The organism is Pseudomonas sp. B5(2017), from assembly GCF_002112825.1.
Taxonomy (GTDB): Bacteria; Pseudomonadota; Gammaproteobacteria; order Pseudomonadales; family Pseudomonadaceae; genus Aquipseudomonas; species Aquipseudomonas putida_Z.
In genome coordinates this window covers 172326-228329 of the sequence record NZ_NEIR01000004.1, presented here as the reverse complement: position 1 = coordinate 228329, position 56004 = coordinate 172326, and the positions used below count along the sequence as shown (strand labels likewise).

At 64.3% G+C, this 56004-nt stretch carries 57 protein-coding genes (2 of these 57 running past the window's edge); 4 read left to right on the top strand and 53 right to left on the bottom strand.

Features of this window, described 5'->3' with window-relative positions:
• The 13 genes from CAG00_RS08015 to ccmA form a co-directional block, all read right to left on the bottom strand.
• Positions 1–40: the 5' portion of a GFA family protein gene (locus tag CAG00_RS08015; RefSeq protein WP_085614512.1), read on the bottom strand. The gene continues 368 nt to the left of window position 1, outside the view; the window shows 40 of its 408 coding nt (coding positions 1–40); its start codon is at positions 38–40; the stop codon falls past the left edge of the window.
• A gap of 181 nt (positions 41–221) precedes the next feature.
• Positions 222–1010: a PhzF family phenazine biosynthesis protein gene (locus CAG00_RS08010; RefSeq protein WP_085663998.1), complete on the bottom strand. Its 789-nt coding sequence runs from the start codon at positions 1008–1010 to the stop codon at positions 222–224.
• Between the two features lie 50 nt (positions 1011–1060).
• Positions 1061–1999, bottom strand: a complete 939-nt coding sequence (locus tag CAG00_RS08005; protein ID WP_085663997.1) for a 2-hydroxyacid dehydrogenase — start codon at positions 1997–1999, stop codon at positions 1061–1063.
• 212 nt (positions 2000–2211) lie between these two features.
• Positions 2212–2628, bottom strand: a complete 417-nt coding sequence (locus tag CAG00_RS08000) for a hypothetical protein (protein ID WP_025340051.1) — start codon at positions 2626–2628, stop codon at positions 2212–2214.
• A gap of 12 nt (positions 2629–2640) precedes the next feature.
• Entirely contained in the window at positions 2641–3831 is a 1191-nt protein-coding gene (ccmI, locus tag CAG00_RS07995) for a c-type cytochrome biogenesis protein CcmI (protein WP_085588983.1), read from the bottom strand.
• A complete protein-coding gene (locus tag CAG00_RS07990) occupies positions 3824–4312 on the bottom strand; it encodes a cytochrome c-type biogenesis protein (protein WP_025340052.1) in 489 nt (162 codons plus the stop codon). Before CAG00_RS07990 ends, ccmI begins: the two co-directional genes overlap by 8 nt.
• Complete coding sequence (locus CAG00_RS07985; RefSeq protein ID WP_085663996.1) at positions 4309–4845, bottom strand: DsbE family thiol:disulfide interchange protein; 537 nt, start codon at positions 4843–4845, stop codon at positions 4309–4311. The genes CAG00_RS07990 and CAG00_RS07985 overlap by 4 nt, the downstream gene beginning before the upstream one ends.
• Entirely contained in the window at positions 4842–6815 is a 1974-nt protein-coding gene (locus CAG00_RS07980; RefSeq protein WP_015271186.1) for a heme lyase CcmF/NrfE family subunit, read from the bottom strand. Before CAG00_RS07980 ends, CAG00_RS07985 begins: the two co-directional genes overlap by 4 nt.
• A gap of 11 nt (positions 6816–6826) precedes the next feature.
• Positions 6827–7282, bottom strand: a complete 456-nt coding sequence (ccmE, locus tag CAG00_RS07975; protein WP_019096399.1) for a cytochrome c maturation protein CcmE — start codon at positions 7280–7282, stop codon at positions 6827–6829.
• The gene (gene ccmD, locus CAG00_RS07970) at positions 7279–7455 is read right to left on the bottom strand and encodes a heme exporter protein CcmD (protein ID WP_013973562.1); all 177 of its coding nucleotides are present in this window, start codon (positions 7453–7455) and stop codon (positions 7279–7281) included. The genes ccmE and ccmD overlap by 4 nt, the downstream gene beginning before the upstream one ends.
• The gene (locus CAG00_RS07965) at positions 7452–8219 is read right to left on the bottom strand and encodes a heme ABC transporter permease (protein ID WP_012273476.1); all 768 of its coding nucleotides are present in this window, start codon (positions 8217–8219) and stop codon (positions 7452–7454) included. Before CAG00_RS07965 ends, ccmD begins: the two co-directional genes overlap by 4 nt.
• Positions 8220–8265: 46 nt before the next feature.
• Positions 8266–8943 carry a heme exporter protein CcmB gene (gene ccmB / locus CAG00_RS07960; protein ID WP_013973563.1) on the bottom strand — a complete coding sequence of 226 codons (678 nt, stop codon included), beginning with the start codon at positions 8941–8943 and terminating at the stop codon, positions 8266–8268.
• The gene (gene ccmA / locus CAG00_RS07955; protein ID WP_085663995.1) at positions 8931–9563 is read right to left on the bottom strand and encodes a cytochrome c biogenesis heme-transporting ATPase CcmA; all 633 of its coding nucleotides are present in this window, start codon (positions 9561–9563) and stop codon (positions 8931–8933) included. Before ccmA ends, ccmB begins: the two co-directional genes overlap by 13 nt.
• A gap of 266 nt (positions 9564–9829) precedes the next feature.
• On the opposite strand from ccmA, the gene CAG00_RS07950 reads away from it, so the two are divergent.
• The 4 genes from CAG00_RS07950 to CAG00_RS07935 all read left to right on the top strand — a co-directional run bounded on the left by CAG00_RS07950 (position 9830) and on the right by CAG00_RS07935 (position 17473).
• Positions 9830–11386, top strand: coding sequence for a flagellar hook-length control protein FliK (locus CAG00_RS07950; RefSeq protein ID WP_085663994.1), 1557 nt, complete (start codon positions 9830–9832; stop codon positions 11384–11386).
• Positions 11383–11727 (top strand): EscU/YscU/HrcU family type III secretion system export apparatus switch protein, encoded by a 345-nt coding sequence (locus tag CAG00_RS07945; RefSeq protein WP_085663993.1) that lies wholly within the window; start codon positions 11383–11385, stop codon positions 11725–11727. The genes CAG00_RS07950 and CAG00_RS07945 overlap by 4 nt, the downstream gene beginning before the upstream one ends.
• A 131-nt stretch (positions 11728–11858) precedes the next feature.
• Positions 11859–14612 carry a dermonecrotic toxin domain-containing protein gene (locus CAG00_RS07940; protein WP_085663992.1) on the top strand — a complete coding sequence of 918 codons (2754 nt, stop codon included), beginning with the start codon at positions 11859–11861 and terminating at the stop codon, positions 14610–14612.
• The gene (locus CAG00_RS07935; protein ID WP_085663991.1) at positions 14609–17473 is read left to right on the top strand and encodes a dermonecrotic toxin domain-containing protein; all 2865 of its coding nucleotides are present in this window, start codon (positions 14609–14611) and stop codon (positions 17471–17473) included. The genes CAG00_RS07940 and CAG00_RS07935 overlap by 4 nt, the downstream gene beginning before the upstream one ends.
• Before the next feature lie 56 nt (positions 17474–17529).
• Here CAG00_RS07935 and CAG00_RS07930 read toward each other — a convergent pair whose 3' ends face one another.
• From CAG00_RS07930 to CAG00_RS07735, 40 genes are all read right to left on the bottom strand, one after another.
• A complete protein-coding gene (locus CAG00_RS07930) occupies positions 17530–17925 on the bottom strand; it encodes a DUF2802 domain-containing protein (RefSeq protein ID WP_025340064.1) in 396 nt (131 codons plus the stop codon).
• A gap of 1 nt (position 17926) precedes the next feature.
• The gene (locus CAG00_RS07925; RefSeq protein ID WP_003254393.1) at positions 17927–18406 is read right to left on the bottom strand and encodes a chemotaxis protein CheW; all 480 of its coding nucleotides are present in this window, start codon (positions 18404–18406) and stop codon (positions 17927–17929) included.
• 41 nt (positions 18407–18447) lie between these two features.
• Positions 18448–19341 carry a CheW domain-containing protein gene (locus CAG00_RS07920; protein WP_025340065.1) on the bottom strand — a complete coding sequence of 298 codons (894 nt, stop codon included), beginning with the start codon at positions 19339–19341 and terminating at the stop codon, positions 18448–18450.
• Entirely contained in the window at positions 19341–20129 is a 789-nt protein-coding gene (locus tag CAG00_RS07915) for a ParA family protein (RefSeq protein ID WP_025340066.1), read from the bottom strand. The genes CAG00_RS07920 and CAG00_RS07915 overlap by 1 nt, the downstream gene beginning before the upstream one ends.
• Before the next feature lie 220 nt (positions 20130–20349).
• On the bottom strand, positions 20350–21207 hold the full coding sequence (gene motD / locus CAG00_RS07910) for a flagellar motor protein MotD (RefSeq protein ID WP_075045915.1): 858 nt from the start codon (positions 21205–21207) through the stop codon (positions 20350–20352).
• Positions 21208–21210: 3 nt separating this feature from the next.
• A complete protein-coding gene (locus tag CAG00_RS07905; RefSeq protein WP_085614522.1) occupies positions 21211–21951 on the bottom strand; it encodes a flagellar motor protein in 741 nt (246 codons plus the stop codon).
• A complete protein-coding gene (locus tag CAG00_RS07900; protein WP_075045916.1) occupies positions 21951–23084 on the bottom strand; it encodes a chemotaxis response regulator protein-glutamate methylesterase in 1134 nt (377 codons plus the stop codon). Before CAG00_RS07900 ends, CAG00_RS07905 begins: the two co-directional genes overlap by 1 nt.
• A 46-nt stretch (positions 23085–23130) precedes the next feature.
• Entirely contained in the window at positions 23131–25359 is a 2229-nt protein-coding gene (locus CAG00_RS07895) for a chemotaxis protein CheA (RefSeq protein WP_085663990.1), read from the bottom strand.
• Positions 25360–25371: 12 nt separating this feature from the next.
• The gene (locus CAG00_RS07890; RefSeq protein ID WP_015271204.1) at positions 25372–26160 is read right to left on the bottom strand and encodes a protein phosphatase CheZ; all 789 of its coding nucleotides are present in this window, start codon (positions 26158–26160) and stop codon (positions 25372–25374) included.
• 20 nt (positions 26161–26180) lie between these two features.
• Positions 26181–26555 (bottom strand): chemotaxis response regulator CheY, encoded by a 375-nt coding sequence (locus CAG00_RS07885; protein ID WP_075045918.1) that lies wholly within the window; start codon positions 26553–26555, stop codon positions 26181–26183.
• Between the two features lie 103 nt (positions 26556–26658).
• On the bottom strand, positions 26659–27399 hold the full coding sequence (gene fliA, locus CAG00_RS07880) for an RNA polymerase sigma factor FliA (RefSeq protein WP_046614576.1): 741 nt from the start codon (positions 27397–27399) through the stop codon (positions 26659–26661).
• Positions 27396–28229 (bottom strand): flagellar synthesis regulator FleN, encoded by an 834-nt coding sequence (fleN, locus tag CAG00_RS07875; protein ID WP_003254408.1) that lies wholly within the window; start codon positions 28227–28229, stop codon positions 27396–27398. The genes fliA and fleN overlap by 4 nt, the downstream gene beginning before the upstream one ends.
• A gap of 93 nt (positions 28230–28322) precedes the next feature.
• Positions 28323–29630 carry a flagellar biosynthesis protein FlhF gene (flhF, locus tag CAG00_RS07870; RefSeq protein WP_085589005.1) on the bottom strand — a complete coding sequence of 436 codons (1308 nt, stop codon included), beginning with the start codon at positions 29628–29630 and terminating at the stop codon, positions 28323–28325.
• 11 nt (positions 29631–29641) lie between these two features.
• Complete coding sequence (flhA, locus tag CAG00_RS07865; RefSeq protein ID WP_025340073.1) at positions 29642–31771, bottom strand: flagellar biosynthesis protein FlhA; 2130 nt, start codon at positions 31769–31771, stop codon at positions 29642–29644.
• A 416-nt stretch (positions 31772–32187) separates the two neighbouring features.
• Complete coding sequence (gene flhB, locus CAG00_RS07860; protein ID WP_015271208.1) at positions 32188–33330, bottom strand: flagellar biosynthesis protein FlhB; 1143 nt, start codon at positions 33328–33330, stop codon at positions 32188–32190.
• A gap of 2 nt (positions 33331–33332) precedes the next feature.
• The gene (gene fliR, locus CAG00_RS07855; RefSeq protein WP_085589009.1) at positions 33333–34109 is read right to left on the bottom strand and encodes a flagellar biosynthetic protein FliR; all 777 of its coding nucleotides are present in this window, start codon (positions 34107–34109) and stop codon (positions 33333–33335) included.
• A gap of 7 nt (positions 34110–34116) precedes the next feature.
• Positions 34117–34386, bottom strand: a complete 270-nt coding sequence (gene fliQ, locus CAG00_RS07850) for a flagellar biosynthesis protein FliQ (RefSeq protein ID WP_075045922.1) — start codon at positions 34384–34386, stop codon at positions 34117–34119.
• Between the two features lie 21 nt (positions 34387–34407).
• Positions 34408–35163: a flagellar type III secretion system pore protein FliP gene (fliP, locus tag CAG00_RS07845; RefSeq protein WP_003257293.1), complete on the bottom strand. Its 756-nt coding sequence runs from the start codon at positions 35161–35163 to the stop codon at positions 34408–34410.
• Positions 35163–35597 carry a flagellar biosynthetic protein FliO gene (gene fliO, locus CAG00_RS07840; protein ID WP_085664062.1) on the bottom strand — a complete coding sequence of 145 codons (435 nt, stop codon included), beginning with the start codon at positions 35595–35597 and terminating at the stop codon, positions 35163–35165. The genes fliP and fliO overlap by 1 nt, the downstream gene beginning before the upstream one ends.
• 12 nt (positions 35598–35609) lie before the next feature.
• On the bottom strand, positions 35610–36080 hold the full coding sequence (fliN, locus tag CAG00_RS07835) for a flagellar motor switch protein FliN (protein ID WP_003257291.1): 471 nt from the start codon (positions 36078–36080) through the stop codon (positions 35610–35612).
• A 46-nt stretch (positions 36081–36126) separates the two neighbouring features.
• Complete coding sequence (gene fliM, locus CAG00_RS07830) at positions 36127–37095, bottom strand: flagellar motor switch protein FliM (RefSeq protein ID WP_013973595.1); 969 nt, start codon at positions 37093–37095, stop codon at positions 36127–36129.
• A 9-nt stretch (positions 37096–37104) separates the two neighbouring features.
• The gene (fliL, locus tag CAG00_RS07825; RefSeq protein WP_025340078.1) at positions 37105–37602 is read right to left on the bottom strand and encodes a flagellar basal body-associated protein FliL; all 498 of its coding nucleotides are present in this window, start codon (positions 37600–37602) and stop codon (positions 37105–37107) included.
• Between the two features lie 218 nt (positions 37603–37820).
• The gene (locus tag CAG00_RS07820) at positions 37821–39089 is read right to left on the bottom strand and encodes a flagellar hook-length control protein FliK (RefSeq protein WP_085663989.1); all 1269 of its coding nucleotides are present in this window, start codon (positions 39087–39089) and stop codon (positions 37821–37823) included.
• A 72-nt stretch (positions 39090–39161) separates the two neighbouring features.
• Entirely contained in the window at positions 39162–39509 is a 348-nt protein-coding gene (locus CAG00_RS07815) for an Hpt domain-containing protein (RefSeq protein ID WP_061304343.1), read from the bottom strand.
• Between the two features lie 48 nt (positions 39510–39557).
• Positions 39558–41249 (bottom strand): fused response regulator/phosphatase, encoded by a 1692-nt coding sequence (locus tag CAG00_RS07810; protein ID WP_085663988.1) that lies wholly within the window; start codon positions 41247–41249, stop codon positions 39558–39560.
• A gap of 8 nt (positions 41250–41257) precedes the next feature.
• Complete coding sequence (locus CAG00_RS07805) at positions 41258–41563, bottom strand: STAS domain-containing protein (RefSeq protein ID WP_013973600.1); 306 nt, start codon at positions 41561–41563, stop codon at positions 41258–41260.
• Positions 41564–41807: 244 nt separating this feature from the next.
• Positions 41808–42260 carry a flagellar export protein FliJ gene (gene fliJ, locus CAG00_RS07800; RefSeq protein WP_085663987.1) on the bottom strand — a complete coding sequence of 151 codons (453 nt, stop codon included), beginning with the start codon at positions 42258–42260 and terminating at the stop codon, positions 41808–41810.
• Between the two features lie 6 nt (positions 42261–42266).
• A complete protein-coding gene (gene fliI, locus CAG00_RS07795; protein WP_061551804.1) occupies positions 42267–43625 on the bottom strand; it encodes a flagellar protein export ATPase FliI in 1359 nt (452 codons plus the stop codon).
• Positions 43615–44409: a flagellar assembly protein FliH gene (gene fliH, locus CAG00_RS07790; RefSeq protein ID WP_085663986.1), complete on the bottom strand. Its 795-nt coding sequence runs from the start codon at positions 44407–44409 to the stop codon at positions 43615–43617. Before fliH ends, fliI begins: the two co-directional genes overlap by 11 nt.
• Before the next feature lie 100 nt (positions 44410–44509).
• Positions 44510–45529, bottom strand: coding sequence for a flagellar motor switch protein FliG (gene fliG, locus CAG00_RS07785; RefSeq protein WP_003257289.1), 1020 nt, complete (start codon positions 45527–45529; stop codon positions 44510–44512).
• A complete protein-coding gene (gene fliF / locus CAG00_RS07780) occupies positions 45522–47300 on the bottom strand; it encodes a flagellar basal-body MS-ring/collar protein FliF (RefSeq protein WP_025340086.1) in 1779 nt (592 codons plus the stop codon). The genes fliG and fliF overlap by 8 nt, the downstream gene beginning before the upstream one ends.
• A gap of 15 nt (positions 47301–47315) precedes the next feature.
• Positions 47316–47648, bottom strand: a complete 333-nt coding sequence (gene fliE, locus CAG00_RS07775; RefSeq protein ID WP_013973606.1) for a flagellar hook-basal body complex protein FliE — start codon at positions 47646–47648, stop codon at positions 47316–47318.
• Between the two features lie 262 nt (positions 47649–47910).
• Positions 47911–49266 carry a sigma-54 dependent transcriptional regulator gene (locus tag CAG00_RS07770; protein WP_085663985.1) on the bottom strand — a complete coding sequence of 452 codons (1356 nt, stop codon included), beginning with the start codon at positions 49264–49266 and terminating at the stop codon, positions 47911–47913.
• Entirely contained in the window at positions 49266–50483 is a 1218-nt protein-coding gene (locus CAG00_RS07765; protein WP_085663984.1) for a PAS domain-containing sensor histidine kinase, read from the bottom strand. Before CAG00_RS07765 ends, CAG00_RS07770 begins: the two co-directional genes overlap by 1 nt.
• A 383-nt stretch (positions 50484–50866) precedes the next feature.
• Positions 50867–52342, bottom strand: coding sequence for a transcriptional regulator FleQ (gene fleQ / locus CAG00_RS07760; RefSeq protein ID WP_046614590.1), 1476 nt, complete (start codon positions 52340–52342; stop codon positions 50867–50869).
• 166 nt (positions 52343–52508) lie between these two features.
• The gene (locus CAG00_RS07755; protein ID WP_075045931.1) at positions 52509–52805 is read right to left on the bottom strand and encodes a flagellar protein FliT; all 297 of its coding nucleotides are present in this window, start codon (positions 52803–52805) and stop codon (positions 52509–52511) included.
• A 14-nt stretch (positions 52806–52819) separates the two neighbouring features.
• A complete protein-coding gene (gene fliS / locus CAG00_RS07750; protein ID WP_003257284.1) occupies positions 52820–53215 on the bottom strand; it encodes a flagellar export chaperone FliS in 396 nt (131 codons plus the stop codon).
• 134 nt (positions 53216–53349) lie between these two features.
• Positions 53350–54768 carry a flagellar filament capping protein FliD gene (gene fliD, locus CAG00_RS07745; protein WP_085589027.1) on the bottom strand — a complete coding sequence of 473 codons (1419 nt, stop codon included), beginning with the start codon at positions 54766–54768 and terminating at the stop codon, positions 53350–53352.
• A 78-nt stretch (positions 54769–54846) separates the two neighbouring features.
• Entirely contained in the window at positions 54847–55206 is a 360-nt protein-coding gene (locus tag CAG00_RS07740; RefSeq protein WP_015271224.1) for a flagellar protein FlaG, read from the bottom strand.
• Positions 55207–55275: 69 nt separating this feature from the next.
• Positions 55276–56004 carry the 3' portion of a flagellin domain-containing protein gene (locus tag CAG00_RS07735; protein WP_015271225.1) on the bottom strand. The gene runs 120 nt beyond the window's last position, so only the last 729 of its 849 coding nucleotides appear in the window; its start codon lies off the right edge, out of view; it ends in the stop codon at positions 55276–55278.

Sequence of the window (56004 nt, the reverse complement as noted above, 5' to 3'; positions counted from 1 at the left end):
TGGCGCCGCACAGGCAGGTGCCTTGTTTTTCCAGGGCCATGGCTGGCTCCTTGAGCAAGGGATGGGCAGACCAGTATAGGTGCTCGGTTCCTGTAGGAGCGGCCTTGTGTCGCGATGGGCTGCAAAGCAGCCCCGGGTCTATGCAGTGTTACCGACATCGAGGGGCCGCGTTGCGGCCCATCGCGACACAAGGCCGCTCCTACAGGGCATCGCGTAAGCTTCTAGATGAAAATGGTACCGCGCAGGTACAACGCAGCCCGCCCGCTGATGATCACCCGGCCATTACCCGGCACTTCGCACTGCAGCTGCCCTTTGCGCACCCCACCCTGCTCGCAGCTCAGCACGTTCCTACCCAGCCGCTCTGCCCATATCGGCGCCAGCGAGGTGTGCGCCGAGCCAGTCACCGGGTCTTCGTTCACGCCGACCCGTGGGCCGAACCAGCGGGTGACGAAATCAAAGCCACGGCCTGCTGCGGTAACGGCGATACCGCGCACATCGAAAGCCGACAGCGCTACGAAATCCGGCTTCAGGGTGTCGAGCAACAGGGCGTCATCGATCACCACCACATAGTCGTCACTGCGGTACAGCGCCTGTGCCTGGCCAAGGCCCAGCGCCTGCAACAGGCCCGGCAGCATGTCCACGGCGACCGGCTGCTTGGCCGGGAAGTCCATGGCCAGCAGCCCGTCGGCGTTACGGCTGACCCGCAGCTCGCCACTGCGGGTGTTGAAACGCAGCACCTGCACCTGCTCGCCCAGCTGTTCGAACAGCACATAGGCCGAGGCCAGGGTGGCATGGCCGCACAGGTCGACTTCCACGGTCGGGGTGAACCAGCGCAGGTCGAAGGTTTCGCCGTTGCGCACGAAGTAGGCGGTTTCCGACAGGTTGTTCTCTTCGGCGATGCGCTGCAGCACATCGTCCGGCAGCCAGCTTTGCAGCGGGATCACTGCCGCCGGGTTGCCCCCGAACGGTTCGGCGGAAAACGCATCGACCTGGAAGATTTCAAGTTGCATGCACACACTCCTTGTTGCCCGATCGCTGCCAGGCAGATGTATGAAAAGGGTTACTGGCGTACCGGGGTCAACACGGCTTCGCCGGCAAAGAACGCCTGCAGGTTGCGCAGCACCAGGGTCACCGTGTCGCGCGCCGCCTCCGGCGACTGGCCGGCCACGTGGGGGGTGAGCACGGTGTTGCCAAGGGCCTTGAGGGCATCGGGTACAGCCGGCTCGTCGTCGAACACATCCAGTGCCGCACCAGCCAGTTGGCCATGCTGCAGCGCGGCGACCAGGGCCTGGGTGTCGACCACGCTGGCACGGGCGATGTTCACCAGGTAGCCCTCGGGCCCCAGGGCCTCGAGCACCTGTGCATCGACCAGATGGCGAGTGTCGGCACCGCCGGGGGTTGCCACCACCAGGATGTCGACGGCATCGGCCAGGTGCAGCGGGCTGTCGTACCAGGTGTAGGGCACATCTTGGCGCGGCGTGCGGCTGTGGTAGCTGACGGGCATGGCAAAGCCCAGATCGGCGCGCCTGGCGATGGCCAGGCCCACCGCACCAAGGCCGAGAATGCCCAGGCGCTTGCCACTCACCGAGGGGCTGATCACCCGGTTCCATTCGCCCCGGCGGGTACTGGCATCGGCGCGGGGAATGTCGCGCAACAGCGCCAGCAGCAGGGCAAGGGTGTGGTCGGCGACCGCCTCGGCATTGGCCCCGGCGCCGTTGGTAACCGTGATGCCGCGCGCAGCGGCGGCGGCCAGGTCGACCTGCTCGTAGCCGGCACCGATCACGCAGATGATCTGCAGTTTGGACAGCGTGTCGATTTCGCTGGCAGTCAGGCCCAGCGGGCCGCGGGTGAGCACGGCATCGATTTCATGGGCATGGCGCTGGATGGCCTCGGCCCGCAGTTGCGGCGAAGGGGCACGGATCAAACGGTAGCCGGCCTGCTCCAGCATGGGCAGGTAATCATCGACGGTTTCCACCAGCACCAGGACTGTCTTGTGCATGCCACCTCCTTATTCTTGAAGGGGGATTATGCGGAATCACAGCACAGTACAGTCAATCGGTAATTGCGGAAAAACTGTACTGTATTGGTTGCCTGTCCCGGCCCCTTCGCGGGTAAACCCGCTCCCACAGGGATATCACAGCACTTGAGATTTGTGACGTACCTGTGGGAGCGGGTTTACCCGCGAAGGGGCCGGGACAGGCAACCAACCCACTACTGGGCGAACGCACGCCCCAGACCACCCGGCACACCGCTGCTGTCAGTCTCCTGCCACGGCCCATCCGGGCTCAGCGACCAGCTCCAGCCGTTGTCGAAGCGGTAGTAGGTCCGCTGGCGGTAGAAGGTATTGGGTTTCTTCTCCAGCACATACACACCCAGCTTCGGGTCCCAATGGCTCGCCCCGCCAGGTGGCGGCGCGAAGCTGGCCGAGGTGCGTGGCATCGGCTTGGGCGTGGCCGCAGGCTTGCTCGGCGCGGGGGCCGGTTGCCTGTCCGGCAAGGGCTTGACCGCCGGCCCCGGCGGCGGCAGGCGCTCGATCGGTGGTTCGGGCTGCTCGTACGGCTCATGCACCGTACACGCAGACAAACCCAGGGCCAGGGTGATCAGGGTCAGGCGGACGATGCTGTGCATGGCATTGCTCTCTTACGGGTCGGGGCTGTCGATGGTCAGGTGCTGGATGGCCTGGGTGGCGCTGGGCAGTGGCGTGCCCTGGCCAATCCACTCGCCATGGGTTGGCTGGCCAGCGCGTGATACACGTGCAACGAGTTGGACTTCGGCAAAGTCCGACAGTTTCATCTGCGGCATCATGGCGTCAGCATCGGACAACTCCACCTCGATCGGCAACTGCGCCACGGTCACCCGCTTGGCTGCCAGCGGCATCGGTGGGCCATTGCTGGCGCGGGCGAAGATGAACACCGTGTCGTCCGGCTTGACCTTGTCCTTCAACGCCGCCGCCAGCTCCACGCGCACCTTCAAGCGAGCCGCCACGGGCGCCGCAGCCTGCCCCGGCGAACCACCCAGGCGCTCGGCGGCGCGGTCGATACCGCCCTGCAGCGCTGCACGCGAGGCATCACCTTCCGGCAGCTGCGCCAGCAGGCGCTTCCAGTAATCGATGGCTTCCTGGTAACGCTCGCCCTCGAAGGCAGCGATACCACGCAGGCCCAGGCTGGTCACTTCGTTGGGGTCGGCTTTCAGCGCCTCGTCAGTCAGCGCCTGCAGCTGCGGGCTCCATTTCTTGTCGGCGGCGAAGTACAGCGCCTGCGCCCACTGCCCGAGCAATTCGGGCTGGCGACCGGCCAGGGCCACCGCGCGCTCGAAGGTACGCGCGGCATCGGCAGGGCGCTGCTCGGCCATGTAGGCTCGGCCCAGGAAGTACACGGCCTCGGCCGAATCCGGCTGGGCCTGCACCACCCGTTCCAGGCGGGCAGTCATTTCTTCCATCGACTTGGGCGCTTCGGCAAACTCCTGGGTCAGTTCCACCTTGTCGGCCGCGCCGAAATGCAGGTACAGCCCCAATGCCAGCAGCGGTACCAGCAGCGCCGCCAGCAACGGCAGGGCCTTGCCCAGATGCCCCTGGCGCGGGGCCTCGGCACCTTCGGTATCCGCCAGCAGCTCACGGGCGGCCTCGTCACGGCCCTTGGCCATCTGCGCCTCGTCGAGCACGCCAGCGGCCTGCTGGGCAGCCAGTTCGGCGACGCGCTCCTGGTACAGGGCCACGTTCAGGGCGGTGCGGTCTTCTTCCTGCTGGCGGCCACGGCCACGCAGGATCGGGATCAGCAGGAAGCTGAGGGCAGCGAGCAGCAGCAGGCCCGCGCTAAGCCAGAATTCAATCATGGGTCTGTTCTTTTTCCAGCAATTTGGCGAGACGCTCGCGTTCTTCGGCGGACAACTCATTGGCGCCCTGCACGGCCGCACCGCGGCGCCGGCGCACGATCAGCGCCAGTACCACGAAACCACCGGCCAGCAAAATCCCCGGGCCGAACCACAACAGCCAGGTACGCCCGCTGAGCGCCGGCTTGTAGCGCACGAAGTCGCCATAGCGGTCGACCATGAAGTCGACGATCTGCTGGTTGCTCTTGCCCTCGCCGAGCATGCGGAAGATTTCCCGACGCAGGTCGGCGGCAATCGGCGCGTTGGAGTCGGCGATGTCCTGGTTCTGGCACTTGGGGCAGCGCAGCTCCTTGGTCAGCTGCTGGTAGCGCTCACGCTCGGCATCGTCGCGGAACTGGTAGGTGTCGATGGCCGCCTTGGCCACGCCTGCCAGGCTCAACCCCATGAAGAGCCCCAGCACGGCAGCTGCCAGCCCCCGCTTCATTGCTTGGCCTCGTCGACCAGGCCCTGGTACAGCGGCGCCAGCTGCTCACGCCAGACCGTGGCATCGACCACGCCCACGTGCTTGTAGCGGATGATGCCCTTGGCATCGATCAGGAAGGTTTCCGGCGCGCCGTACACGCCCAAGTCCAGGCCCAGGCTGCCCTGCTCGTCACGAATGTCCAGCTGGTACGGGTTGTGGAACTCGGCCAGCCACTTCAGGGCCGCAGCATTGTCGTCCTTGTAGTTGACGCCGTGGATCACCACGCCCTGCTGGGCCAGCTGGTTCAGGTACGGGTGCTCGACCTTGCACGACGGGCACCAGGTGGCCCACACGTTGACCAGTGCCGGGCGGCCACGCAAGTCGGCCTCGGTCAGGGTACGGTCGCCCTGGGTCGAGGCCAGGGAAAACGCCGGGAACGGCTTGCCGATCATTGCCGAGGGCAGCTCGTCGGGCTTGAGGAACAGCCCTTTGTAGAGGAACACCGCCACCAGCAGGAATACCGCCAGGGGGACTACCATGATCCAACGCTTCATGCAGCTGCTCCAGACACGCCCAGGGCATCACGCACCCGGGTCTTGACCTTGACGCGATAGCGCCGGTCGAGGGCCGCCAGCAACCCGCCCAGGCCGGTCAGCAGACCGCCCAGCCAGATCCAGCGGACGTAAGGCTTGATATGCACGCGTACCGCCCAGGCACCGTTCTCCAGCGGCTCGCCAAGGGCGACGTACAGGTCGCGGGTAAAGCCGGCGTCGATGCCGGCTTCGGTCATCATCGACTGCTGCACGGTGTACAGGCGTTTCTCCGGGTGCAGGGTGGTCACTTCACGGCCATCGCGGCTGACCACCACGGTGCCCTTGTCGGAAATGAAATTCGGCCCTTCGAAGTGCCGGGCACCCTGGAACAGGAAGTGGTAACCGCCCAGTTCCACGCTCTCGCCCGGCGCCATGCGCAGGTCGCGTTCGGCGCTGTTATTGCTCGACAGCACCACGCCCAGCGCGCACACCGCCAGACCCAGGTGCGCCAGCTGCATGCCCCAGTAGCTGCGACCCAGCCCGGGCAGGCCCTTGAGCAGGCCTTTGTGGCGGGTCTTGTCGAGAATGTCGCGCAGCCCGCCAAGCACCACCCAGGCGGCCAGGGCGAAGGCGGTCAGGGTCGGCCAGTCGAAGTCGTCGACGATAAAGCCCGCCACCGGCGCGAGGATGGCGCTGCCGAGCAGCACCGGGGTCATCATGCTGGCCAGCCATTTGCCGGGGGTGTCTTTCCAGCGCACCACCACGCCCACGCCCAGCACCACCATCAGCAGTGCCATCAGCGGCAGGAACAAGGCGTCGAAATACGGTGGGCCAACCGACAGCTTGGCCCCGGTCAGCGCATCGAGCACCAGCGGGTACAGGGTACCGAGCAGAATCATCGAGGCCGCCACTACCAGCACCAGGTTGTTGGCCAGCAGCAGCGTCTCGCGCGACCACAGGGCAAAGCCGACCTGGCTCTTGACCACCGGTGCGCGCAGGGCGAACAGGGTGAGCGACCCACCGACCACGAACAGCAGGAAGATCAGGATGAAAATGCCCCGCGACGGGTCGGCGGCAAACGCGTGCACCGAGGTCAGCACACCGGAGCGCACCAGGAAGGTACCCAGCAGGCTCAGCGAGAACGCGGCAATCGCCAGCAGCACGGTCCAGCTCTTGAATACCCCGCGCTTCTCGGTCACCGCCAGCGAGTGGATCAGCGCCGTACCTACCAGCCAGGGCATGAACGAGGCGTTTTCCACCGGGTCCCAGAACCACCAGCCACCCCAGCCCAGCTCATAGTAGGCCCACCACGAGCCCAGGGTAATGCCAACCCCGAGGAAGGCCCAGGCAACGATGGTCCAAGGCCGTGACCAGCGCGCCCAGGCGGCGTCCAGGCGGCCACCGAGCAAGGCGGCGATGGCGAAGGCGAAGGCCACCGAGAACCCGACGTAGCCCATGTACAGCATCGGCGGGTGGACGATCAGGCCAAAGTCCTGCAACAGCGGGTTGAGGTCGCGGCCATCGGTCGGCACCTGCGGCAGCAGGCGCTGGAACGGGTTGGAGGTGATGATCAGGAAGCTCAGGAAGCCCACGCTGATCATGCCCATTACCGCCAGCACGCGGGCCAGCATCACCTGCGGCAACTGCCGCGAGAACACCGATACGGCGAAGGTCCAGCCGCCGAGGATCAGCGCCCACAGCAGCAGCGAACCTTCGTGAGCGCCCCACACGGCACTGAACTTGTAGTACCAGGGCAAGGCGCTGTTGGAGTTGCTGGCCACATAGGCGACCGAGAAGTTGTCGGTCATGAAGGCATGGGTCAGGCAGGCGAAGGCAAAGGCCAGGAAGGCGAACTGCCCCCAGGCCGCCGGCCGCGCCAGGCTCATCCACAGGCTGTCGCCACGCCAGGCGCCGAGCAGCGGCACGCTGGCCTGCACGGCGGCAAAGCAGATGGCCAGGATCATCGCCAGCTGGCCGAGTTCGGGGATCACCAGCGCCGCGTTCATGGCTTGGCCTCCCCGCCGGTGGCGGCCTGGCCGCTTTCCTTCAGGGCCTTGGTAACCTCGGGCGGCATGTATTTCTCGTCGTGCTTGGCCAGTACTTCATCGGCCACCACCACGCCATCGGCGTTGAGCTTGCCGAGGGCGACGATGCCCTGCCCTTCGCGGAACAGGTCGGGGAGGATGCCACGGTAGGTGATCGGCACCGACTTATTGAAGTCGGTGACCACGAAGCGCACGTCCAGCGAATCGGACGAGCGCTGTACCGAACCTTTCTCGACCATGCCGCCGGCGCGGATGCGGGTGTCCAGCGGCGCTTCGCCGTTGGCGATCTGGGTCGGTGTGTAGAACAGGTTGATGTTCTGCTGCAATGCGCTCAAGGCAAAGCCGACGGCAACCCCGACGCCGACCAGCAGGCCGACGATGAGCAACAGGCGTTTCTTGCGCTGCGGATTCACTGGTTGTTCTCCCGGCGCAAACGGCGCGCCTCATCTTGCAGGTAGCGACGGCGGGCCAGCACGGGCGCGGCGACATTCAGCGCCAGCACTGCCAGGCAGATGCCATAGGCCGTCCACACGTACAGGCCATGGTGGCCCATGGCGAGAAAGTCACCGAAGGTGGCGAAACTCATTGTGCGGCCCTCCGCCCCAGGCTGTTCAATACTTCATCCTTGACCCAACTGGCGCGCGCCTCGCGCTTGAGCACCTCAAGGCGCATGCGCAGCAACAGCACCGCGCCAAAGAAGCAGTAGAAGCCCAGCGCCGTGCACAGCAGCGGCAACCACATTTCTGCGGGCATCGCCGGCTTTTCGGTGAGGGTGAAGGTGGCGCCCTGGTGCAGGGTGTTCCACCACTCCACCGAGTACTTGATGATCGGGATGTTCACCACGCCGACAATCGCCAGTACCGCACAGGCCTTGGCTGCACTGTCACGATTACTGATTGCCTGGCCCAGCGCAATAATGCCGAAGTACAGGAACAACAGGATGAGCATGGACGTCAGCCGGGCATCCCAGACCCACCAGCTTCCCCAGGTGGGCTTGCCCCAGATGGCCCCGGTGACCAGTGCCACGGCGGTCATCCAGGCACCGATGGGGGCGGCGCATTGCAAGGCGACGTCGGCCAGTTTCATCTTCCACACCAGCCCCACCACCCCGGCCACTGCCAGCAGCACGTAGCAGGACTGCGCCAGCATCGCCGCCGGCACGTGGATGTAGATGATGCGGAAGCTGTTGCCTTGCTGGTAGTCCTGGGGGGCGAAGGCCAGGCCCCAGGTGATGCCGACCAGCAGCAGGAGCACGGCAGCGCCGGCAAGCCACGGCAGCATGCGGCCGCTGATGGCATAGAACCATTTGGGGGAGCCCAGCTTGTGGAACCACGTCCAGCTTATTTTCATCAGGGTACATCCAGGGTATTGGCCGGGCTTGAAAGCCCGGGACTCGTTATTCGCCGACGCTGATCTTCAGGCCGGCCGCTATCGCAAAGGGTGCCAGGGTCACGGCGAGGGCCGTCAGGCTGGCGAGCCAGAGCAAGTGGCCGGTTGCCGGCATATTCTGCAACGCCGCTTGCAACGCACCACTGCCCAGGATCAATACAGGGATATACAACGGCAGAATCAGCAATGCCAGCAGCAAACCGCCGCGTTTCAGACCGACTGTCAGCGCCGCGCCCACCGCGCCCAGCAGGCTCAGCACCGGCGTGCCCAGCAGCAGGGAACCGAGCAGCACCGGCAGGCAATGGCTCGGCAGCCCCAGCATCAGTGCCAGCAGCGGCGCCAACAATACCAGCGCCAGCCCGGAAAAGATCCAATGCGCCAGCACCTTGGCCAGCACCAGCAGCGCCAACGGGTGCGGCGACAGCACCCACTGTTCCAGCGAGCCGTCCTCGAAATCGCTGCGGAACAGGCCGTCCAGCGACAACAGCACCGCCAGCAGTGCCGCCACCCAGACCAGGCCTGGCGACAAGGTTTGCAACAATTGGCTTTCCGGGCCGACTGCCAGCGGGAACAGCGCAACCACGATGGCGAAGAATACCAATGGGTTGGCCAGCTCGGCCGGGCGGCGGAACAGCAAGCGCGCTTCGCGGCGCAACAACAGGATGAATACGCTCATGCCGCCCATTGCCCCAGGTTAAGTTCACGGTAACCGGAGGGCTTGCGTTCCAGCGTGTGGTGGGTGGTCAGCACTACCGTGCCGCCCTGCTCACAGTGGGCCGCCAGGTGCGCCTCGAGCTGCGCCACGCCCTGCTTGTCGAGTGCGGTGAAGGGTTCGTCGAGGATCCACAGCGGCGGGCTGGCCAGGTACAGCCGGGCCAGGGCCACGCGGCGCTGCTGGCCGGCAGACAGGGTGTGGCAGGGCACGTCTTCGAAACCACGCAGGCCGACGGCCGCCAGTGCCGCCCAGATCGCCTCGCGGCTGGCCGGCTGGTGCAGGGCGCACAACCAGGTGAGGTTCTCCTCGGCGGTGAGCAGGTCCTTGATGCCGGCGGCATGGCCGATCCACAACAGGATGCTGGCCAGGGCGTGGCGCTGCTCGGCCAGTGACTTGCCGCCCAGCAGGATCTGCCCGGCCGTCGGCTGCATCAGGCCGGCCAGCAGGCGCAGCAAGCTGGTCTTGCCGCTGCCGTTGGGGCCGCTGATCTGCAGCATGTCGCCGGGCCGCAGCTCGAAAGCGAGGTGCTCGAACAGCAGGCGCCAGTCGCGCTCGCAGGCCAGGCCCGCGGCTTGGAGGTGAAGGGTCACGGTTTCGCCTTATCTTTGTAGGGCTCCGGATCGGTGTCGCCTGCTTCGCGGGCACGCCCGCTCCCACAAGGTTTCACGCAAGGCTTGAAAGCTGCGCAAGACCCTGTGGGAGCGGGCATGCCCGCGAAGCAGGCGACACGGCCCTGAAGCCCTGTATCTCAAGTCGCCCCCCTCGCTGCCGTTATACTGGCAACGACGGACGGTCGGCATTATTACACGCGCCGCCGCGCTGCCAAGAGGGCGGGCTCGACAGGTTGTATACAATCATGACTGAAATCAATAGTCTCGGCGCACAAACCGCGATCAGCCCCCAGGCCATCAAGGCCGGCATGACCGGCGAACTGCTGCGCCTGACGCAACCGCAGCCCGGCTTGATGGCCCCCGGCGAGACCGCGCAAGCCGAGGTCATGTCTTTGCGCCAGGTGGGCCAGGACTTCCAGCTGGTGCTGCGGTTGATGCTGGCCAACGGCACCCAGACCCAGCTGCAAGCCAGCGCCAGCCAGCCCCTGCCCCAGGGTAGCCAGGTCACGGTCAGCCAGACCGAAAGCAACCGCCTGGCGATCATGCTGCAGCAGGCCAGCGCCAGCCAGGTCGCCACCCTCACCCAGCTGGACACCAGCAAGGTGCCGGTCGGCACCCTGCTGCAGGGCAAGGTCCTGACCAACCAGGCGCTGGCCCAGGCGCCCGGCCAGCCCGCCGTCTACCGGGCGCTGGTCAGCCTGCTGAACAGTGCCCAGGCCGGCGCAACCCTGAGCGTGGACAGCCCGCGACCGCTGGCCGTCGGCAGCCTGCTCAGCGCGCTGGTGCAGGGCGACCAGTCGCTGCGTTTCGTACCGCTCAGCGGCCGCCAGGACCAGCTCAGCATTGCCCAGCAGCTGCTGACCCAGCAGAACCGCCAGGCTTCGCTGCCCGGCCTGCTCAATGCCCTGCAACAGGTGGCCCGCGACCCGGGCGCCGATGGCGAACTGCGAGCCAGCGCCGAACGCCTGCTGGCGGGCCTGCCGGAAGCCCGGCAACTGGGTGATGCCAAGGCAGTGGCCCAAGCCCTGAACAACAGCGGTACCTTTCTCGAAGCCAAACTGCTGAGCGGCCTCCCGGCCAGCGTCGCCACCGACCTCAAGGCGCACTTGCTGCGGCTGATCACCGTCGCGCCGGCCAGCATACCCGGGGCGCCCAACCTGGCGCCCGCCAGCCTGGCCGTAACCATGCCGGCCCTGGCCCGCAGCGCGCTGGGCATGCTCGAACGGGTCAGCCCCAAGCCGCAGCCGGGCGCATTCCCGCTGCCGTCGCGCCTGCTCAAGGCCATGGAAGACGAAGGCGACCTGCAACAACTGCTGCGCCTGGCCGCCGCTGCCGTATCGCGCCTGCAAAGCCACGCCATGAGCAGCCTGCAACAAACCGGTACCCTGGAAAACGGCAACCTGCAGACCACCTGGCAAACCGAAGTGCCGATCCGTCACGGCCAGGAGTTCATCCCGTTGCAGGTCAAGCTGCAGCGCGAAGAAACGCCACAGCAGCAGGCCGACCGCCAGCAGGAGTCAGCCGACCCGCTGCAAGCGCTGTGGCGTATAGAGCTGGCTTTCGACCTCTCGCCCCTTGGCCCGGTGCAGGTCCAGGCACAACTGAGCCAAGGCCGCCTGGGTGGCCAGCTATGGGCGGAACGCGAGGCGACAGCCCGGCTGATCGACAGCCAGCTCGGCAGCTTGCGCGAACGCCTGTTGGCGCGGGGCCTGGATGTGGGTGATCTGGAATGCCATCCTGGTATCCCGCCACAAGGCCCGCGTACGCGGGTAGAACAACGTTGGGTGGATGAGAACGCATGACGCACCAACCTGCACGGCAGGCGATTGCCCTGTTCTACGACGAGCAGCAAGCCCCTACCCTCACCGCCAAGGGCGACGATGCGCTGGCCGAGGCCATCCTGGCATTGGCCCGCGAGCACGAAGTGCCGATCTACGAAAATGCCGAGCTGGTGCGTCTGCTGGCGCGCCTGGAGCTGGGGGACCAGATACCGGAGGCGCTGTACCTGACCATTGCCGAAATCATCGCCTTTGCCTGGCACCTGCGGGGCAAAGTGCCTGCGGGCTTCGATGACGAACCTGCCGCCCCAGGGACAACCCCACCGCTGCTAGGAAGGCTGCTGCCCGGAGGCGAAGGCACCTGACACCAGCCCTTGCCCTTGCGAGGGTCACGGGGTGATGAGAACGGCCAGGCCCCGCACCGACATATCTACCACCGCTTTTCCGTGCCCCTGCTCCAACCTTGCCGGCTTCATCTCAGCGCAAGGTACCCCCCATGCATTCGACTCGCATCAACGTGATGGGCACGCATTACGTTATAGACCACCTCGGCCATGTGCCTCGCCCCGATCGTGAAGCCAACCGCGCCATCCGCCAATGGCTCGCGCAGCAAGGCCATGACCTGGACCCAGACCAGCTCGACGTCGTTACCCTCCACTACTGCCCGGACGGTGCAGGTGGCCATCTGGCCGCGATCAGCCAGCGCACCAGCCTGCCCCAGGCACTGCTGGGCAACTGGCAGGGCGAGTCGGCCAGTGACGTGTTCGGCAAGCTGCTGCAAGCACCCTGGGCCGGTGCATTACCCGCAGGTCCGCTACGGTTGGTGGAAACCCTCCCGGCACCCGGCTTCAATCACTACGGGGCCCCCTTCGAGGTATTCAACGGCCTGTTCCGGCGCACTGCCCCGCAACGCTACGACGCTTCCACCCATCTGCCGGTAAGCGCCGAAGCCTTCCAGCAGTTCATCAGCAACCTGGACTTCCAGCAGCCTTTCAAGGCGGCGCTGGATGTGTACTGGCGTGACCATCTGCACAGTCACAGGCTGGCGCTGAAGCTCAACTTCATCGCAGCCTGCAACAGACAGGTCAGCGAGGGCAGCCTCAGCGAGCCTGCACGGCAACTGGTCTGGCAAGCGGCCGGGCTGATGCCGCGGCGTAACAGGCTGCGACGCAGCACGTTGAGCATCTACGGCTATGCCGCAACCGACCTGCTGTACCTGAACGACCCCGCCACCGACCTGACAGTGCTGTATGTTCCTGGCAACAGCTCACCGTTGCTGACGTTCAGCAGCGAACGAGAATTGAAGGCCTGGGTCGGCGAACAATGCAAAGACCCGACCAAACGCCAGGCCCTGAAACAGCACTTTCGCCTGGCCGATTGCCCGCAAGGCCTCGACTTCAGCGGCCTGGACACTGCCATGGAGGGGCTGGGCGCCTACCCTGAACGTCACCTGCTGCCGCCCGAACACGGCTATTTCAACGACGACGGCACCTGGCCGCCGCAGACCTATGTCAATTATCGACCTACCAAGTACAACCCAAGAATCAAGGGCGACCTGTTCCAGGCATTGGCCGAGCGCCAGCGTCAGCGCAGCTACGACGATGCCGCGTTTCTGATCACGGCTGACAGCGAAGTCATCAAGGCCAGGTGGCGTGGCTACCTGGCCACTACGCTCAACCTGCTGGCGCCACTGTGCCTGGTGGTACCCGGCCTGGGGCCGCTGCTGGCCATCGGTGGCATCGCCCAGCTTGGCCTGGGGCTCGACCAGGCAATCAACGGCAAGTCCCTGCAGCAGCAGCAGGAAGGCATCGGCAACATCACCTGGGGCCTGTTCAATGCCTTGCCCCTGGCGGTGGGCGCTGCCGCAAGGGGCAAGGCACTGTTCGAATTCAAGGTCGAGGGTTTCGCGCCGCCGACGCGGCTGAATGAACAGATCGGCTACCCCCTGAGCCCGCTCTCGCCACCGCGCTTCCCCGAGCCCGAGGGCGCACGCTACTTCCATATCACCGACCCGATAGAGCCACTGGAGGACGCTGACCAGGCAGTTGCCGACGCCGTCATTCGTACGCCCCAGTACGATGGTGAGCCAGACACCCTGGCAGCGAACATCGATGGCTACAACGCCAGGGTGATCTACGACATGGAGCGGGACGTATTCATTCGGGCCGAAGACCTGAACCAGGTCGACCCTGTCGGCTTCGTGGCGGTACCCGGCAGCCGGAACCTGCGCCCCGCGCCACAAGGGCGCGTGGTGACCCATGCGATGCGCAGTCGTACCTTGCGGGCGCTGGGCGTGGACCTGCCATTGCCGCTACAGGTGCCGGCCAGAGCGCCGGGCAGTTGGCCAATACCCAGACACATCTCCTGCCTGTGGGTCGGTGACCAGATCATCGGCCCGGAGCTGCTGGCCAACCTGGGCCAGAACGCAGCGCGGTTGCAAGGCAGCGAATACAGCATACGGTTGTTCCTTTCCAGCACTGCCCGGCAGGCCTACGCCGAAAACCTGGACCTCCTGGCCGCTCACGCCCCGGGCTTGCAGGTGCTACCGCTGGAAGAGCAGGCCTTCTTCAGGGCTTTCCGCCAAAGCAGGTACTACACGCAGTACGACGCGGCCCTGGATGGCAACGGCGGTGTTGCCCGCAACTATGCATCGGCATGCGATGTGCTGCGCTACCCGATGTTGCACCACGAAGGTGGCTTGTACATGGATGTCGATGACACCTTGCTCGCGCCAGGCGAATACTCATTGATCATCGACGGGCAACCGGTAGGCCCCGCCGGTGAACCCATCGATCAGGTCGACTTGAGCACGGACGCCAATGGGCTGCTGCTGGTACCGCCCATGTCCAATGAAAAGATGAGCATGAACAGCCTCTACAACTCCAGCCTTATCGGCAGCCACCCCGGCAACCCCACCCTGGAGGCCATTTCCGAAGAGATGTACGCACGTTACCAGCTCAATCGCGACTTCTACGACAGCAAGCCCAGCCTGGCTGAAGACCCGGGGAACTTCTATGAGTATGCCAGCCGCCTGAGCTACCTCACCGGCCCTGCCCTGCTCAGCGACGTGGTCGACAGGCAGCTGCCGAGCCTGCGTATCCTGCGCCAGCTTACCAACCTCTATGGGATGCCGCGTATCAATGCCTACCGGTTCGTCGATCTGCCACGCATGCGCGATTCGGTGCGTACGCTCCTGCCCCTGAACCGCTTCGCCACTGTCGGTGGCAACCATTCCTGGAGCCGAACATGACCCAACGCCAACCTGTGGTCGGCGCAGCCGGCCAAGACTACGTCAAGGCAATGCTGGGTTCGGTGCCTCGCCCTGACCGCAGTGCCAGTGCAGCCATCCGCGAATGGGCCAGCCAGCAGCGGTTGGACGTGGAACCCGACAACACGCTTGCAGTGACCTTGCATTGCAAATTCGTTCCCAAGCGGGGCTGGCTGGCCAAGGTCGTCCAACAAATGAGCCTGACCGAAGCGCTGCTTGGCAACTGGCAGCAAAGCGGCTACTCCAAGGTTGCCGAGCAAACCGCGCAGTTGCTGCTAAGAGGCGGGACGGCCACCGTCGACCTGCTAGGTGTACTGCCGGAGCTGTCACTGCCACATGGTCGAGCACCCTGGGCCCAGGCCTTCAGCCATGGTCAGGTGACGATCGTCGATGAATTGCCAGGAAGCGGCCTGGACCACGACATCGATGTGCACACCGAATTCCACGGCCTTTTTCGCCGAACCGCACCCATGCGCTACGACGCCAGCACTTATGTCCAGTTCGACGCCACGACTTTCCAGTCCTTCATCTGGCAACTCGACTTCCAGGGCGTATTCAAACGCCAGCTCGATGACTTCTGGGCTCATGCCGCCAGCCAGTACAGCGTCAGCGCGTGCATCGCATTCCTCGCTGCCTGCAACCGGCAAGCATTGCGGGGCAACCTCAGTGAACAGGGCCGCAGCCTGGCGTGGCGGGCGGCAGGCGTGGAACGCTGGCACCACGGCGCCAACCTCAGTGCCAACGGGGTAGACGCCAGGCTGCTGAACATCAATGGCTACCCATCAAGCGACATCCTCTGCCTGAGCGATACGCGCAGCCGCCTGACCTTGCTGTACATACCGGGCAATGCGGCGCCGTTGCATGAGTTTGCCAACCCGGGCGCCATGCGTACGTGGCTTGCCAGGCAGTGCCGCGACGCCGACAAACGGGCGGCCCTGCTTGCCCACTTCAGGGCCTGCGATATTCCGGACAGGATCGGCCGGTCGGGGTTGCGTCGGGTACTTCAGGGCATGGCCGATTTCCCGCCCCGCCAGATCATCCTGCCTGCAACCAGCGTGTATCGCCTGGCCAGGGTATGGAACCCGCATACCCTGATCAACTACAAGGCAGACACCTCCAGCCCGCGCATCGAATACAACCTGTTCAAGGCATTGACGGTGGCACAACGTCAACGCAGCCAATCCGACGCCGACTTCCTGATCACGCGCGACAGTGAAGTGACCAAGGCCGCATGGCGCAGCTATTTCTACCTGACCATGAACCTGGCCACACCGTTTCTGCTGGTGGTTCCCGGACTGCTACCCCTGGCTGCCGTGGCCGGGGTGGCCCAATTTACAGTGGGCCTGGACCAGGCGCTGCACGGCAAGGACTTGAACCAACAGCTCGAAGGCGCGGAGCAGGCCGTGTTCGGCCTGCTGAACGCAGCCCCGGGGCTGGCGCGTGGAGTCAAGGCGAGCAAGGCGCTGTTCGGCCAACGCCCCATTGGCTTCATCAAACCGGTGAGGCTCAATGGCCGCATAGGCTACCCGCTGAGCCCGGTCTCGCCGCCACGCTGGCCCGGGCCTGCGATGACACCCTATTTCCAGGACCTGGCAGTAGCGGGCGACCAGGTAGCCGCCAGCTGGTCCGGCGCCGATTCGCACATTGCCCGCTGCGTAACGCGGCGCAGGGCATTCGGCACGGGTGACGAACTGATCGGCGATGTGGGCAATGGCCCGCACCCGCTCTACTACGACGCCCAACAGGACAGCTTCGTGCTCAAGTACCCCAACGGCACACGCGGCGCCCAGCACTATGTGGCCAGCGCCGATCCGCTGCAGCCCTCGATCAGCCGGCTGCTGCCCGATACGGACCCGTTGCGGGAAATCAGCCCGGCATCGCGCTCGCGGACGCTGCGGGCACTGGGTATCGATCTGCAGCTGCCCGTCGACCTCGATGCTCTGGGGACTGCACCAGGCATACCCGTCCCCAGGCAGGTATTTCACATCTGGCTGGGTGACAGGACGATCGCCGGTGATTACCTGGCTGCGCTCGACAACAACGTACAGGCACTGCGCAACAGCGATTTCACGCTCAAGCTCTACCTCTCCAACGCAAACCCTCAGGCATTCGAACGCAACATGATCCTGCTGCAGCCCCGCATCGCCGAGCGGCTGAAGGTGGCTGTGCTGGAGCACCAGACCTTCTATCGCCAGTTCGAGGCAAGTGAATACTTCGGCCAGTACCAGGCTGCGCTGGAAGGGAATGGCGGTGTGGCGAGCAACTTCTCCTCGGCCTCCGACATCTTGCGCTACCGCGTCCTGCACAGCGAAGGGGGCATCTACCTGGATATCGACGACCATCTGCTGGTCGAGCCGGACGCAACCGGGCAGCTGCGGGCAAAGATCGACAGCGTACCGCTCACCACGCCCCTCGACGGGCTGCTGTTGAGGAGCCCGGTGTGCAATGCGCAATTGGGCATGTATACCAGCTACAACACCAGCATGATTGGCAGCCGTGCTGGCAATCCGGTGCTGAACGCCATTTCCGACGAGATCCTGGGCCGTTACCTCACCCCGGAGGGCCAGGCGTTCTACGAGGCTCCCAAACCGCCGCGGCAGCATGCGGCGGCATTCCAGGCCTATACCGAAAGGCTCAACACGCTGACCGGGCCCGCGGTGCTCAACCATGTGATCGACCAACGTCTACCTGAGCTGTACACCTTCAGGCAGGTGGCGGACCTGGCAAACATGCACACCCTGAACTACGACGCGCTGCTGGATGAAGCGGCACAACGGCGTGCAGAGCTGCGGCTGCTACCACTGGAAGAGGTCGCAATGGCGGGGAACGCACAGGGCTACTGACTGCCGGGCGAGCTTGCGCGGCCACTGTATCAGGGGCCGCGCAATGCTCATGGCAATCAGTTGCTGCGATGCAGCTTGCTCATCAGCTCCGCCTCGGCCTGGGTCAGGCCGCAGCTTTCGGTCAGCTCGGCCACGCTGGCGCCCATGCCCACCAGCTTGGCCGCCTGGGTGAAGGTGACGTTGTGCGGGTCGCGCTGCTCCAGCTGCTGGATCTTGTCTGGCAGCGGGGCAACCGCCACGCGCAGATCGTGCAGCGCCTCGCCCATGCGCACGGTACCGTTCTGGTAGTCGTCCAGGCGCTTGGCGAGGTCCTTGATGCGCTGGTCACGCAGGGCATCACCCTCGGCCTGTTGCGCGGCCAGCTCGCGCTGGCGCTTGCTGTAGTTGAGGAAGAACCACAGGCTCAGCGCCCAGACCAGCGCCAGGAAGATGACAGCAACCTGTAGGATCAACTCAGATGTTCTCCAGCTCGGACCACTCTTCCTCGGTCATCATCTTGTCCAGCTCGACCAGGATCAGCAGTTCGCCATTCTTGTTGCACACGCCCTGGATGAACTTGGCCGATTCTTCGTTACCCACGTTCGGCGCGGTCTCGATCTCGGACTGGCGCAGGTACACCACCTCGGCCACGCTGTCGACCAGGATACCGACCACTTGCTTGTCGGCCTCGATGATGACGATACGGGTGTTGTCGGTGACTTCGGTCGGCATCAGGCCAAAGCGCTGGCGGGTGTCGATCACGGTCACCACGTTGCCGCGCAGGTTGATGATGCCCAGCACGTAGCTTGGCGCACCCGGCACCGGGGCGATCTCGGTGTAGCGCAACACTTCCTGCACCTGCATCACGTTGATGCCGTAGGACTCATTGTCCAGACGGAAGGTAACCCACTGCAGGATCGGATCTTCGGAACCTTGTGCAGACGACTTTTTCATTCCCCTACCCTCAAAATCCGCCATCGGCGGTGTATTCGGTGTCATTTCTGTTTGGCGTGCATCTGCTTGACCGCACCGCTGGCGATCAGCTCGGCCAGTGCGGCGACGTCGAGCAGTGCACACATGTGTTCAATCACCGTGCCGGCCAGCCACGGGCGCTGGCCACGCTGGCTGCGCCACTTGATCTCGGACGGGTCCAGGCGCAGCGAGCGGCTGACCTGGTGCACGGCCAGCCCCCATTCGTAGCCCTGCACGGAAATCACGTATTGCAGGCCCTGGCGAAAATCATCGCGGTAGCGGTCGGGCATCACCCAACGCGCGGTATCCAGCACCTTCAGGTTGCCGGCCTGGCAGGTCAGGATGCCGAGGAACCAGTCGGGCTGGCCGAACAGCGGTGTCAGTTCCTGGCCAGCCAGGGTGTAGATCGAACCCAGGCACACCAGCGGCACCGCCAGGGTCAGGCCGGCCACGTCGAACAGCAGGCATTCGAACGGCTCGGCGGCCCAGGCCGGGCGACCATCGACCGTGGCCGGGGGCACGGGCACCTGCGGCGCCGGCAGGTGCACATCCACCAGCGGCACTGCCGGTTCCACGGTTTGCTCTTCGACCAGCACCGGGATGCTGGCTTCGGCCACCACTTCGCGCTCGACCACCGTCACCACCGGTGCTTCCACCGGCATCACGCGGGGCAGCACCGCCAGCCTGGGCTCGGCGAACGGCCGTGGTGCGGGGCTGACGGTCGCTTCGGCTGACGCCGGCCTGGCTTGCTGCAAGGCATCACGCGCCTGCTCTTCGCGCACCGCTTCGGCGAACTCGTCCGCCGCCGCTGGCGCCTCGAACAGGTCTTCGGCTTCGGTGGCCTCCTGCAACAGGCCGTCGAGGTATGACTGCAGGGCCATCTGTGGCCGGGTATTGGTTTGCCGGGTCTGGGTCATCAGGCCACCTGCGCTGCAGTCTTGTAGGTCAGCAGGTGCTTGAGCAGCGCCCGATAGGCAATCAGCCCGCGGCTCTTGCTGTCGAATTGCGAGGGCGTGACGCCCTTGCGGCTGGCATCGCGCAGGCGCGTATCCACCGGGATGTAGCCCTGCCATACATGCTGGTCGTAGGTGTCACGCAGCAGCTTGAGCGTGGCCAGCGAGGCCTGGGTGCGGCGGTCGAACAAGGTCGGCACGATCTGGTACGGCAGCGCTTGCTTGCGCGAGCGGTTGACCATGGCCAGGGTACCGACCATGCGCTCCAGGCCCTTGACCGCGAGGAACTCGGTTTGCACCGGGATCACCAGCTGCTGGCTGGCTGCCAGGGCATTGACCATCAGCACACCGAGCAAGGGTGGGCTGTCGATCAGGGCAAAGTCGAAATCCTGCCACAGCTGCGCCAGACTCTTGGCGATCACCAGGCCCAGGCCGTTCTGCCCCGGTGACTGGCGCTCCAGCACCGCCAGCGCGGTACTCGACGGCAACAGCGAGATGCGTTCGTCACTGGTGGGCAGCAGCAGTTGCCCGGGCAGGCCCTCGGGCACCGCGCCCTTGTGCAGGAACAGGTCGTAGCAGCTGTGCTCCAGGGCATCGGGGTTGTGCCCGAAATAGCTGGTCATCGAGCCGTGCGGGTCGAGGTCGACAACGACCACGCGCTTGCCGGCCTCGGCCAGCAGGCCGGCCAGGGCGATGGTAGTGGTGGTCTTGCCGACGCCACCTTTTTGATTGGCTACTGCCCAGACTCTCATCAAGCAAACTCTATCTATTGATTTGGCAGGGACACTGCTGGGGCAACTGTCTTGCAACATCGGAAAGCTGGCGCGATCCCTGTGGGAGCGGGCGCGCCCGCGAACACCGGCGCAGCCGGTGCCATTCACCGCATCGCCTGATTCGCGGGCTCGCCCGCTCCCACAGGGGACAGTACTGCATTCAAATTTGTGTTCGTGGCAACGTCGGGGAATTGACGGATCACTGCCCCGCCACCGTTGCTGGCGTAGCCGGTGCACTTTGTGTGCCAGCCCGGCGCAATGCGGCATCCGGCGTGGCATTGGCACTGCCCGAGCCCGTCAGGCTGCGGCGCACTTCGAGGTTGCGCGAAATCACCAGCACCACGCGGCGGTTGCGCGCACGGCCTTCGGCAGTGTCGTTGCTGGCCACCGGCTGGTACTCGCCATAGCCGACCGAGGCCATGCGTGCCGGGTTTACCCCTTCCATGGCCAGCAGGCGCACGATGCTCGCCGCCCGCGCCGATGACAGCTCCCAGTTGGTCGGGTACTGCGCGGTACGGATCGGCAGGTTGTCGGTAAAGCCTTCGACGTGCACCGGGTTGGCGAACGGCTTGAGAATGCCGGCCACCTTCTCGATGATGGCAAATGCCTTGTCGCTGGGCATGGCATCGCCACTGCCGAACAGCAACGAGGAATTGAGCTCGATCTCGATCCACAGCTCATTGCCGCGCACCGTCATCTGGTCGCTATTGATCAGGTCGCCAAAGGCATCCCGCACATCATCGCTGATGGTTTTCAGCGGGTCGACACTGGTCGCCCCAAGGCCTGCATCGGTCTGCTCGCTGTCCTTCACCAACGGCTCGGCCGGGCGCACGCTCAGCGGCCGCTCTTCACCGATGGGGATCGGCTTCATGCTGCGCTCGGGGTCGTTGAACACCCCGAGCAAGGCCTGGGAAATGACCTTGTACTTGCCCTCGTTGATCGAGGAAATCGAGTACATCACCACGAAAAAGGCGAACAGCAAGGTGATGAAATCGGCGTACGACACCAGCCAGCGTTCGTGGTTTTCGTGTTCCTCGGTATGACGACGGCGACGCATGAGTTACTCCATGAAGCCTTGCAGCTTCAGCTCGATCGAGCGCGGGTTCTCACCCTCGGCAATCGACAGCAGGCCCTCGAGCAGCATCTCGCGGTAGCGCGACTGGCGCATGACGATGGCCTTGAGCTTGTTGGCGATCGGCAGCAGCACCAGGTTGGCGCTGGCCACGCCGTAGATGGTCGCGACGAAGGCCACGGCAATGCCGTTGCCCAGCTGCGACGGGTCGGCCAGGTTGCCCATCACGTGGATCAGGCCCATCACCGCACCGATGATGCCGATGGTCGGCGCGTAGCCACCCATGCTTTCGAACACCTTGGCGGCCTGGATATCACGGCTTTCCTGGGTCAGGAAATCGACTTCGAGGATGCTGCGGATGGCCTCCGGCTCTGCGCCATCCACCAGCAGTTGCAGGCCCTTGCGCGCATACGGGTCAGGCTCGCTGTCGGCCACCCCTTCCAGGCCCAGCAGGCCTTCCTTGCGCGCGGTCAGGCTCCAGTTGACGACGCGGTCGATCCCGCCCGCCAGGTCGACCCGTGGCGGAAACAGGATCCAGCGCAGAATCTGCAAGGCACGCTTGAACGACGACAGCGGCGATTGCAGCAAGGCAGCCGCCAGCGTGCCGCCCAGCACGATCAGTGCCGCCGGGCCATTGATCAGGGCGCCGACATGACCGCCTTCGAGGAAGTTGCCACCGACGATGGCGACAAAGGCGAGGATCAGGCCGATCAGGCTGAGCACGTCCATCAGACGCACGCCTCCACCAGGTGCTTGCCGATTTCGTCCAGGCTGTACACCGCGTCGGCCAGGTTGGCCTTGACGATGGCCATGGGCATGCCATAGATCACGCAGCTGGCTTCATCCTGGGCCCACACCGTACTGCCGCCCTGCTTGAGCAGGCGCGCACCTTCACGGCCATCGGCGCCCATGCCGGTAAGCACCACCGACAGCACCTTGTCGCCATACGACTTGGCCGCCGAGCCGAAGGTGATGTCCACGCACGGCTTGTAGTTCAGGCGCTCGTCACCGGGCAGGATCTTCACCGTGCCACGGCCGTCGATCATCATCTGCTTGCCACCCGGGGCCAGCAGGGCCAGGCCCGGGCGCAGCATGTCGCCGTCCTCGGCTTCCTTGACGCTGATGCGGCACAGCTTGTCCAGGCGCTCGGCAAAGGCCTTGGTGAACGCCGCCGGCATGTGCTGGATCAGCACGATCGGCGCCGGGAAGTTGGCTGGCAACTGGGTCAGCACCCGCTGCAGGGCGACCGGGCCGCCCGTGGAGGTGCCGATGGCCACCAGCTTGTAAGGCTTGCGCTTGGGTGCCGGCGAGTGTGCTGGCGCCGCAGCCGGGGCCGCCGCACGGGCAGGCGCAGGCGTGCGCGCCGCTGCCGGGCTGGCGAAACTGCTGGTGGGTGCGTGGCTGCTGCCTGCCGGCGCAGGTGCGGCAACCGGCGCATGGCTGGCGTAGCTGCCAAAACGGCGGTTGCTGCGGGAAATGGTATGCACCTTCTCGCACAGCAGTTGCTTGACCTTGTCTGGGTTGCGCGAGATGTCCTCGAAGTTCTTCGGCAGGTAATCCACCGCACCGGCATCCAGCGCATCGAGGGTGACACGGGCGCCTTCATGGGTAAGCGACGAGAACATCAACACCGGCGTCGGGCAGCGCTGCATGATGTGCCGCACCGCGGTGATGCCGTCCATCATGGGCATTTCGTAGTCCATGGTGATGACATCGGGCTTCAGCGCCAGCGCCTGGTCGATTGCTTCCTTGCCATTGGTCGCGGTACCCACTACCTGGATCGTCGGATCCGCCGAGAGGATTTCCGAGACGCGGCGGCGGAAGAAACCGGAATCATCCACCACCAGGACCTTGACTGCCATAAACACTCCATTAGGCGGCGCAACCCGCCAGGGTGCGCCACCGAAATCAAATACGCCGCGCGGCGTAACGCTTGAGCATGCTCGGGACGTCGAGAATCAACGCGATGCGACCGTCGCCGGTGATGGTGGCCCCGGACATGCCCGGGGTGCCCTGCAGCATCTTGCCCAGCGGCTTGATTACCACTTCTTCCTGGCCAACCAGTTGATCGACGACAAAGCCGATGCGCTGGGTGCCGACCGACAGGATCACCACGTGGCCCTCGTGCTGCTCTTCGTGCACCTGGCCCTGGACCAGCCAGCGCTTGAGGTAGAACAGCGGCAGCGCCTTGTCGCGCACGATCACCACTTCCTGGCCGTCGACCACATTGGTGCGCGACAGGTCGAGGTGGAAGATCTCGTTGACGTTGACCAGCGGGAAGGCGAACGCCTGGTTGCCCAGCATCACCATCAGGGTTGGCATGATCGCCAGGGTCAGCGGCACCTTGATGACGATCTTCGAGCCCTGGCCCTTGGCCGAGAAGATGTTGATCGAGCCGTTGAGCTGGGAGATCTTGGTCTTCACCACGTCCATGCCCACACCGCGGCCGGACACGTCGGAAATCTCGGTCTTGGTCGAGAAGCCCGGGGCGAAGATCAGGTTGTAGCAGTCCGACTCGCTCAGGCGATCGGCGGCATCCTTGTCCATCAGGCCCTTTTCCACGGCCTTGGCGCGCAGGATGTTGGGGTCCATGCCCTTGCCGTCGTCAGAGATCGACAGCAGGATGTGGTCGCCTTCCTGCTCGGCCGACAACACCACGCGGCCGGTGCGCGCCTTGCCGGAGGCTTCACGCTCTTCGGGCATTTCCACGCCATGGTCGACGGCGTTGCGCACCAGGTGCACCAACGGGTCGGCCAGGGCCTCGACCAGGTTCTTGTCGAGGTCGGTCTCTTCGCCGACCAGCTCCAGGTTGATCTCTTTCTTGAGCTGGCGGGCCAGGTCGCGCACCAGGCGCGGGAAGCGGCCGAAGACTTTCTTGATCGGCTGCATGCGGGTTTTCATCACCGCGGTCTGCAGGTCGGCGGTGACCACGTCGAGGTTGGACACGGCCTTGGACATGGCCTCGTCGCCGCTGTTCAGGCCCAGGCGCACCAGGCGGTTACGCACCAGCACCAGTTCGCCGACCATGTTCATGATCTCGTCCAGGCGCGCGGTATCGACCCGCACGGTGGTTTCCGCTTCGCTGGCGCCATGCTTCTCGGCAGCCGGCGCCGGGGCGCGGGGTGCTGCGGCAGGTTTGCTGGCAGGTGCCGGTGCCGGCGCAGCAACTGCGGCTGGCTTGGCCACGGGCTGGCTGTCGGCCTTGGCCGCGACCGGCGCTTGCACCTTGGCCGCAGCCGGGGCTTCGACGGCGGCAACGTCGCCACCGAACTTGCCCTTGCCGTGCAACTGGTCCAGCAGCGCCTCGAACTCGTGCTCGCTGATTTCGTCGCTGGCTGCGCTGGTATCGGTTGCGGCCTGCGTCTGCGCCTTGGCAGCGGGCAAGGCATCGGCCTGGAAGGTGCCCTTGCCATGCAACTGGTCCAGCAGCGATTCGAACTCGGCGTCGGTAATTTCGTCGCTGGCCGCTTCCGGCGCGCTGGCAACCGGCTGCGCGGCAACCTCGGCACTGAACTGGCCTTTGCCGTGCAACTGGTCGAGCAGCGACTCGAACTCGGCGTCGCTGATTTCGTCACCTTCACCGCTGACGGTCTCGCCCTGCATCTGCTCGTCGGCCGCAGCTTGTGCCTTGACCGCATCGAGCGAATCGAGCAGCTGCTCGAACTCGCTGTCGGTGATGTCCTGCTCCTCGGCAGGCGCTTCGGCAACCGGTGCCGCAGCGGCAGGCACTTCAACGGCTTCGGCGCCACCCGGCTCGGCCAGGCGCGACAGCGCCGCCAGCAGCTCGGGGGTGGCCGCGGTCACTTCGGTGCGCTCGCGCACCTGGCCAAACATGCTGTTGACCGTGTCCAGTGCCTCGAGCACCACATCCATCAGTTCCGCGTCGACCCGGCGCTCACCTTTGCGCAGGACGTCGAACACGTTCTCGGCGATATGGCAGCACTCCACCAGCTCGTTCAGCTGAAGGAAGCCGGCGCCCCCTTTTACAGTGTGGAAACCGCGAAAGATCGCATTGAGCAGGTCGGCATCGTCGGGCCGGCTTTCCAGCTCGACCAGTTGCTCGGACAGTTGCTCAAGAATTTCGCCGGCTTCTACCAGGAAATCCTGGAGGATTTCTTCATCGGCGCCGAAGCTCATCAAACGTGCTCCTTAAAAACCCAGGCTGGACAGCAAATCATCGACATCGTCCTGACCGGACACGACGTCTTCACGCTTATCGGCATGAATCTGCGGACCTTCACCCCGAGTCGGATGTTTTTCTCGATCTTTTTCTGCGCGCAGTTGATCGTGGTCATGCTGGATGCCCGCAAAGCGGTCGACCTGGCTGGCCATCAACACCAGTTTGAGCAGGTTGCTTTCTACCTCGGTGACCAACGTGGTGACGCGCTTGATCACCTGGCCGGTCAGGTCCTGATAGTCCTGGGCCAGCAGAATGTCGTTGAGGTGGCCGGCGACCTTGCGGTTACCTTCGGCGCTGTGCGTCAGGAAACTGTCGACGCGCTTGACCAGGTCACGGAACTCCGGCGCAGCTACTTCGCGGCGCATGAAACGCTGCCAGTCGGTGCTCAGGGCCTGGGCCTCGCTGGCCAGGTCGTTGAGCACCGGGGTGCTTTCCTCGACCAGGTCCATGGTGCGGTTGGCCGCGCCCTCGGTGAGCCTGACCACGTACGACAGGCGCTCGGTGGCGTCGGTTATCTGCGACACCTCCTCGGCCTGCGGCATGGTCGGGTCGATCTGGAAACTGACGATGGCACTGTGCAGCTCGCGGGTCAGCTTGCCGACTTCCTGGTACAGGCCGCGGTCGCGGGTCTGGTTCAACTCGTGAATCAGCTGCACCGCCTCGCCGAAACGGCCCCGCTCCAGGCTTTCGACCAGCTCCTGGGCATGCTTCTTCAGGGTCGATTCGAACTCGCCCAAAGACGTTTGTGATGAATCCATGGCGCGCCCCCTGACGTGACTCAACCGTTGACGCGTTCGAAGATCTTCTCGATCTTTTCTTTGAGCACCTGGGCGGTGAACGGCTTGACCACGTAGCCATTGACGCCGGCCTGGGCCGCTTCGATGATCTGGTCGCGCTTGGCTTCGGCGGTCACCATCAGCACCGGCATGGATTTCAGGCGATCGTGGGCACGCACCTTGCGCAGCAGGTCGATGCCGGACATGCCGGGCATGTTCCAGTCGGTCACCAGGAAGTCGTAGTGGCCGTTCTCCAGCATCGGCAGCGCCGTGGTGCCGTCGTCGGCTTCTTCGGTGTTGGTGAAGCCCAGGTCACGCAACAGGTTCTTGATGATCCGCCGCATCGTCGAAAAGTCGTCAACGATGAGGATTTTCATGTCTTTGTTCAAGTAGACCTCCAAGCAGTCTCAAACGCGCTCGGCCCCGAGCGCGCATTCACAATTCGGTACAACGTAGAAAACGACTGCAACGACAGCGGGCTCAACGCGCCCGCCATTCCCCCAGGCGGCTGCGCAGGCGCGCGGCACACTGGCTGTGCAACTGGCTGACCCGCGACTCGCTGACCCCCAGCACCTCACCGATTTCCTTGAGGTTCAGCTCTTCGTCGTAGTACAGCGCCAGCACCAGGCGCTCACGCTCCGGCAGGTTGGCGATGGCCTCGGTCAGGGCGGCCTGGAAGCGCTCGTCCTCCAGGCCACGCGCAGGTTCTACCTGGCCACTGGCGCCATCCTCATGCAGCCCTTCGTGCTCGCCGTCCTGCAACAGGTCGTCGAAGCTGAACAGGCGGCTGCCCAGGGTATCGTTCAAGATCCCGTAGTAATCATCGAGACTCAATTGGAGTTCGGCAGCAACTTCATGATCTTTAGCGTCACGGCCGGTTCTGGCTTCAACCGCACGCATCGCGTCGCTTACCATGCGGGTGTTGCGGTGCACCGAACGCGGTGCCCAGTCGCCCTTGCGCACTTCGTCCAGCATGGCCCCGCGAATGCGGATGCCGGCGTAGGTTTCGAAGCTGGCGCCCTTGCTGGCGTCGTACTTGTTGGCCACTTCCAGCAGGCCGATCATGCCGGCCTGGATCAGGTCCTCGACCTGCACGTTGGCCGGCAGCCGCGCCAGCAGGTGGTAGGCGATGCGCTTGACCAGCGGGGCGTAGCGCTCGATCAGCTCGTACTGCGCGTCTTTCGACGCCCGGCTGTACATCTTGAAGCCGCTGGCGTTCATAGCACAGGTCCCGCGCTGGTGGGCTGCACCAGACGCTCGACAAAGAACTCCAGATGGCCGCGCGGGTTGGCCGGCAGCGGCCAGCTATCGACCTTCTGGGCAATCGCCTTGAAGGCCAGCGCGCATTTGGAGCGTGGGAAGGCTTCGTACACGGCACGCTGCTTCTGCACCGCCTTGCGCACGCACTCGTCATACGGCACGGCGCCCACGTACTGCAGGGCAACGTCAAGGAAGCGGTCGGTGACCTTGGTCAGCTTGGCGAACAGGTTGCGGCCTTCCTGCGGGCTCTGCGCCATGTTGGCCAGCACCCGGAAACGGTTCATGCCGTAGTCGCGGTTGAGCAGCTTGATCAGGGCGTAGGCATCGGTGATCGAGGTGGGTTCGTCGCATACCACCAGCAGCACTTCCTGGGCGGCACGGACGAAGCTGACCACCGAATCACCGATACCGGCCGCGGTGTCGATCACCAACACGTCGAGGTTGTCGCCGATTTCGCTGAACGCCTGGATCAGCCCGGCATGCTGGGCCGGGGCCAGGTGCACCATGCTCTGCGTGCCCGAGGCAGCCGGCACGATGCGCACACCACCGGGGCCCTGCAACATCACGTCGCGCAGCTCGCAGCGCCCTTCGATGACATCGGCCAGGGTCCGCTTGGGGGTAAGGCCCAGCAGCACATCGACATTGGCCAGGCCCAGGTCGGCGTCGAGCAGCATGACCCTGCGGCCAAGCTCGGCCAGCGCCAGGGACAGGTTCACTGAAACGTTAGTCTTGCCGACGCCACCTTTGCCACCGGTCACGGCGATCACCTGTACGGGATGCATGCTACCCATGTCTGTTCTTTACCTTGTCTCGCTGGGACTCAGGCCACACGTAGGGCAATTCTGCGTACCCCTTGGCATAGCTACCTTGCACACATTTCATCATCAACCCGCTCGCCGTGGGTTGTGATAGAGATCAGCGAACATGTCGGCCATGGCCTCTTCGCTGGGCTCGTCCTGCTGCTGCACATTGACCGCGCGGGAGACCAACTGGTGCCCCCGTGGCAGGTGCAGGTCGTCAGGAATGCGCGGCCCGTCGGTCAGGTAGGCCACTGGCAAATCATGACTGATGGCAAGGCTCAGCACGTCGCCAAGGCTCGCCGTTTCATCGAGTTTGGTCAGGATGCAACCGGCCAGGCCGCAGCGCTTGTAGCTGTGGTAGGCGGCGGTCAGCACCTGCTTCTGGCTGGTGGTGGCCAGCACCAGGTAGTTCTTCGCGGCAATGCCACGCCCGGCCAGGGTGTCCAGTTGCATGCGCAGGGCCGGGTCGCTGGCCTGCAGGCCGGCGGTATCGATCAGCACCACCCGCTTGCGCAACAGCGGCTCCAGCGCCGCGGCCAGCGACTGGCCCGGGTCGACGTAGGTAACCGGCACGTTGAGGATGCGACCCAGGGTCTTGAGCTGCTCCTGGGCGCCGATGCGGAAGCTGTCCATGCTCACCAGCGCCAGGTTCTGCGCGCCGTACTTGAGCACGTAGCGGGCGGCCAGCTTGGCCAGGGTAGTGGTCTTGCCCATGCCGGCCGGGCCGACCATCGCGATCACCCCGCCCTCTTCGATCGGCTCGACCTCGGGGATTTCGATCATCCGCGCCAGGTGCGCCAGCAACATGCGCCAGGCCTGGCGTGGCTCGTCGATCTCGGCAGTCAGGTCCAGCAGCTCACGGGCGATCGGCCCGGACAGGCCGATGCGCTGCAACCGGCGCCAGACGGTGGCCTGCTGCGGCTTGCTGCCCTGCAGCTGGTTCCAGGCCAGCGAGCCGAGCTGCACTTCCAGCAGCTCGCGCAGGCCCGACAGCTCGGAGCGCATGGCATCGAACAGGCGCGGGTCGACCGGCGCCGACGCAGGCGCTGCAGCAGCCTCGGGAACATCGACATGCGGTTCGATCAACGGCTCGGCGGCGGTCAGCGACTGCCCGGCGAACAATTGGCGGTTATTGTCGCTGCTGTCCTGGCGGTGGCCCAGCTCGGCCTGGGCAGTGGCGATGCGCGTATGGGTCTTGCGCAGCTCTTCTTCCAGTTCGGCGTTGGGCACACGCGGGGCCAGGGCGGACAGCTTGTAGTCCAGCGCGGCCGTCAGCTCGACACCGCCGGCGATGCGACGGTTGCCGATGATGGCGGCATCGGCGCCCAGCTCATCACGGACCAGCTTCATGGCCTGACGCATATCGGCGGCGAAAAATCGCTTAACTTGCATTATCCCCTACCTCAGCCGTTAGGGCCCACGGTGGCAACGATGGTGACTTGCTTGTTGTCCGGTATTTCCTGATACGCCAGAACATGCAAATTCGGTACAGCCAGGCGACCAAAACGCGACAGCATGGCGCGGATCGGGCCGGCAACCAGGAGGATGGCCGGCTGGCCCTGCATTTCCTGGCGCTGGGCCGCCTCGATCAGCGAACGCTGCAGCTTCTCGGCCATGCTCGGCTCCAGAAGAACACCGTCTTCCTGACCTTGCCCGGCCCTTTGCAGACTATTGAGCAAAATCTGTTCCAACCTTGGCTCCAGGGTAATCACTGGCAGCTCCGACTCAACGCCGACAATGCTTTGCACGATGGCGCGACACAATCCGACGCGCACTGCCGCCACCAGCGCGGCGGTATCTTGACTCTTGCCGGCGTTGTTCGCGATCGCCTCGGCGATACTGCGAATATCGCGCACTGGCACCTGTTCCGACAACAGCGCTTGCAGCACCTTGAGCAGGCCCGACAAGGAAATGACACCCGGCACCAGCTCTTCTGCAAGTTTAGGCGATGCCTTGGCCAACACCTGCAGCAGTTGCTGGACCTCTTCATGGCCGATCAGCTCGTGGCAGTGCTTCTGCAGGATCTGGTTCAGGTGGGTGGCCACCACGGTACTGGCGTCGACCACGGTGTAGCCCAGCGACTGCGCCTGGGAGCGCTGGCCGACATCGATCCAAACGGCTTCAAGGCCAAACGCCGGGTCGCGCGCAGCAATGCCGTTGAGGGTGCCGAACACCTGCCCCGGGTTGATTGCCAGTTCGCGGTCCGGGTAGATCTCGGCTTCGGCCAGGATCACCCCCATCAGGGTCAGGCGATACGCACTGGGCTGCAGGTCGAGGTTGTCGCGGATGTGCACGGTGGGCATGAGGAAGCCCAGGTCTTGCGACAGCTTCTTGCGCACGCCCTTGATCCGCGCCAGCAATTGGCCACCCTGGTTGCGATCGACCAGCGGGATCAGCCGGTAGCCGACCTCCAGGCCAATCATGTCGATCGGCGTGACGTCGTCCCAGCCCAGCTCCTTGGTTTCCAGCGCACGCTGTGGCGAGGGCAGCAGGTCCTGCTGGCGTTGCGCCTCCTGCAGCGCCTGCGCCTTGGCCTTCTGTTGCTTCTTCCATACCAGGTAGGCGCCACCACCGGCCAGCAGGCCGAGGCTTAGGAAGGCCACGTGCGGCATGCCCGGCACCAGGCCCATGACGATCATCAGCGCGGCGGACACCGCCAGGGCCTTGGGCGAATCGAACATCTGCCGGTTGATCAGCTTGCCCATGTCCTCGGAGCCCGAAGCACGGGTAACCATGATCGCGGCAGCGGTGGACAGCAACAGTGATGGCAATTGCGCCACCAAACCGTCACCGATGGTCAGCAAGGCGTACACCTTGCCGGCATCGCCAAAGCTCATGCCGTGCTGCAGCATGCCGATCAGCATGCCGCCGATCAGGTTGATGAACAGGATCAGCAGGCCGGCAATGGCGTCACCGCGGACGAACTTGCTGGCACCGTCCATCGAACCGTAGAACTCGGCTTCCTGCGCCACTTCGGCACGACGGTGCTTGGCCTGGGCCTGGTCGATCAGGCCGGCGTTGAGGTCGGCGTCGATGGCCATCTGCTTGCCGGGCATGGCGTCGAGGGTGAAACGCGCGCTCACTTCCGAGATACGCCCCGCGCCCTTGGTCACCACCACGAAGTTGATGATCATGAGGATGGCGAACACCACGGCACCGACCACGTAGTTACCGCCGATCACCACCTCGCCGAAGGCCTGGATAACCTTGCCGGCGGCGCCGTGGCCCTCCTGGCCATGCAGCATCACCACCCGGGTGGAAGCCACGTTCAGGGCCAGGCGCAACAGCGTGGCCACCAGCAGGATGGTGGGGAATGCGGCGAAGTCGAGCGGGCGCAGGGCGTAGACGCAGACCAGCAGGACCACGATCGACAGGGCGATGTTGAAAGTGAAGAACACGTCGAGCAGGAACGGCGGTATCGGCAACATCATCATTGCCAACATCACCAGCAGCAACAGCGGCACACCCAGGTTGCCCCGGCCGAGCCCGGCCAGGTTGTTACGGGCGTTGCTGATTAACTGAGTGCGATCCACCGCGAGTCCTCTTGATGCAAAACTTTGACGCACAGGAGGCGCCTGGCGCTGGCTTTGCAAGAAGCCTTCCAACTTTGCTCGACGGGGGATTTATGTTGCCTGTTCCGGCCTCTTCGCGGGTGAACCCGCTCCCACAGGTGCGGCGTCGCCCTCGAGGAGCATGAGGTCCCTGTGGGAGCGGGCGTGCCCGCGAAAGGGCCAGACGCCCTGACACAAGGTCAACTGTCGCGGCGCAGGCGCCTGGCGCCAGCTTGACAAGAAGCCTTCCAACTTTGCTCGACGGGGGATTTATGTTGCCTGTTCCGGCCTCTTCGCGGGCACGCCCGCTCCCACAGGGACCGCACAGCCTTCAAGGCCCGCAGAGGACCTGTGGGAGCGGGTTCACCCGCGAAAGGGCCAGGCGCCCTGACACAAGGTCAACTGTCGCGGCGCAGATCCGGCGGAATCGGCAGGTCGTCCTTCAGCGGCTCTGGCCGCTTGCCCTTGCCTGCCCGGTACTGGCGGATCTGGAACACATAGGCCAGCACCTGCGCCACCGCCAGGTAAAGCCCGGCAGGGATTTCCTGCTCGAGTTCGGTGGAGTAGTAGATCGCCCGCGCCAACGCCGGCGACTCGAGGATCTGGACCTTGTGCTCCACGCCGATCTCGCGAATCTTCAGGGCAATGAAATCCGTCCCCTTGGCCAGCAGCAACGGCGCCGCCCCGCCTTTCTCCGGGTCGTATTGCAAGGCCACCGCATAATGCGTCGGGTTGGTGATGATCACGTCGGCTTCGGGCACAGCCGCCATCATGCGCCGCTGCGAGGCCTCACGCTGCAGCTGGCGAATACGCTGCTTGACCTCGGGCTTGCCTTCGCTGTCCTTGTACTCGTCCTTGATTTCCTGCTTGGTCATCTTCAGCTTGTTGTGCGTCTGCCACAGCTGGAACGGCACGTCCGCCGCCGCAATCAACAGCAGCCCGGCCGACATCCACAACGCACTCCAGCCCACCACCTGCAGGCTATGGATGATCGCCTGCTCCAACGGCTCATTGGCGATGGCGAGCAGCGCCTGGCGGTCATTGACCAACACCACTACCGCAACGACCAGAATCACGAAAAACTTGGCGAGTGCTTTCAATAGCTCGGTCAGGGCGTTCATCGAGAACATGCGCTTGATCCCCGACAAGGGATTCATGCGGCTGAATTTCGGCTGCAACAGGCTGCCGGAAAACAGGAAACCGCCCAGGACAATCGGCGCGACAAAGGAAATCACGAACAACAGGATCAAGATCGGCTGCACCGCCCAGATGGCCATCTTGCCCGAGGCCAACAGGAAGGCACCCATGGCCCGCTCATCGACGATGAAGTCGCGGGTCAGGCTGAAGTTCATGCGCATGATCGCCAGCAGTGTCTCGGCCAGGTGGCCGCCGAACGCCAGCAGGCCACCGGCGCCGGCCAAGGTCACCGCCACCGTGTTCAGCTCCTTGGAACGCGCGATCTCGCCTTTCTCGCGGGCATCGCGCTTGCGCTTGTCGGTGGGTTCTTCTGTCTTGTCCTGACCGCTTTCGCTTTCCGCCATGCTCAGCGCGCCCTTGCCAGATCACGCAGCCATTGCAGCGCTTCGCTGGCCAATGCCTGGTAATGGGAAAGTATGTCGGCCAGGCCGACCCAGAAAATGAACATGCCCATGACCAGGGTCAGCGGAAAACCGATGGAGAAAATGTTCAGCTGCGGCGCGGCACGCGTCATTACGCCAAAGGCGATGTTCACCACCAGCAGCGCGGCGATAGCCGGCAGGATCAGCAGCAGGCCGGCACCGAACACCCAGCCCAGGCGCCCCGCCATCTCCCAGAACTGATTGACCACCAGCGCATTGCCCACCGGCAAGGTGGTGAAGCTTTCGGTCAGCACCTCGAACGCCACCAGATGGCCGTTCATCAGCAGGAACAGCACGCTCACCAGCATGGTCATGAACTGGCTGATCACCGCAACGTTGACGCCGTTGGCCGGGTCGACCATCGATGCGAAGGCCATGCCCATCTGCACCGCGACGATCTGGCCAGCGATGACGAAAGCCTGGAACAACAACTGCAGCGACAACCCGAACAACGCCCCGACGATGACCTGCTCGGCACACAGCAGCAGTCCGCGCAGGCTCAGCGGATCGAACTCGGGCAAGGGCGGCAGGGCCGGGACGATCACCACGGTGATAGCCACCGCCACGTACAGACGCACCCGCGCCGGCAGCATGCGGGTGCCAAAGATCGGCATGGTCATCAACACTGCCGTCACCCTGAACAACGGCAGGATGAAGGTGGCGACCCAGGTGCCGATCTGCGTGTCGGTCAGCTCCAGCATCGGCGCGTCAACCGATCAGCTGCGGGATGTTGGTGTACAGACTGGTGATGTACTCCATGAACTTCTGCACCAGCCACGGCCCGGCGACGATCAGCGTGACCAGCATCACCAGCAGGCGTGGCAGGAAGCTCAGGGTCTGTTCGTTGATCTGCGTGGCGGCCTGGAACATGGCAACCACCAGGCCCACCAGCAGGCTGGGCACAACCAGTATGGCGACCATCAGGGTGGTCAGCCACAAGGCATCACGGAACAGGTCGACAGCGACTTCAGGTGTCATCGGCGGCTCTCCTTGACGGCGTCAGACGCCGCCGAAACTGCTGGCCAAGGTGCCCATGATCAGCGCCCAGCCATCGACCAGCACGAACAGCATGATCTTGAACGGCAGCGAGATGATCAGCGGCGACAGCATCATCATACCCATGGCCATCAGCACGCTGGCTACCACCATGTCGATGATCAGGAACGGGATGAAGATCATGAAACCGATCTGGAACGCAGTCTTCAGCTCGGAGGTGACGAACGCCGGCACCAGGATCGTCAGCGGCACCTGGTCCGGGCCGGCGATGTCGGTACGCTTGGACAGGCGCATGAACAGGTCGAGGTCGCTTTGCCGGGTTTGCGCCAGCATGAAGTCCTTGAGCGGCCCCTGGGCCTTGTCGATGGCCTGCTGGGCAGTCATCTGCTCCTTCAGGTACGGCTGCAGTGCGTCCTGATTCACCCGGTCGAACACCGGCGCCATGATGAACATGGTCAGGAACAGTGCCATGCCCGTCAGCAGCTGGTTCGACGGCGTCTGCTGCAAGCCCAAGGCCTGACGCAGGATCGAGAACACGATGATGATGCGGGTGAAGCTGGTCATCAGGATGACGAACGCCGGGATGAAGCTGAGCGCCGTCATGATCAGCAGGATCTGCAGGCTGACCGAATACTCCTGCTGCCCGTCCGCGGTATTGGACAGGGTAATGGCTGGGATCGACAGCGGGTCGGCCCCCAGGGCCAGCGGCGCAGCCAGCAGCAGCGCCAGAGTCAACAACACACGCAGCGCGCCACTCATCACTTCTTGTCCTTAGGGTCTTTGCCCATCAGCTCCATCAGCCGCTGGGCAAACTCCGGCGTCGCCTGGCGGGCGTTTTCCGGCACTTCCACGGGTTCGGCCAGCACATGCAGGGCCTCGATGCTGCCAGGGGTATGGCCGATCAGGATCTGCTCCTTGCCCACCTGCACCAGCAGCAGGCGGTCACGCGGGCCGATGGCCCGGCTGCCGACGATCTCGATCACCTGCCCGCCCTTCACCGCCGTGCTTTGCATGCGCCGCAGCAACCAGGCCAGGAAGAAGATCAGGCCGACCACCAGCAGCAGGCCGAAGACCATCTGCGCCAGCTGCCCACCGAGGCTGCCAGGCGCGGTTGCCGGGGTTGCCACCGGTGTGGCCGCGGCCAGGCAAGCCTGGCTGGCGAGCAGCGCGGCGAGCGCCGCGATGGCGCGCATCGTGCCCTTCACTCAGCGCAGCTTCTTGATACGTTCGCTGGGGCTGATCACGTCGGTCAGGCGGATGCCGAACTTCTCGTTGACCACCACCACCTCGCCATGGGCAATCAGCGTGCCGTTGACCAGCACGTCGAGCGGCTCGCCGGCCAGGCGGTCGAGCTCGATCACCGAGCCCTGGTTGAGCTGCAGCAGGTTGCGGATGTTGATCTCGGTACTGCCCACTTCCATGGAAATGTTCACCGGGATATCCAGGATCACGTCCAGGTTAGGGCCTTCGAGGCTGACGTTTTCGTTCGGCTTCGGCGAGCTGGCGAACTCCTCCATCGGCAGGCGGCCCGCGCCGCCGGTGCTGCTACCGGTGTCACCACCCAGCAGTGCATCGATATCGGCCTGGCCGGCTGCACCGGTTTCTTCCAGTGCCGCAGCCCATTCATCGGCCAGTGCCTGGTCCTCTGCGGAGGTGATCTCGTTTTCGTTAGCCATGGTTTCCTCGACAGGCATTCAATTCGTTATGAGCGACCGGCACGCGTCAGCGGCGTTCGATCGGGTCGATGATCTGCAGCGCCAGGTTGCCCTTGTGCGAACCCAGGCGCGCCTTGAACGACGGCACGCCGTTGGCGCGCAGCACCAGGTGCTCGGGCAGCTCCACCGGGATCACGTCGCCAGGCTGCATGTGCAGGATGTCGCGCAGCTTCAGCTGGCGCCGGGCTACGGTGGCGGTCAGCGGCACAGCCACGTCCAGCACGTCCTCGCGCAGGGCCTTGACCCAGCGCTCGTCCTGGTCGTCCAGGTCCGACTGGAAACCGGCGTCGAGCATTTCCCGCACCGGCTCGATCATCGAGTACGGCATGGTCACGTGCAGGTCGCCGCCACCGCCGTCCAGCTCGATGTGGAAGGTGGACACCACCACCGCCTCGCTGGGGCCGACAATGTTGGCCATGGCCGGGTTGACCTCGGAGTTCATGTACTCGAAGGTGACCGGCATGATTGCCTGCCAGGCTTCCTTGAGGTCGACGAAGCACTGGTCCAGCACCATGCGCACCACGCGCAACTCGGTGGGGGTGAACTCGCGGCCTTCGATCTTGGCGTGGCGGCCGTCGCCGCCAAAGAAGTTGTCCACCAGCTTGAACACCAGCTTGGCGTCGAGGATGAACAGCGAGGTACCGCGCAGCGGCTTGATCTTGACCAGGTTGAGGCTGGTCGGCACATACAGCGAGTGCACGTATTCGCCGAACTTCATCACCTGCACGCCGCCCACTGCCACATCGGCGGAGCGGCGCAGCAGGTTGAACATGCTGATACGGGTGTAACGGGCGAAACGCTCGTTGATCATTTCCAGGGTCGGCATGCGACCCCGCACGATACGGTCCTGACTGGTCAGGTCGTAGCTTTTGATGCTGCCAGGCTCGGATGCACTCTCGGTCTGCACCAGCCCGTCGTCGACGCCATGCAACAGGGCATCGATTTCATCCTGGGACAGCAGGTCCTGTACGGCCATTGCGGACTCCTACTGCAATACGAAATTGGTGAACAGCAACTGGTCGACGACCGGCTTGCCGACTTCCTTCTGCGCCACTTCCTGAACCACTGCGGTGGCCTTCTGGCGCAGCATTTCCTGCCCCACCGGGCTGCCGGCCAGGGTGTCGAAGCCTTGCCCGGAGAACATCATCACCAGGTTGTTGCGGATCACCGGCATGTGCACCTTGAGGGCGTCCAGGTCAGCCTGGCTGCGCGCTTGCAGGGTGATGCTCACCTGCATGTAGCGCTGGCGGCCGTTCTGGTTGAAGTTGACCACGAAGGCCGGGGCCAGCGCTTCGTAGATAGCCGCTGGCTTGACGTTGCTGGCTGCAGGATCGGCGGCCGGGGCCGGCTCGCTCTTGTGCATGATGAACCAGGTAGCGCCCACCGAAAGGCCGATCGCCAGCAACAGGCCCACTACCGCCAGCAGGATCAGCTTGAGTTTGCCTTTAGTGGCGGGGTCTTTGACTGCTTCGCTCTTCGCCATGCCAATAATCCGTCGTCCATCGGGGGTTCAAGGGAGGATGGCTTGGCTTGAGCAAGTGTTATGCCAGATTTCGCAGAAGGGAGATTTCAGCAGGAACGACTGTGCTGGCTTCTTCGCGGGTGAACCCGCTCCCACAGGACCTCCACAGGCTTCGAAGCCTGCACTGTACTTGTGGGAGCGGGTTTACCCGCGAAGAGGCCAGTACAGGCAATCGGGATCTACGCGTAATAATCGACCGCACTGTCGCCAACAACCACCTGCTGCTCCACAGGCCGGGCGCTATCGACTGCCTCTGCCCCGCCCTGCTCGGCCCGGCGCGCCGCCACCCCGGACAGGTTGCTGCCCTGTGCCTCCCCCTGCTGCTGCTGTTGCTGCCCACGCGACTGGTCGGCCACGTTGACATCCGGCTGTGCCAGCCCCTGCTGGGCGAACAGCTCGCGCAGGCGGTGCACCTGGCTGTCGAGGGCGTCACGCACGCCGGCGTGGCCGCTGATGAAGGTGATCTGGGTCGACTGGTCCGTCGCAACATTGACGCGAATGTCCAGGCGGCCCAGTTCTGCCGGCTCCAGCTGGATATCCGCCGACTTGAGGTTCTGGCTGGACAGGTACATGACCCGATTGACCAGGCCCTCGGCCCAGGCGTTCTGGTTCATCGGCAGCGGTTGGTGCAATGGGCTGGCATTGGCCGGCACGGCATTGGCGGTCTTGGCCGTGGCGGCCTGGGTCAGGTTGGCCAGGCGGTTGGCGAAGTCGTCTACGCGTGTATCGCTGCCAGCGCTCTTGGTGTCTTTCAGGCCATCTTCGAGCAAGCCGGCAAAGGCCTTGTCGCCAGGCTCGCCCGTTTCACCTTCGGCATTCTCGACCAGATTCGCCAAGGTATTGACGGCCATCTGCCCCTCTTCGCCCTGTGCCTGCGAAGGGTCCAGGGCATGCGCCGAGGTCGCTCCCTTGGCCTGGGCGCTTTGTTCCAGCGCCAGGCGCAGGGTAGGCAGGTTGGCCAAAGGGTCGGAGTCAGGGTCGAAGGCTTCCTCGGCGGCCGGCTCCTCGGGCAGCTCGGCGGTGACCTGCGCCTGCGCCGCGGCGGCCTGCAACACCGGCGCCACCGCCTCGGCCTGGGCCTGGATCAGTTGTGCGCCAGGCTGGGCGTCGGTGACCTGGCCGGCAACCAGGCTGGCATCGCGCAAGCCGGTGTCGGCCTGGGCCTGGTCGTCGGCTGGCAATTGTTTGCCGTCATCGGCAACCGCGGGTTTGTCGACAGCGGCTTTCTTGCCGCTCTGCGCCGCCTCGGGCTTGTCCTTGGGCTTGGCCTGGGCGACCTTGTCGTCCTGCCCGGCGGCCTTGTCGCGGCCCTGCCGGGCCATCACCTGGCCGAAGCCGTCGCCCTTGTCGCCCGGCGCCTGCAGCGGCTTGTCGGCCTGTGCGGTGGCCGAACGCGAGGTGTTGGCAATGGCGTTGCCTTGCAACAATGGGTTGGGTGCGACAGGCATCGAGCGGTCTCCGCGCCAGAAACAAAAAAATCATCCAGCCAGAGACAGGCAAGACTCGCGCCAAGTCGTGTTTCAACCCGCCGAAATGCGCTGCTGCTCACCTCGGTAGAAGCCCTGCACCTCGAGGAACTCTTGGTCGATGCGGTTGATCAGGTCTTCGATGCCATACAGCGGGGGCCGCCGTGCGCGCTCCTCCAGCTGCTGGCACAGGCTGGCCAATGCAACCGCGCCCATGTTGCTGCTGCTGCCCTTGAAACTGTGGGCCGCGGAGCCGAGCTCTTCGGCATTTTGGGCCGCGTGCAGCTGGCCCAGGCGCCGTTCGGAGTCTTCGAGAAAGGTTTGCACCAACTGCAGGTAGCCATCTTCCATGACCTCACGCAGGTCGCTGAGTACCTTGTGGTCAATATGCATGTCAGTCACTTGTTCACTCCTTGATCAAGCCAGATTATGCCCGAGCCAACCCGTGGCTCACCAGACGAACTCCACATGCGCGCAGCGCCCGCCCTCACTCCAGTGCGCGCTGCTGGCCAGCCGCCGCACCAGGTTCAGGCCACGCCCGCTCAGCTCCTGCTCCAGCGAGGGCCGCGACAGCACCCGTTGCACATCGAACCCGGCACCACTGTCACGGACCTCGATCATCAGACGCCCGCCGTCGGCTTGCGGTTCAACCTTGAAATCGATGCGCACGTAACCGTCGGTCAGAACCCCAAGGCGCCGGGCGCGTTCCTGATAATAGTCGGCAAAGCCCTGTACATCGCGCTTGAGCTGCGAGTCCAGGCCCAGCACGCCATGCTCCAGGGCATTGGAATACAGCTCGCTGAGCACGCTGTGCAGGTTGCCGGTACGCGCGCGCAGGCCATGAATCTCCTGCAACAACTGCACCAGGTACGGCACCGGGTTGAAGCGCTTCAGGCTCTGGCCACGCACCTCGAACCCCAGCGACCAGTCCAGCGGGCTGGAGCGGCCGCTATCAGAGTAGATCATCGGCGCCGGAACCCGCTCCTCGGCGCTGAACATGCGAATGTCGCACAGGCTGATGTCATCGCGCGGGCGCCCGCCAAAGCGCTCCAGGGCCTGCATCACTTCGTCGAACAACCGCACCGGGTCCCGGTTGTCGGCCAGCACCCTGCGCAGGCGCTGCACACCGAACAGGCGCTCCTGGTCGTCGGCGGTGTCCAGCACGCCGTCCGACAGCAGCAGCAGGCGCTCGCCCGGTGCCAGCGGCAACACTTCGGTACTGTCATCGAAACGCTCGGCGTCCAGGATGCCCAGCGGCAGGTGTCGCGACGTCAGCACCGACAGCACCTGGCCATCCACTGCCAGGCGATAGCCATCAGGCATGCCGCCGTTCCACACTTCCACCGAACCGCGCTGCATGCTGAGGTTGAGCAGCAGCGCACAACAGAACATGTCCACCGGCAGGATACGTTTGAGCTTGGCATTCATCTCGCGCAGGATCTGCGCCATGCCGTAGCCCTTGGCAGTCATGCCGTAGAACACTTCGGCCAGCGGCATGGCGCCTACCGCCGCCGGCAGGCCGTGGCCGGTGAAATCGCCGAGCAGCACGCGCATGTCGCCGGACGGGGTGAACGCGGCCAGCATCAGGTCGCCATTGAACAGCGCATAGGGCGATTGCAGGTAGCGGATGTTGGGCGCGGCCAGGCAGCCGGAGTGGGCCACCTTGTCGAACACCGCCTTGGCCACCCGCTGCTCGTTGAGCAGGTGGTGGTGGTGCCGGGCAATCTGGTCGCGCTGCTCCAGCACGGTGGCCTGCAGCCGGCGCAGGCGGTCCATGGCGCGTATCTTGGCACCGAGGATCACCGCACTGTAGGGCTTGGCCATGAAGTCGTCGCCCCCGGCCTCCAGGCAGCGCACCAGGCCTTCCTCCTCGTTCAATGACGTCAGGAAAATGATCGGCACCAGCGCTTCGCCGGCCAGTGCCTTGATCTGCCGCGCCGCCTCGAAGCCATCCATCACCGGCATCAGCGCATCCAGCAGCACAAGTTGCGGGCGCCGCTCGACGAACAGCGCCACCGCCTGCTCGCCGTTTTCCGCGGTGAATACCTGATGGCCCTGACGGCGCACGATCTGCGCCAGCAGCAGGCGGTCGGCGGCACCGTCTTCGGCGACCAGCACGGTCAACGTCTGTTCGGCCGGCATGTCGGCGCTCAACTGATATCGAAGAGTTTTTCGAAATTGGAGATGGCGAGGATCTTGCGCACATCGGAGCTGGCATGCACCACACGCACATCCGACTCATCGCCGCCCGCATGGTCGCGCAGCAACAGCAGCATGCCGAGTGCGGAACTGTCGAGGTAGGTGGTGTCCTTCAGGTCGACGACCACCGAATCTGGCCGGCTGGGCTGGCGTTCGTAGGCGTCACGAAATTCCTGATGCTTGCCGAAATCGAAGCGCCCCTTGATCTTAATCGTCAGCTTTTTCCCGTCCTGCGAAAAATCAGTCTCGACTGCCATGCTAGCGATTCCTTCGATGATGGCGGATGCAACTCCTTAAAGGTTTAGCAGGCGATGCCGGGGGTGGCAAGCATGCCATTCCCACAGGCGGTGCACCCAGTGTAGGAGCGGCCTTGTGTCGCGAAAGGGCCGCAGAGCGGCCCCGGCGATATTTGCTGCGAAGCTGAAATCCTGGGGCCGCTGCGCGCCCCTTTCGCGACACAAGGCCGCTCCTACAGGGTACGGCGCAAGCCCAATGGGCAGCTTAAAGGTGATTCTGCCGCGGCAGGCGTTGTGACAGCTCGTCGAGCAAGCGCTGCTCGCGCTTGTCTTCGGCCCGCCGGGCTTCGTCCAGGTAGCGCTGCACCAGCTTGCGCAAGCCTTCCACCCGGGCATAGGCCTGCTGCCAGGTGCCGCGGGCGTTGTTGAGGTTGTTCTGGTGCCAGACCAGGCTCTGGCGCTGCTGGGTCATGGCCGTTTCCAGCTGCCCGAGGAAGCGCTGGTAATTGACCAGCCAGCTACCGTTTACCCCCTGCCCGCCACGGTTGATCCACTGCAGTTGGTAGTCCTCGCGAAACCGTTCGAGTTCGGCCAGCTTGGCCTGTGCCGTGGCCACCTGCTGCTGGAACTGCCCAAGGCGCTGGGCCGCCTGGCGCTCGGCCTCTTCGGCCATGTCCACCACCGGCGCCAGGCGCGCGGCACGTCCGGGCAGTGCCATGGCCTATCAACCGCCCGCCGGGGGCGCAAAGATCGCCCCCAACTGTTCGCGGCTTTGCGCCATGCCCACGCTCTCGCGCAGGCCCTGGCGCAAAAACTCCACCAGCTTCGATTGCAGCGCAATGGCCAGGTCGGTTTCCGGGTCGCCACCCGCCACATAGGCACCCACACTGATCAGGTCGCGGCTTTGCGACAGGCGCGACCACAACTGCTTGAACTTTTGCGCCTGGCGCAAATGGTCGGCATCGACCACCTGGGGCATGACCCGGCTGATCGAGGCTTCGATGTCGATGGCCGGGTAATGGCCTTCCTCGGCCAGCCGCCGCGACAGCACGAAGTGACCATCGAGCACACCGCGCGCCGCGTCGGCAATCGGGTCCTGCTGGTCGTCACCCTCGGACAACACGGTATAGAACGCGGTGATCGAACCACCACCTGGCTCGCCGTTGCCGGCCCGCTCCACCAGCTTGGGCAGTTTGGCAAACACCGACGGCGGGTAACCCCGGGTGGCCGGCGGTTCGCCGATGGCCAAGGCGATTTCACGCTGGGCCTGGGCAAAACGGGTCAGCGAGTCCATCAGCAACAGCACGTTCTTGCCCTTGTCGCGGAAGTACTCGGCAATACGTGTGCAGTACATGGCGGCGCGCAGGCGCATCAGCGGCGCATCGTCGGCGGGCGAAGCGACCACCACCGAGCGCTTGAGGCCTTCTTCACCAAGGATATGCTCGATGAATTCCTTGACCTCGCGGCCCCGCTCGCCGATCAGGCCGACGACGATGATCTCGGCTTCGGTGAAGCGGGTCATCATGCCCAGCAACACCGACTTGCCCACACCGGTACCGGCGAACAGGCCCAGGCGCTGGCCGCGACCGACGGTGAGCAGGCCATTGATGCTGCGAATGCCCACGTCCAGCGGCTTGCTGATGGGGTCGCGGTTCAACGGGTTGATCACCGGGCCGTCCATCGGCACCCAGTCCTCGGCCTTCATCCCGCCCTTGCCATCCAGCGCGCGACCGGCGCCGTCGAGCACCCGGCCGAGCATGCTCATGCCCATGGGCAGGCGGCCGCTGTCATCCAGCGGCACCACCCGGGCGCCGGGGGCGATGCCGACAATGCTGCCGACCGGCATGAGGAATACCTTGGACCCGGCAAAGCCCATGACTTCGGCCTCCACCTGCACCGGGTGGTAGCTGTCGTCGTTGATTACCAGGCAGCGGCTGCCGACTGCAGCGCGCAGGCCTTCGGCTTCCAGGGTGAGGCCGACCATGCGCAGCAGGCGGCCTTCGACGATGGGCTGGGCCGGCAGCTCGATGGCCTCGGCGTAACTGCCCAGGCGCTTGCCGAAACTGGTGCGCTCAAGTTGCATCCGGGCTACCCACGGCGCGCTCTGGCAGGCTGTCCAGGTCTACCGACATGTCCGGCGCTGCCGGGTGCAGCGAATGGTCGTGCAACTGGTCGAACAGTTGTGCCACGGCTTTCTCGATGCGGGTTTCCATGGTCGCGTCGATGCGGCTATGCGCGGTCTCGATACGGCAGCCGCCTGGTAGCAGTGCGCTGTCCTCGAGCAGCCGCCAGCTTTCCTCATGGCGCTCGCGCAGGGCCTTGGCCAGCTCGAAATCCTGCGGGTTGAGATGAATGCGGATATTGTCCGCGCCCATGGGCAGCAGCTTGAGCGCTTCGCGCAGTACCTGGGTTATCTGACTGGAATCGCCCCGCAGTTCGCGACCGATCACCTGGCGGGTCATGTGAGCCACCAGGTGGACCAGGGTTTTCTCGATCTGCGTGTCCTGCTCGGCGATCGGCTCCATCAGGTTGGTCATCAGCCGGTCGAGGCTCTCCAGCTTGGTCTTCAGGGCCTCTTCGGCTTCCTGGCGGACCTTGAGCTGGGTGCTATGGAAGCCCTCGCGCTCACCGGTGGCGAAGCCTTCGTTGTAGGCCTCCTGGCGGATGGCCTCGAGTTCTTCCAGGGTCAGTGGCTGAACTTCTTCCAGCGGCACTTCCTCGACTTCTTCCTCGATTACCTCGGGTTCCGGCTCCGGTTCGGGCTCAGGCTCCGGTTCCGGGTCGAAGCTGGGCAGCGCCCATACATCCACGCCCTCGAGGTCGCGGGCGCGGATCAGGTCGCTGGGGTGATGTTCTTTGGTGGGCATGCTGTCATGTTCTCAAACCATGTTCAGCCGACACGGTCCCTGTGGGAGCGGGTTTACCCGCTCCCACAGGGACCGTGTCGGCCTTCAGATCGCGAATACCTTAGATCATTTCCTCGGCACCCTTGCCGCCGAGCACGATCTCGCCGGCCTCGGCCATGCGGCGGGCGATGGTGAGGATTTCCTTCTGCGCCGTTTCCACGTCGCTGACCCGTACCGGCCCCTTGGCCTCCAGGTCGTCGCGCAACAGCTCCGAGGCACGTTTGGACATGTTCTTGAAGATCTTGTCCTTGACCCGCTCGTCGGCGCCCTTGAGCGACACCACCAGCACGTCGGACGAGACTTCGCGCAGCAACGCCTGGATGCCACGGTCGTCGACGTCGGCCAGGTTGTTGAAGACGAACATCAGGTCTTCGATCTGCTCCGACAGGTCGCTGTCGATCTCGCGGATCGCGTCCATCAGTGCACCTTCCACCGAGCTGTCGAGGAAGTTCATGATGTCGGCGGCGCGCTTGATGCCGCCCAAAGTGGTACGCGCCGCGTTGGAGTTGCCCGAGAACTGCTTCTCGAGGATCTGGTTCAGCTCCTTCAGCGCCGCCGGCTGCACGGTGTTCAGCGACGACACGCGCAGGACGATGTCCAGGCGCACCTTGTGGTCGAAGTTGCTCAGCACTTCGCCGGCCTGGTCGGGGTCGAGGTAGGCAACCACGATGGCCTGGATCTGCGGGTGCTCGTAGCGGATCACGTCGGCAACGGCGCGCGGCTCCATCCACTTCAGGCTGTCCAGGCCGCTGGTGTTGCCACCGAGCAGGATGCGGTCGACCAGGCCGTTGGCCTTGTCCTCGCCCAGGGCCTGGTTGAGCATCTTGCGGATATAGGCATCGGAGCCCACGCCCAGGCTGGTCTGGTCGCCGACGATTTCGACGAACTCGCTCATCACCTGCTCGACCTGTTCACGGTGCACATTGCCCATCTGCGCCATGGCCACACCCACCCGCTGCACTTCCTTGGGCCCCATGTGCCGCAGCACCTGGGCGGCATCGGTCTCGCCCAGCGAAAGCAGGAGGATCGCCGCCTTGTCGACGCGGCTCAGCTTGGCGGTAACGGCTCGGTTATCACTCATCGGCGTTGATCCACTCTTTCACGACCTGGGCAACGCGGCCCGGGTCTTCGGCCACCAGGCCTTTGATTGCGTTGAGCTGTGCCTCGTAACCCTCGTTCGGGCTAGGCAGCAGAATGCTTGTCGGGCCACCCAGACTGACGCGGTCGTTGGCCAGTTCGCCATCCAGACCCATCATGCCGCCCAGCTCCATGTCGCTATCCGGGGCAGCCTGCTTGCCGCCCCCTGTAATGTTGTTCAGCACCGGGCGCAGCACACCGAACACCAGCACCAGGATGAACACCACGCCCAGCACTTGCTTGACGATGTCCCAGAACCACGGCTGCTGGTAGAAGGCGATGTCGGTGATCTCTTCGCCGCGGTCGGCGGCGAACGGCACGTTGATCACCGTCACGCTGTCGCCACGGCTGGCATCGAAGCCGACCGCGTCCTGCACCAGGCGAGTGAAGCGTGCCAGGTCCTCGGCGCCCCATGGCGCACGGGTGGCGTCGCCGGTGGCCGGGTCGATCTTGACCTGGTCGTCCACCACCACCGCCACCGACAGGCGGGTCATGCGCCCCTGCTGCTGGCGGGTGTGGCTGATGGAACGGTCCAGCTCGAAGTTCTTGGTGCTTTGCTGGCGCTTGTCCGACGGGTACGGCGCGAGCATCGGCTGGCCGGTGGCCGGGTCCATGATCTGCTGGCCGTTGGCATCCACCAGCGGCTGGCCAGGCTGGATGGCCGCGGCCGGGGTAGCGGCACCACCGGTGGTCTGCGGTGCCGAGGCCGGGCCTGGCGGCTGGTTGCTCAGCGCACCGGGCACACCTTGCGGGCCCTGGCTGCTGGCACGTTGTTCATCGACCGACTGCTCGCTGCGCAGCGCCGGCTGGTCTGGGTTGAACTGCTCGGAGGTGGACTCGACCGCACTGAAGTCCAGGTCGGCGGACACTTCGGCCTTGTAGCGGTCATTGCCCAGCACCGGCTGCAGGATGTTGTGCACCCGCTGGGTGAGCATGCTTTCCACCCGGCGGCTGTAGTCGAACTGTTTGCCTGCCTGGGTCAGGGCGGTGTCCTGGATCTGCTCGGACAGCAGGTTGCCCTTCTGGTCGACCACGGTGACCTGGGACTTGTCAAGTTCCGGCACGCTTGTTGCCACCAGGTTGACGATGGCCATCACCTGCCCGGCTTCCAGGGCACGGCCCGGGTACAGCTCGACCAGTACCGAGGCGCTGGGCTTGCGTTCGTCACGCACGAACACCGAGCTTTTCGGGATGGCCAGATGCACGCGCGCGCCCTTGACGTTGTTCAGGCTGGACACGGTACGCGCCAGCTCGCCTTCCAGGCTGCGACGGTAACGGGTGGCTTCCATGAACTGGCTGGTGCCCAGGCCCTGCTCCTTGTCGAGCAGCTCGAAACCGACGTTGCCATCGCTTGGTGCCACGCCGGCGGCCGCCAGTTTCAGGCGCGCACGGGAGAGGTCGTCGGCCTTGACCAGCAGAGCACCGGAATTGGGCTCGACGTTGTAGGGGATGTCGGCGGCGGCCAGGGTATCCATGACCTGCTTGGTGTCCATGCCCGCCAGGCTGCCGTACAGCGGACGGTAATCGGGTTGTTGCGACCACAGCACCACGGCAAAGCCGATCGCCACGCTGGCGGCCAGGCCGACCAGAAGGCCGATCTGACGCAGCATGGGCATCTGCGCGATGTTTTCCAGAAACGCCATGCCGAACAGCGGCGGCTTGGCCGCGGGCGGGCCGCTTTTGGCAGGGGGGTTGTCGACGACTGCTTCAGCCATGGTTTACGTCCGTCCTCAAACCGGCATCTGCATGATGTCCTGGTACGCCTGGACCAGCTTGTTGCGTACCTGGGTCAGGGCCTGCATCGACACGCTGGCCTTTTGCGAAGCGATCATCACGTCGGTCAGGTCGACGCCACTCTTGCCGATCTCGAAAGCGTTGGCCAACTGGGTCGAAGCCTGCTGCGTCTCATGCACCTTGCCGATGGCCTGGCCGAGCATGTCGGCAAAGGTACTTTGCCCGGGTGCCAACTCGGGGGCGGCGGCCACCTTGGGCAGCGACATGGCATCGGCCTGCATGGCCCGCATGTCCAACATCAGACGATTGAATTCAACACCTTGGCTCATGACCCTTCTCTCTCCTGCGGCCGCATTTTTTTGACAGTGATGCGGCGGATAGCCAACCTAAAGCAACAAAGGTGCCAGCCTTGGGAATCACCGCCCCGTGCGCTTGCGCGATCTTTGTAGGAGCGGCCTTGTGTCGCGACAGGGGCGCGGAGCGGCCCCACATCTGCGCTTCGCCGCCGATATCGCCGGGGCCGCCTTGCGGCCCTATCGCGACACAAGGCCGCTCCTACAGGGGTCGCATCTGCAGCGGCTGCAGTGTCAATCAGCCGAACAGGCTGGCCTCGACGTCAAACCCGGCATCGCGCATCTGCGCCAGCTTGTAGCGCAGGGTACGCGGGCTTATCCCCAGGCGTTCGGCCGCCTCTTTGCGGCGGCCGCGCTCGGCGCGCAGGGTGTCGATGATCATCTGGTACTCATGACGACGCATGTCATCGCCCAGCCCGCCGGGCTCGGCCACCACCTCGGATGATGGCTCTATGCCAGCTGACAATGGAATGGCGCCCGCCAGACAAAAATCCGCCGCCTCGATCACCCCGCCCTGCTGCAGGATCAGCGCCCGCTGCAGGGCGTTGTCAAGTTCGCGTACGTTGCCCGGCCAGGCATACGCCTGCAGGCAGGCTCGGGCCTGGGGCGACAGCTGCACCGGGGCGTGCTTCATCTTCGCCACGTGGCGTGCCAACAGGCGCTCGGCCAGTTGCAGGATGTCACCCGGGCGTTCGCGCAGCGGGCGCCAGGCCAGGGGGAACACCGACAGGCGGTAGTACAAATCTTCACGGAAACGCCCGGCCGCAACTTCGCCAGCCAGGTCACGGTTGGTGGTGGCCAGCACGCGAATATCCAGGCTGATGGGCTTGCGCCCACCCACCCGCTCCACCTCGCGCTCCTGCAGCACGCGCAGCAGCTTGGCCTGCAAGGCCATTGGCATTTCCGAGATTTCATCGAGCAGCAAGGTGCCACCTTCGGCCTGCTCGAACTTGCCGGCCTGGGCAGCGATGGCGCCGGTGAAGGCACCCTTCTCGTGGCCGAACAGGGTGGCCTCGAGCATGTTGTCGGGGATGGCAGCACAATTGATCGCCACGAAGGCCTGCGCCGCCCGCGGTGACTGCTGGTGAATGAAGCGCGCCAGCACTTCCTTGCCGGTACCGGATTCGCCGGAAATCAGCACGGTCGAGTCACTGCGCGCCACCCGCGTGGCCAGCTCCAGCAACTGTCGACTGGCCGGCTCGCAGGCCACCGGGCCTTCCTCTTCAGCCACGCGCCCGGCGGCATGCCGCTCGACCAGACTGAGCAAGGCCTTGGGTTCGAATGGCTTGACCAGATAGTCGGCAGCCCCTTGGCGCATCGCCTCGACGGCGCGCTCCACCGCGGCATGCGCGGTCATCAGCAACACGGGCAGTTGCGGTTGCTGGCGGCGCAGCTGGGCCAGCAGTTGGTGCCCATCCATGCCAGGCATGTTCACATCGCTGACTACCAGGCTGAAGGCCTCCTCCAGTACCGCTTCCAGCGCTTCTTCGGCACTGCCCACCGCCTGGTAGGCGAAGCCGCCGATTTCCAGGGTATCGCCCAGCGCCTGGCGCAATACGCGGTCGTCCTCGACCAGCAGCACCTTGATCGCCATTACATGCCCTCCGCCAGTTGCCCGTCGATCAACGGCAGCTCCACCCGCACACAGGTACCACGGCCAACCTTCGAGCGCAGGCGCAGCGTACCCTGGTGCGCACGCACCACAGCCTTGACCACGGCCAGGCCCAGGCCGGTGCCAGTGGCCTTGGTGGTCAGGAACGGCTCGCCCAGGCGGCCGAGCAGGTCGCCATCGATGCCACTGCCGGCGTCGCTTACACACAGGTGCAGACTGCGCTCGCGGCGCAACAGGTGCACCTTCAGTCGCGCCGGGCCGTCGCTGGCTTGCAGCGCATTTTCGATCAGGTTGAGCAATGCACCAACCAGGGTGTCCCGGTTGCACAGCAGCTCACCCAGGTGGCTGTCACACTGCCAGCGCACGGCGTGCCCTTGCACATGCGCCTGGGCAGCCTGCTGCAGGGCCTGGAACAAGGCTTTTGGCGTGACTCGATCATTCAGCGGCAGCTCGCCACGGGCGAATACCAGCATGTCGCGCACCTGGTGTTCCAGCTCGTGCAGGCGCTCCTTCAGGGTGCCGGCAAAGCGCTGGCGGGTTTCCGCGCCCAGCTCTTGTTCGGGATCAGCCAGGTGACTGGCGTAGAGCATCGCCGCCGACAGTGGCGTGCGGATCTGGTGCGCCAGCGAGGCGACCATGCGCCCCAGCGAAGACAGGCGCTCGTGGCGAGCCAGCTGGTCTTGCAGGCGACGGGTTTCGGTCAGGTCGTTGAGCAACACCAATTGGCCAGGCTCGGCATCCAGCGAGCGAGTGGCAATGGACAGACGGCGGCCGTCGCGCAGCGAGACTTCGTGACCGTCATCCTTGCGCGGGGCAAAGCTGCGGGCGATCACCTGGCGCCACAGCTGGCCGACCAGCGGCTCGCCGAGCAGTTCGCAGGCGGCCGGGTTGGCTTCGCGTACCAGGCCCTGGCCATCGATCACGATCACCCCGCCGGGCAGCAGGTCCAGCAGGTTCTGCAGGCGGTTGGCCAGGCGTTCCTTTTCGCTCAGTTCATCGATGCGCTGGGCGCTGACCACCGCCAGCTCGCCCTTGAGTTCGCTGACCCGGGCTTCGAGCAGGCTGTAGGACTGGCTCAGTTGGGTGGATACCTGACTGAACAGGGCGAAGGCCTGCTCGAGACCCTGACGGCTTTCCTGCTCGATCGGGGTTTGCCCCTGCGGATCGGGGGCTAGGGATACGTGGGCGGCCTGGGGCATCTTGCTCTCTCGCGTGGCTGACCGTCATAAAAACGGTGTGTTGCCAGCGGTGTAGCAATAGCCGTGCCGGAGATAGGGATTTGGGTTGGCTGTGCCGGCCTCTTCGCGGGTGAACCCGCTCCCACAGGGACCGCGCAGGCTTCAAGGCTTGCGCAGTACTGGAGACTTTGGCTCCCTGTGCCGGCCTCTTCGCGGGCATGCCCGCCCCCACAGGGACCGTGCAGGCTTCAAGCCTTGCGCAGTACTGGAGATTTTGGCTCCCTGTGCCGGCCTCTTCGCGGGCATGCCCGCTCCCACAGGGATATCACCGAATTCAAGCTGTGCATCGATCCTGTGGGAGCGGGCGCGCCCGCGAAGAGGCCGGTACAGGCAACCGCCAGCCGTCAATCCTCCGCCTGTTCCTCGCCGCCCTGGCGGCTCATGCCGTACTTGCGCATCTTCTCGACCAGGGTGGTACGACGTATACGCAAACGTTCAGCCGCGCGCGCAACGATACCGTTGGCATCATCCAGCGCCTGCTGGATCAGGCCCTGCTCCAGGCTACCCAGGTAGTCCTTCAGGTCCAGGCCTTCAGGTGGCAGCATGGCGTGGTTGCTGAAGTTCGGCGTATGGCCGTTGATCGCCACGCGCTCTTCCAGGTCGCTGCGCAGGCTGTCGACCATCTGCTCGTCTTCGTCATCAACGTAACGGAATTTCTTCGGCAGCTCGGACACGCCAATCACCCCGTACGGGTGCATGATCGCCATGCGCTCGACCAGGTTGGCCAGCTCGCGAACGTTGCCCGGCCAGCCGTGGCGACACAGCGACATGATCGACGCGGAGTTGAAGCGGATGGACCCGCGCTTCTCGTGCTCCATGCGCGAGATCAGCTCGTTCATCAGCAGCGGGATGTCTTCCACCCGCTCACGCAGTGGCGCCATCTCGATGGGGAACACGTTCAGGCGGTAGTACAGGTCTTCGCGGAACGTGCCCTCCTCGATCATGGTCTCGAGGTTCTTGTGGGTCGCGGCAATGATGCGCACATCGATGCTCTGGGTCTTGTTGCTGCCCACGCGCTCGAAGGTACGTTCCTGCAGCACGCGCAACAGCTTGACCTGCATCGGCAACGGCATGTCGCCGATTTCGTCGAGGAACAGGGTACCGCCGTTGGCCAGCTCGAAACGCCCGGCACGGCTGGTGATCGCCCCGGTGAAGGCGCCCTTCTCGTGGCCGAACAGTTCGCTTTCCAGCAGCTCGGCCGGGATCGCGCCGCAGTTGACCGGCACGAACGGCGCCTCGCGGCGCTTGGAATGGTAGTGCAGGTTGCGCGCGACCACTTCCTTGCCGGTGCCGGACTCACCCAGGATCAGCACGCTGGCATCGGTATCAGCCACCTGCTGCATCATCTGCCGCACGTGCTGGATGGCACGGCTGGTACCGACCAGGCTGCGGAACAGGTTGGGTTCGCGCTGGCGACCACGCTCGCGCGCCTGGTCGTACATCTCGCGATAGACCTGGGCACGGTGCAGCGAATCCAGCAGCTGGCTGTAGCTTGGCGGCATTTCCAGGTTGGAAAGCACCCGGCGGCGAAGGTCTTCCGGGAACTCCGCAGAAGAAATTTCACCTAAAAGCAGAACCGGAAGGAACTCATCCCACCCAGCCACTGTCTTAACGAGCCCAAGCACACTGCCCGGGGCGTTTACAGTGCCGATGAGCACGCACAGCACTTCGCGACTCGAAGACAATGGCTCGACCACCTGCTGCCAGTCCTGGCTGGAGCAAGCGAGGTTTTCTTCGCCGAGGAAGTTAAGCACCACCGCCAGGTCGCGGCGGCGTGCGCTGTCGTCGTCGATCAGCAGAATCTTGGTTTCACGCCACATGCAATAGCAACTTCCCTAGTCATATCGGCGCCCGAGGGCGTGCTCGACATCATTCCGACTGAATGGTCAGTGTTCGGACGTCTGAAATTCGAAAACAGCCACTAGTAAAGTCAAAAAACACCAGCCAGTCAAATTAATGGCGCATGGCTTTTGGCAACATCTGTGGTCAGGTGAATAGATGGTATACCTTTGCCGCATTCTTCGCCTGACGGATTTTCGTCATTTCATCCACCAAGGATTGACGTTCGCCACTTGCAACATCGATTAGTTGACGGTATACGGCCAGCAACTGCTCAAGGCTGGCACTGACATCGGCCTCGTTGCCTTTCGCCTCGCTCACCATGTCACCGATGCGCAAGCGGCATTCCAGGTCCAGCTCACCCACCGCTTCCCAGTTGCGCTCGGCCAGCGCCGCCAGCAGCATTTCCCGAGTCTGCTCGATCCGGGCGATTACTTCGTTCATGTCATCCTCCTTTATCAGGAAGCCGACGACTGATCGCCGATTGCGTCCCAACCTTCCTTCACAGTGATCAGCAGGCGCGCGACCTCGTCGATGATGGCCGGGTCACCCTTGACGTTGGCCTCGATCAGGCGACGGCTCATGTACATGTACAAGCTGTCCAGCTCAGCCAGGCTGTCGGCATGGTTTTCCAGGTCCAGGCCTTCACGCAGGCCGCCGATGATGTCGATGGCCTTGCCGATGAGGATGCCCCTTTGCGCGATGTCGTTGCGGGCAATGGCGCCCTTGGCCTGCGCCATGCGATCAAGGCCGCCCTGCATGAGCATCTGCACCAGGCGGTGCGGGCTGGCTTCGGACGTCTGCGCTGCGCCGTTGACTTTCTGGTACTGCCGAAGGGCCAACATCGGGTTCATGGATCTGCCTCGTTGCTGCGGTAAAAAGTTGCTTGTACCTGCTGTATCGCCTGTACGTCAAAAAACTTTAGGGGAAAAGCAAAAAGCCCGGGGCGTCTCGCGGACGCCGCCGGGCTTTTGGCATGTTCAGCCGATCAGGATTTCTTGGCCTGGGCGTTGATCGCTTCGAAGATCGAGGTGATCTGGTCGGCCTGGGCTTTCATCTTGCCCAGGGCGGTGTCCAGGGCCACGTACTTCTTGGTCAGCGATTCAGTCAGCGACTCGGTGCGGCGGTCAAGCGCGGCCTGCTGGTTGGCCAGTTCCGAGACCGCCTTGTCGAGGTTCGACTTGCGCGTTGCAAGGCTGCCATCGGTCTTGTTGTAAGGATCGATGGCCTTGTTCATGCGCTCGAAGATGCCGTCGGTACCGGTGAACAGCTCCTGCACTTCCGGGCCGAGCTTCTTGTCGTTCATCGCCGCGGTGAACTTGCTGCTGTTGAATTCGAGCGTGCCATCTTTCTGGGTGTTGATACCCAACTGGCTCAGCGTGGTCAGCTGGTCGCCGGCCCCCACCTCACTCAGCACCTTGCGCACATCACCCAACAGAGAGCGGGTGGTCGGGTCGTTGGTGAGCGGGCCGAGCACCAGCTTGTCATCGTCATCACGGCTGGTCGACGTCAGCGACGTGATCGCCTTCTGCAGCGTATTGTAGGCATCGACGAAGCTCTGGACCGACTTCTTCAGGCCATCGTTGTCCGCCGCAACGGTGACCGCGGTCGGCGTACCAGTGGCGACGCCGCTGGCCTTCGGGCTGACCCCGGTCAACTCCAGGGTCATGCCGCTGATGGCGCTATCGAGCGTGTTGGAGGCACTCTTGACCTTCAAGCCGTCGATGGTCAGTTCGGCGTCCTGGGCCTTGGCAGTGATGAAGCCCGCACCGGTCCCGGACATCTGCGTGGTGCCATCGATTGCCAGCTCGGCGATACCGCTCAGGGAGATGTCAGTCCCCGCACCTGTGGTGGTCGAGCTGAGCACCAGGCGCGAGCCGCCTTCCTCGTTGACGATGTTGGCGGAAATGCCGTTGGCGCTCATTTCCTTGTTGATCTGGTCGCGCACACTTTGCAGCGTCGCACCACTGGCCACGTCCAGGTTGTAGGTCTTGCCGTTCTGACTGATGGTCAGCTGGCCAGCACTGATCGGGCTGGTGGCACCACCGCTGAACTGCTGGCTGGCCACTTTCGAGCTGGTGGCCAGCTTGTCCACCACGATGTCGTAGCTACCCGCTACCGCCGAGTTGCTCGACTTGACCTTGACCACCGACTCGTTGGCCGAGGTCGCTGCATAGGCGTTGAACGACGGCGCATCCTTGTTGTTGAGCGCCTTCATGGCGTCCTGGAATGCCGTGAGGGCACTGCGCAGCGAGCCGATACCCGAAATCATCGCAGTGTTGTTGCTGGTTTGCCGAGTGATCTGCGCCTGTTTGGCGGATGTATCGGCCTTGACCAACGCGGTCACGATCTCGGTAATGTTGAGACCAGAACCCAGGCCTGTACTGGAAGTAATCGGGCTTGCCATGCTGTAGTCCCTCTCATCAACGCGTCAACCCGCTCCTGCGGGACAGACATGCTTCACTTCATTGGTGTTCGCCGCCAACTATACCTTGGCGTCGAACAGAACACTTTTGACATCGCTCAGGCTGTGAGCGATCCGCAGGGCCTCTTCCGAGGGCAACTGGCGAATCAGTTCACCACTGTCGGTAGCGATGACTTTGACCACGATCTTGCCGGATTCTTCATCCGTGGAAAATTCCAGATTGCGCTGCGACGCCTTCAGGAACTTTTCGATCTCCGAAACGGCATGTTTGACCTTGTCGGCATCCTGCACCGCCTTGGCGTCTTTCTTGTCGTCTTCGGGTTTTACGTTTTCCGTCGACCGGGCAACCGGTTTTTCGGCAACCTGCTCGGCCGGACGTGCGGCCGGATAAGACAGGTTCAGCTTGACGCTCATGTCCATGCCCACCACCTCGCAATGAAAAGGCGGGGAAGTGCCTTACCAGCACTTCCCCGCCAGCAACCAGGCAGATTAGCCCAGCAGCTTCAGTACTGCCGACGGCAGCTGGTTGGCCTGGGCCAGAACCGAGGTGGAAGCTTGCTGCAGGGTCTGCTGCTTGGTCAGCTGGGCAGTTTCAGCAGCGAAGTCGGTGTCCTGTACGCGGCCACGAGCAGCTTCGGCGTTTTCGTTGATGTTTTGCAGGTTGTTGATGGTGCTGGTCAGACGGTTCTGCGCGGCACCCAGGTCAGCACGGTTGCTGTTGATGGTTTGCAGAGCGGCGTCGATGGCCGAAACAGCAGCGCTGAAGTTGGCTTCGGCGGTGGTGGTGTCGGAACCCTGAATGTTGATCGAGGAAGTAACGCCCAGGTCCGAAGCGGTGAACTTGGCGCTCAGGTCGATGGTGATCTGGTTGGCGGAACCGGTGTTGGAACCAACCTGGAAGGTCATGACCGAAGCCGAACCGTCCAGCAGGTTCTTGCCGTTCAGCTGGGTGCTGTTGGCGATACGGGTCAGTTCCGAAGCCATCGACTGGAATTCTTTGTCCAGAGCGACACGGTCGTTGGTGCTGTTCGAGTCGTTTCGGGACTGAACGGCCAGTTCACGCATACGCTGCAGGATGTTGGTCTGCTCTTGCATCGCGCCTTCAGCGGTCTGGGCGATGGAGATACCGTCGTTGGCGTTTTTGATAGCCATGGTCTGACCACGGATCTGCGAGGTCATGCGGGTAGCGATCTGCAGGCCGGCGGCGTCGTCTTTGGC

What these genes read in the sequence shown, in the direction of transcription:
- fliM (WP_013973595.1), bottom strand. Translation starts at nt 37,095, where the DNA reads ATGGCCGTACAGGACCTGCTGTCCCAGGATGAAATCGATGCCCTGTTG.
- fleQ (WP_046614590.1), bottom strand. Translation starts at nt 52,342, where the DNA reads ATGTGGCGTGAAACCAAGATTCTGCTGATCGACGACGACAGCGCACGC.
- CAG00_RS07810 (WP_085663988.1), bottom strand. Translation starts at nt 41,249, where the DNA reads ATGCCGGCCGAACAGACGTTGACCGTGCTGGTCGCCGAAGACGGTGCC.
- fliQ (WP_075045922.1), bottom strand. Translation starts at nt 34,386, where the DNA reads ATGACACCTGAAGTCGCTGTCGACCTGTTCCGTGATGCCTTGTGGCTG.
- fliN (WP_003257291.1), bottom strand. Translation starts at nt 36,080, where the DNA reads ATGGCTAACGAAAACGAGATCACCTCCGCAGAGGACCAGGCACTGGCC.
- flhB (WP_015271208.1), bottom strand. Translation starts at nt 33,330, where the DNA reads ATGGCGGAAAGCGAAAGCGGTCAGGACAAGACAGAAGAACCCACCGAC.
- fliI (WP_061551804.1), bottom strand. Translation starts at nt 43,625, where the DNA reads ATGCAACTTGAGCGCACCAGTTTCGGCAAGCGCCTGGGCAGTTACGCC.
- fliR (WP_085589009.1), bottom strand. Translation starts at nt 34,109, where the DNA reads ATGCTGGAGCTGACCGACACGCAGATCGGCACCTGGGTCGCCACCTTC.
- CAG00_RS07935 (WP_085663991.1), top strand. Translation starts at nt 14,609, where the DNA reads ATGACCCAACGCCAACCTGTGGTCGGCGCAGCCGGCCAAGACTACGTC.
- flhF (WP_085589005.1), bottom strand. Translation starts at nt 29,630, where the DNA reads ATGCAAGTTAAGCGATTTTTCGCCGCCGATATGCGTCAGGCCATGAAG.
- CAG00_RS07805 (WP_013973600.1), bottom strand. Translation starts at nt 41,563, where the DNA reads ATGGCAGTCGAGACTGATTTTTCGCAGGACGGGAAAAAGCTGACGATT.
- motD (WP_075045915.1), bottom strand. Translation starts at nt 21,207, where the DNA reads ATGCGTCGCCGTCGTCATACCGAGGAACACGAAAACCACGAACGCTGG.
- fliE (WP_013973606.1), bottom strand. Translation starts at nt 47,648, where the DNA reads ATGAGCCAAGGTGTTGAATTCAATCGTCTGATGTTGGACATGCGGGCC.
- ccmI (WP_085588983.1), bottom strand. Translation starts at nt 3,831, where the DNA reads ATGATTGAATTCTGGCTTAGCGCGGGCCTGCTGCTGCTCGCTGCCCTC.
- CAG00_RS07915 (WP_025340066.1), bottom strand. Translation starts at nt 20,129, where the DNA reads ATGAGAGTCTGGGCAGTAGCCAATCAAAAAGGTGGCGTCGGCAAGACC.
- fleN (WP_003254408.1), bottom strand. Translation starts at nt 28,229, where the DNA reads ATGGGTAGCATGCATCCCGTACAGGTGATCGCCGTGACCGGTGGCAAA.
- CAG00_RS07950 (WP_085663994.1), top strand. Translation starts at nt 9,830, where the DNA reads ATGACTGAAATCAATAGTCTCGGCGCACAAACCGCGATCAGCCCCCAG.
- CAG00_RS07900 (WP_075045916.1), bottom strand. Translation starts at nt 23,084, where the DNA reads ATGGCAGTCAAGGTCCTGGTGGTGGATGATTCCGGTTTCTTCCGCCGC.
- CAG00_RS07920 (WP_025340065.1), bottom strand. Translation starts at nt 19,341, where the DNA reads ATGACCCAGACCCGGCAAACCAATACCCGGCCACAGATGGCCCTGCAG.
- CAG00_RS07770 (WP_085663985.1), bottom strand. Translation starts at nt 49,266, where the DNA reads ATGGCGATCAAGGTGCTGCTGGTCGAGGACGACCGCGTATTGCGCCAG.
- fliO (WP_085664062.1), bottom strand. Translation starts at nt 35,597, where the DNA reads ATGCGCGCCATCGCGGCGCTCGCCGCGCTGCTCGCCAGCCAGGCTTGC.
- CAG00_RS07755 (WP_075045931.1), bottom strand. Translation starts at nt 52,805, where the DNA reads ATGAACGAAGTAATCGCCCGGATCGAGCAGACTCGGGAAATGCTGCTG.
- CAG00_RS08010 (WP_085663998.1), bottom strand. Translation starts at nt 1,010, where the DNA reads ATGCAACTTGAAATCTTCCAGGTCGATGCGTTTTCCGCCGAACCGTTC.
- fliL (WP_025340078.1), bottom strand. Translation starts at nt 37,602, where the DNA reads ATGGCGAAGAGCGAAGCAGTCAAAGACCCCGCCACTAAAGGCAAACTC.
- fliH (WP_085663986.1), bottom strand. Translation starts at nt 44,409, where the DNA reads ATGCCCACCAAAGAACATCACCCCAGCGACCTGATCCGCGCCCGCGAC.
- CAG00_RS08000 (WP_025340051.1), bottom strand. Translation starts at nt 2,628, where the DNA reads ATGCACAGCATCGTCCGCCTGACCCTGATCACCCTGGCCCTGGGTTTG.
- CAG00_RS07940 (WP_085663992.1), top strand. Translation starts at nt 11,859, where the DNA reads ATGCATTCGACTCGCATCAACGTGATGGGCACGCATTACGTTATAGAC.
- CAG00_RS07895 (WP_085663990.1), bottom strand. Translation starts at nt 25,359, where the DNA reads ATGAGCTTCGGCGCCGATGAAGAAATCCTCCAGGATTTCCTGGTAGAA.
- CAG00_RS07765 (WP_085663984.1), bottom strand. Translation starts at nt 50,483, where the DNA reads ATGCCCCAGGCCGCCCACGTATCCCTAGCCCCCGATCCGCAGGGGCAA.
- CAG00_RS07890 (WP_015271204.1), bottom strand. Translation starts at nt 26,160, where the DNA reads ATGGATTCATCACAAACGTCTTTGGGCGAGTTCGAATCGACCCTGAAG.
- fliP (WP_003257293.1), bottom strand. Translation starts at nt 35,163, where the DNA reads ATGAGTGGCGCGCTGCGTGTGTTGTTGACTCTGGCGCTGCTGCTGGCT.
- fliD (WP_085589027.1), bottom strand. Translation starts at nt 54,768, where the DNA reads ATGGCAAGCCCGATTACTTCCAGTACAGGCCTGGGTTCTGGTCTCAAC.
- CAG00_RS07740 (WP_015271224.1), bottom strand. Translation starts at nt 55,206, where the DNA reads ATGGACATGAGCGTCAAGCTGAACCTGTCTTATCCGGCCGCACGTCCG.
- CAG00_RS07990 (WP_025340052.1), bottom strand. Translation starts at nt 4,312, where the DNA reads ATGAAGCGGGGGCTGGCAGCTGCCGTGCTGGGGCTCTTCATGGGGTTG.
- fliG (WP_003257289.1), bottom strand. Translation starts at nt 45,529, where the DNA reads ATGAGTGATAACCGAGCCGTTACCGCCAAGCTGAGCCGCGTCGACAAG.
- CAG00_RS07905 (WP_085614522.1), bottom strand. Translation starts at nt 21,951, where the DNA reads ATGGACGTGCTCAGCCTGATCGGCCTGATCCTCGCCTTTGTCGCCATC.
- CAG00_RS07945 (WP_085663993.1), top strand. Translation starts at nt 11,383, where the DNA reads ATGACGCACCAACCTGCACGGCAGGCGATTGCCCTGTTCTACGACGAG.
- CAG00_RS08005 (WP_085663997.1), bottom strand. Translation starts at nt 1,999, where the DNA reads ATGCACAAGACAGTCCTGGTGCTGGTGGAAACCGTCGATGATTACCTG.
- CAG00_RS07925 (WP_003254393.1), bottom strand. Translation starts at nt 18,406, where the DNA reads ATGAAAAAGTCGTCTGCACAAGGTTCCGAAGATCCGATCCTGCAGTGG.
- fliF (WP_025340086.1), bottom strand. Translation starts at nt 47,300, where the DNA reads ATGGCTGAAGCAGTCGTCGACAACCCCCCTGCCAAAAGCGGCCCGCCC.
- ccmB (WP_013973563.1), bottom strand. Translation starts at nt 8,943, where the DNA reads ATGGGCGGCATGAGCGTATTCATCCTGTTGTTGCGCCGCGAAGCGCGC.
- fliA (WP_046614576.1), bottom strand. Translation starts at nt 27,399, where the DNA reads ATGAACGCCAGCGGCTTCAAGATGTACAGCCGGGCGTCGAAAGACGCG.
- ccmD (WP_013973562.1), bottom strand. Translation starts at nt 7,455, where the DNA reads ATGAGTTTCGCCACCTTCGGTGACTTTCTCGCCATGGGCCACCATGGC.
- CAG00_RS07820 (WP_085663989.1), bottom strand. Translation starts at nt 39,089, where the DNA reads ATGCCTGTCGCACCCAACCCATTGTTGCAAGGCAACGCCATTGCCAAC.
- CAG00_RS07885 (WP_075045918.1), bottom strand. Translation starts at nt 26,555, where the DNA reads ATGAAAATCCTCATCGTTGACGACTTTTCGACGATGCGGCGGATCATC.
- fliJ (WP_085663987.1), bottom strand. Translation starts at nt 42,260, where the DNA reads ATGGCACTGCCCGGACGTGCCGCGCGCCTGGCGCCGGTGGTGGACATG.
- CAG00_RS07965 (WP_012273476.1), bottom strand. Translation starts at nt 8,219, where the DNA reads ATGAAAATAAGCTGGACGTGGTTCCACAAGCTGGGCTCCCCCAAATGG.
- CAG00_RS07985 (WP_085663996.1), bottom strand. Translation starts at nt 4,845, where the DNA reads ATGAAGCGTTGGATCATGGTAGTCCCCCTGGCGGTATTCCTGCTGGTG.
- fliS (WP_003257284.1), bottom strand. Translation starts at nt 53,215, where the DNA reads ATGAACCCGATGTTGGCCCTTCGGCAGTACCAGAAAGTCAACGGCGCA.